The sequence below is a fragment of the uncultured Oscillibacter sp. genome, assembly GCF_947654275.1.
Taxonomy (GTDB): Bacteria; Bacillota; Clostridia; order Oscillospirales; family Oscillospiraceae; genus Oscillibacter.
Genome location: NZ_CANTJS010000021.1, coordinates 1 through 53,002 on the forward strand (window position 1 = coordinate 1; position 53,002 = coordinate 53,002).

At 60.6% G+C, this 53,002-nt stretch carries 55 protein-coding genes and 1 other annotated feature; of the genes, 15 read left to right on the top strand and 40 right to left on the bottom strand.

The features are described from left to right. Positions 1-403 precede the first annotated feature (403 nt). The 6 genes from Q0063_RS07340 to mnmA form a co-directional block, all read right to left on the bottom strand. Positions 404-829 carry a GyrI-like domain-containing protein gene (locus Q0063_RS07340; RefSeq protein ID WP_297871326.1) on the bottom strand — a complete coding sequence of 142 codons (426 nt, stop codon included), beginning with the start codon at positions 827-829 and terminating at the stop codon, positions 404-406. A gap of 521 nt (positions 830-1,350) precedes the next feature. Then, on the bottom strand, positions 1,351-1,719 hold the full coding sequence (gene rplL, locus Q0063_RS07345) for a 50S ribosomal protein L7/L12 (RefSeq protein WP_297871327.1): 369 nt from the start codon (positions 1,717-1,719) through the stop codon (positions 1,351-1,353). 54 nt (positions 1,720-1,773) lie between these two features. After that, positions 1,774-2,307 (bottom strand): 50S ribosomal protein L10, encoded by a 534-nt coding sequence (gene rplJ, locus Q0063_RS07350; protein WP_297871328.1) that lies wholly within the window; start codon positions 2,305-2,307, stop codon positions 1,774-1,776. 36 nt (positions 2,308-2,343) lie between these two features. Next, positions 2,344-2,482, bottom strand: a sequence feature (ribosomal protein L10 leader region). Between the two features lie 26 nt (positions 2,483-2,508). Then, positions 2,509-3,279 (bottom strand): tRNA threonylcarbamoyladenosine dehydratase, encoded by a 771-nt coding sequence (locus Q0063_RS07355; protein WP_297871379.1) that lies wholly within the window; start codon positions 3,277-3,279, stop codon positions 2,509-2,511. A gap of 2 nt (positions 3,280-3,281) precedes the next feature. Beyond that, on the bottom strand, positions 3,282-3,632 hold the full coding sequence (locus Q0063_RS07360; RefSeq protein WP_297871329.1) for a hypothetical protein: 351 nt from the start codon (positions 3,630-3,632) through the stop codon (positions 3,282-3,284). Continuing rightward, positions 3,629-4,726: a tRNA 2-thiouridine(34) synthase MnmA gene (mnmA, locus tag Q0063_RS07365; protein WP_297871330.1), complete on the bottom strand. Its 1,098-nt coding sequence runs from the start codon at positions 4,724-4,726 to the stop codon at positions 3,629-3,631. The genes Q0063_RS07360 and mnmA overlap by 4 nt, the downstream gene beginning before the upstream one ends. A 1,058-nt stretch (positions 4,727-5,784) precedes the next feature. On the opposite strand from mnmA, the gene Q0063_RS07370 reads away from it, so the two are divergent. From Q0063_RS07370 to gluQRS, 3 genes are read left to right on the top strand one after another with little or no spacing between them, the layout of a single operon-like run. Then, on the top strand, positions 5,785-6,135 hold the full coding sequence (locus Q0063_RS07370) for an Asp23/Gls24 family envelope stress response protein (RefSeq protein ID WP_297871331.1): 351 nt from the start codon (positions 5,785-5,787) through the stop codon (positions 6,133-6,135). 16 nt (positions 6,136-6,151) lie between these two features. Beyond that, positions 6,152-7,840 (top strand): DAK2 domain-containing protein, encoded by a 1,689-nt coding sequence (locus Q0063_RS07375; protein WP_297871332.1) that lies wholly within the window; start codon positions 6,152-6,154, stop codon positions 7,838-7,840. Between the two features lie 58 nt (positions 7,841-7,898). Beyond that, positions 7,899-8,840: a tRNA glutamyl-Q(34) synthetase GluQRS gene (gluQRS, locus tag Q0063_RS07380; RefSeq protein WP_297871333.1), complete on the top strand. Its 942-nt coding sequence runs from the start codon at positions 7,899-7,901 to the stop codon at positions 8,838-8,840. Between the two features lie 80 nt (positions 8,841-8,920). On the opposite strand, the gene Q0063_RS07385 is transcribed toward gluQRS, so the two are convergent. From Q0063_RS07385 to Q0063_RS07475, 19 genes are all read right to left on the bottom strand, one after another. Further along, positions 8,921-9,745: a 4Fe-4S binding protein gene (locus Q0063_RS07385; protein ID WP_297871334.1), complete on the bottom strand. Its 825-nt coding sequence runs from the start codon at positions 9,743-9,745 to the stop codon at positions 8,921-8,923. Positions 9,746-9,761: 16 nt separating this feature from the next. Beyond that, a complete protein-coding gene (locus Q0063_RS07390) occupies positions 9,762-9,971 on the bottom strand; it encodes a hypothetical protein (protein ID WP_297871335.1) in 210 nt (69 codons plus the stop codon). Between the two features lie 21 nt (positions 9,972-9,992). Beyond that, positions 9,993-12,299, bottom strand: coding sequence for an ATP-dependent Clp protease ATP-binding subunit (locus Q0063_RS07395; protein WP_297871336.1), 2,307 nt, complete (start codon positions 12,297-12,299; stop codon positions 9,993-9,995). Between the two features lie 184 nt (positions 12,300-12,483). Beyond that, positions 12,484-13,170, bottom strand: a complete 687-nt coding sequence (locus Q0063_RS07400) for a CvpA family protein (protein WP_297871337.1) — start codon at positions 13,168-13,170, stop codon at positions 12,484-12,486. Between the two features lie 58 nt (positions 13,171-13,228). Further along, on the bottom strand, positions 13,229-14,425 hold the full coding sequence (locus Q0063_RS07405) for a DUF5711 family protein (protein ID WP_297871338.1): 1,197 nt from the start codon (positions 14,423-14,425) through the stop codon (positions 13,229-13,231). Beyond that, positions 14,418-15,173 carry a tRNA pseudouridine(38-40) synthase TruA gene (gene truA / locus Q0063_RS07410; RefSeq protein WP_297871339.1) on the bottom strand — a complete coding sequence of 252 codons (756 nt, stop codon included), beginning with the start codon at positions 15,171-15,173 and terminating at the stop codon, positions 14,418-14,420. The genes Q0063_RS07405 and truA overlap by 8 nt, the downstream gene beginning before the upstream one ends. Positions 15,174-15,182: 9 nt before the next feature. After that, positions 15,183-16,070, bottom strand: a complete 888-nt coding sequence (locus Q0063_RS07415) for a hypothetical protein (RefSeq protein ID WP_297871340.1) — start codon at positions 16,068-16,070, stop codon at positions 15,183-15,185. A gap of 16 nt (positions 16,071-16,086) precedes the next feature. Then, positions 16,087-16,725, bottom strand: a complete 639-nt coding sequence (locus Q0063_RS07420; protein WP_297871341.1) for a sugar O-acetyltransferase — start codon at positions 16,723-16,725, stop codon at positions 16,087-16,089. A 42-nt stretch (positions 16,726-16,767) separates the two neighbouring features. Beyond that, positions 16,768-17,646, bottom strand: coding sequence for a hypothetical protein (locus Q0063_RS07425; RefSeq protein WP_297871342.1), 879 nt, complete (start codon positions 17,644-17,646; stop codon positions 16,768-16,770). Positions 17,647-17,673: 27 nt separating this feature from the next. Beyond that, positions 17,674-18,480 carry an energy-coupling factor transporter transmembrane protein EcfT gene (locus Q0063_RS07430; RefSeq protein WP_297871343.1) on the bottom strand — a complete coding sequence of 269 codons (807 nt, stop codon included), beginning with the start codon at positions 18,478-18,480 and terminating at the stop codon, positions 17,674-17,676. After that, on the bottom strand, positions 18,474-19,340 hold the full coding sequence (locus Q0063_RS07435; RefSeq protein ID WP_297871344.1) for an energy-coupling factor transporter ATPase: 867 nt from the start codon (positions 19,338-19,340) through the stop codon (positions 18,474-18,476). Before Q0063_RS07435 ends, Q0063_RS07430 begins: the two co-directional genes overlap by 7 nt. Positions 19,341-19,358: 18 nt before the next feature. Next, positions 19,359-20,210 carry an energy-coupling factor transporter ATPase gene (locus Q0063_RS07440; protein WP_297871345.1) on the bottom strand — a complete coding sequence of 284 codons (852 nt, stop codon included), beginning with the start codon at positions 20,208-20,210 and terminating at the stop codon, positions 19,359-19,361. 53 nt (positions 20,211-20,263) lie between these two features. Continuing rightward, complete coding sequence (locus Q0063_RS07445) at positions 20,264-21,127, bottom strand: class I SAM-dependent methyltransferase (protein ID WP_297871346.1); 864 nt, start codon at positions 21,125-21,127, stop codon at positions 20,264-20,266. 286 nt (positions 21,128-21,413) lie between these two features. After that, positions 21,414-23,114, bottom strand: coding sequence for an S-layer homology domain-containing protein (locus Q0063_RS07450; RefSeq protein WP_297871347.1), 1,701 nt, complete (start codon positions 23,112-23,114; stop codon positions 21,414-21,416). Between the two features lie 148 nt (positions 23,115-23,262). Further along, positions 23,263-24,663 (bottom strand): permease prefix domain 1-containing protein, encoded by a 1,401-nt coding sequence (locus Q0063_RS07455; protein ID WP_297871348.1) that lies wholly within the window; start codon positions 24,661-24,663, stop codon positions 23,263-23,265. Beyond that, positions 24,656-24,997, bottom strand: a complete 342-nt coding sequence (locus tag Q0063_RS07460; RefSeq protein ID WP_297871349.1) for a PadR family transcriptional regulator — start codon at positions 24,995-24,997, stop codon at positions 24,656-24,658. Before Q0063_RS07460 ends, Q0063_RS07455 begins: the two co-directional genes overlap by 8 nt. A 136-nt stretch (positions 24,998-25,133) precedes the next feature. Continuing rightward, positions 25,134-25,328: a 50S ribosomal protein L32 gene (rpmF, locus tag Q0063_RS07465; protein ID WP_297871350.1), complete on the bottom strand. Its 195-nt coding sequence runs from the start codon at positions 25,326-25,328 to the stop codon at positions 25,134-25,136. 46 nt (positions 25,329-25,374) lie between these two features. After that, the gene (locus tag Q0063_RS07470; protein WP_297871351.1) at positions 25,375-25,878 is read right to left on the bottom strand and encodes a DUF177 domain-containing protein; all 504 of its coding nucleotides are present in this window, start codon (positions 25,876-25,878) and stop codon (positions 25,375-25,377) included. Positions 25,879-25,962: 84 nt separating this feature from the next. Next, complete coding sequence (locus Q0063_RS07475) at positions 25,963-26,448, bottom strand: hypothetical protein (RefSeq protein WP_297871352.1); 486 nt, start codon at positions 26,446-26,448, stop codon at positions 25,963-25,965. Positions 26,449-26,626: 178 nt separating this feature from the next. On the opposite strand from Q0063_RS07475, the gene Q0063_RS07480 reads away from it, so the two are divergent. The 5 genes from Q0063_RS07480 (at position 26,627) to Q0063_RS07500 (ending at position 32,265) form a co-directional block, all read left to right on the top strand. After that, on the top strand, positions 26,627-27,589 hold the full coding sequence (locus tag Q0063_RS07480; protein ID WP_297871353.1) for an RluA family pseudouridine synthase: 963 nt from the start codon (positions 26,627-26,629) through the stop codon (positions 27,587-27,589). 239 nt (positions 27,590-27,828) lie between these two features. After that, a complete protein-coding gene (locus Q0063_RS07485) occupies positions 27,829-28,995 on the top strand; it encodes an ABC transporter ATP-binding protein (RefSeq protein WP_297871354.1) in 1,167 nt (388 codons plus the stop codon). Next, positions 28,985-29,839, top strand: coding sequence for an ABC transporter permease (locus Q0063_RS07490; RefSeq protein WP_297871355.1), 855 nt, complete (start codon positions 28,985-28,987; stop codon positions 29,837-29,839). Before Q0063_RS07485 ends, Q0063_RS07490 begins: the two co-directional genes overlap by 11 nt. Continuing rightward, positions 29,836-31,824, top strand: coding sequence for an extracellular solute-binding protein (locus Q0063_RS07495; RefSeq protein WP_297871356.1), 1,989 nt, complete (start codon positions 29,836-29,838; stop codon positions 31,822-31,824). The genes Q0063_RS07490 and Q0063_RS07495 overlap by 4 nt, the downstream gene beginning before the upstream one ends. A gap of 45 nt (positions 31,825-31,869) precedes the next feature. Further along, positions 31,870-32,265 carry a thioesterase family protein gene (locus tag Q0063_RS07500; RefSeq protein ID WP_297871357.1) on the top strand — a complete coding sequence of 132 codons (396 nt, stop codon included), beginning with the start codon at positions 31,870-31,872 and terminating at the stop codon, positions 32,263-32,265. A 426-nt stretch (positions 32,266-32,691) separates the two neighbouring features. Here the strand turns inward: Q0063_RS07500 and Q0063_RS07505 are convergent, their stop codons facing one another. The 12 genes from Q0063_RS07505 to pyrH all read right to left on the bottom strand — a co-directional run bounded on the left by Q0063_RS07505 (position 32,692) and on the right by pyrH (position 45,849). Beyond that, a complete protein-coding gene (locus Q0063_RS07505) occupies positions 32,692-33,204 on the bottom strand; it encodes a ferritin (protein WP_297871358.1) in 513 nt (170 codons plus the stop codon). Positions 33,205-33,300: 96 nt separating this feature from the next. After that, on the bottom strand, positions 33,301-33,789 hold the full coding sequence (locus tag Q0063_RS07510) for a hypothetical protein (protein WP_297871359.1): 489 nt from the start codon (positions 33,787-33,789) through the stop codon (positions 33,301-33,303). Between the two features lie 25 nt (positions 33,790-33,814). Continuing rightward, a complete protein-coding gene (locus Q0063_RS07515; RefSeq protein WP_297871360.1) occupies positions 33,815-37,900 on the bottom strand; it encodes a PolC-type DNA polymerase III in 4,086 nt (1,361 codons plus the stop codon). 37 nt (positions 37,901-37,937) lie between these two features. Then, the gene (gene ispG / locus Q0063_RS07520) at positions 37,938-38,975 is read right to left on the bottom strand and encodes a flavodoxin-dependent (E)-4-hydroxy-3-methylbut-2-enyl-diphosphate synthase (RefSeq protein ID WP_297871361.1); all 1,038 of its coding nucleotides are present in this window, start codon (positions 38,973-38,975) and stop codon (positions 37,938-37,940) included. Further along, positions 38,972-39,490, bottom strand: coding sequence for a GNAT family N-acetyltransferase (locus Q0063_RS07525; protein ID WP_297871362.1), 519 nt, complete (start codon positions 39,488-39,490; stop codon positions 38,972-38,974). Before Q0063_RS07525 ends, ispG begins: the two co-directional genes overlap by 4 nt. Before the next feature lie 43 nt (positions 39,491-39,533). Beyond that, positions 39,534-40,595: an RIP metalloprotease gene (locus Q0063_RS07530; RefSeq protein ID WP_297871363.1), complete on the bottom strand. Its 1,062-nt coding sequence runs from the start codon at positions 40,593-40,595 to the stop codon at positions 39,534-39,536. 21 nt (positions 40,596-40,616) lie between these two features. Continuing rightward, positions 40,617-41,777 (bottom strand): 1-deoxy-D-xylulose-5-phosphate reductoisomerase, encoded by a 1,161-nt coding sequence (dxr, locus tag Q0063_RS07535; RefSeq protein WP_297871364.1) that lies wholly within the window; start codon positions 41,775-41,777, stop codon positions 40,617-40,619. 14 nt (positions 41,778-41,791) lie between these two features. Continuing rightward, a complete protein-coding gene (locus tag Q0063_RS07540; RefSeq protein ID WP_297871365.1) occupies positions 41,792-42,592 on the bottom strand; it encodes a phosphatidate cytidylyltransferase in 801 nt (266 codons plus the stop codon). 33 nt (positions 42,593-42,625) lie between these two features. Further along, on the bottom strand, positions 42,626-43,462 hold the full coding sequence (locus Q0063_RS07545; RefSeq protein ID WP_297871366.1) for a TIGR02452 family protein: 837 nt from the start codon (positions 43,460-43,462) through the stop codon (positions 42,626-42,628). Positions 43,463-43,595: 133 nt separating this feature from the next. Continuing rightward, complete coding sequence (uppS, locus tag Q0063_RS07550) at positions 43,596-44,312, bottom strand: polyprenyl diphosphate synthase (RefSeq protein WP_297871367.1); 717 nt, start codon at positions 44,310-44,312, stop codon at positions 43,596-43,598. A 141-nt stretch (positions 44,313-44,453) separates the two neighbouring features. Beyond that, positions 44,454-45,011, bottom strand: coding sequence for a ribosome recycling factor (frr, locus tag Q0063_RS07555; protein WP_297871380.1), 558 nt, complete (start codon positions 45,009-45,011; stop codon positions 44,454-44,456). Positions 45,012-45,126: 115 nt separating this feature from the next. Next, a complete protein-coding gene (gene pyrH, locus Q0063_RS07560) occupies positions 45,127-45,849 on the bottom strand; it encodes a UMP kinase (RefSeq protein WP_297871368.1) in 723 nt (240 codons plus the stop codon). A 227-nt stretch (positions 45,850-46,076) separates the two neighbouring features. On the opposite strand from pyrH, the gene Q0063_RS07565 reads away from it, so the two are divergent. Continuing rightward, a complete protein-coding gene (locus tag Q0063_RS07565; RefSeq protein WP_297871369.1) occupies positions 46,077-46,490 on the top strand; it encodes a PaaI family thioesterase in 414 nt (137 codons plus the stop codon). 201 nt (positions 46,491-46,691) lie between these two features. Here the strand turns inward: Q0063_RS07565 and Q0063_RS07570 are convergent, their stop codons facing one another. After that, positions 46,692-46,883, bottom strand: coding sequence for a DUF951 domain-containing protein (locus Q0063_RS07570; protein WP_297871370.1), 192 nt, complete (start codon positions 46,881-46,883; stop codon positions 46,692-46,694). A gap of 96 nt (positions 46,884-46,979) precedes the next feature. On the opposite strand from Q0063_RS07570, the gene Q0063_RS07575 reads away from it, so the two are divergent. Then, positions 46,980-47,915 (top strand): S1 RNA-binding domain-containing protein, encoded by a 936-nt coding sequence (locus tag Q0063_RS07575; RefSeq protein ID WP_297871371.1) that lies wholly within the window; start codon positions 46,980-46,982, stop codon positions 47,913-47,915. A 6-nt stretch (positions 47,916-47,921) separates the two neighbouring features. Here the strand turns inward: Q0063_RS07575 and Q0063_RS07580 are convergent, their stop codons facing one another. Both Q0063_RS07580 and Q0063_RS07585 read right to left on the bottom strand, forming a co-directional pair. Further along, positions 47,922-48,482 carry a hypothetical protein gene (locus tag Q0063_RS07580; RefSeq protein ID WP_297871372.1) on the bottom strand — a complete coding sequence of 187 codons (561 nt, stop codon included), beginning with the start codon at positions 48,480-48,482 and terminating at the stop codon, positions 47,922-47,924. A gap of 12 nt (positions 48,483-48,494) precedes the next feature. Further along, positions 48,495-49,763 (bottom strand): replication-associated recombination protein A, encoded by a 1,269-nt coding sequence (locus Q0063_RS07585; RefSeq protein ID WP_297871373.1) that lies wholly within the window; start codon positions 49,761-49,763, stop codon positions 48,495-48,497. Between the two features lie 180 nt (positions 49,764-49,943). Between Q0063_RS07585 and nth the strand changes: the two genes are divergently transcribed. From nth to Q0063_RS07610, 5 genes are all read left to right on the top strand, one after another. Further along, complete coding sequence (nth, locus tag Q0063_RS07590) at positions 49,944-50,579, top strand: endonuclease III (RefSeq protein WP_297871374.1); 636 nt, start codon at positions 49,944-49,946, stop codon at positions 50,577-50,579. Positions 50,580-50,581: 2 nt separating this feature from the next. Then, the gene (locus tag Q0063_RS07595; protein ID WP_297871375.1) at positions 50,582-51,118 is read left to right on the top strand and encodes a hypothetical protein; all 537 of its coding nucleotides are present in this window, start codon (positions 50,582-50,584) and stop codon (positions 51,116-51,118) included. Between the two features lie 94 nt (positions 51,119-51,212). Then, positions 51,213-51,470, top strand: a complete 258-nt coding sequence (locus Q0063_RS07600) for a hypothetical protein (RefSeq protein ID WP_297871376.1) — start codon at positions 51,213-51,215, stop codon at positions 51,468-51,470. A gap of 247 nt (positions 51,471-51,717) precedes the next feature. Next, positions 51,718-52,116, top strand: coding sequence for a hypothetical protein (locus Q0063_RS07605; protein WP_297871377.1), 399 nt, complete (start codon positions 51,718-51,720; stop codon positions 52,114-52,116). 3 nt (positions 52,117-52,119) lie between these two features. After that, positions 52,120-52,530 carry a hypothetical protein gene (locus Q0063_RS07610; RefSeq protein ID WP_297871378.1) on the top strand — a complete coding sequence of 137 codons (411 nt, stop codon included), beginning with the start codon at positions 52,120-52,122 and terminating at the stop codon, positions 52,528-52,530. Positions 52,531-53,002 lie beyond the last annotated feature (472 nt).

Genomic DNA, 53,002 nt, shown 5'->3' on the forward strand with positions numbered 1-53,002 from the left:
TCTCTTGGCTTTCCCCAACCGAGTTCCTTGTCCAATTTGTTTGACAATCCTACATTCTTCCATCTTTTCCACAAACTGGTCCCCTCTGCCGGAGTCTCCGCCAAAAGCGTCCCGCAGTGACAAGTATCCTCCTCCCGTTTACCAGGAGCTCATTTGTCCGGGAGGATTTCGCCCAAAAGATGAAATCTCCCTGCAAATTGCCGATTTATATCTTTCTAATTGGAAAAAACATATAGCCTTCCCCTGTCTGCGGACAAGTAAAATCGTGGACTACCCCCACCAATGAAACAGAATGATCTTTCAGGTATTTTATCGTTTTTGAAAAGGTATCATCATCTTCCCATTTTACATAAGAACCTGTATTCATAGCCGGGGAATGCCGGATGGGCGAGGATTTTTCTCGTCAGACAAGGAGATTTTCCGTAGCCATACTGACGTATGGCAAGGGAAATCGACGCAGTATGGTGGGAAAAAGACCGGCCAGACGGCGTGCAGTGGTTGTGAATACAGGTTCGAAATATTCATAGCCAGGAATCACCCATTTGGTCCAACTGCTGGGAGCTTCCGCGTCATCCCGGCATTCTACTCCGGCAAGATAAAGACCTTTTTTGAAATCTTCCCACGGATAGAATGAACGCGAAAAATCAGGCATAGCTCCCCATATTCCGATGATATTTCCATTTTCATCTTTTTTAGCTAGATGCTGAACCTCTCCAAAATGAGAATTTGCATCCATCCATAATCTTTGAATAAAACCTTCTCCGTCTAAAGTTGAACCCTCTTTCCCTATCACAACAAAAGCTTCCTTTATGCACTTTTCAACTTTCATATTCCCCTCCATAAATCGGGATTTCTTGAAAAAGTATACCATCACCTCGATCCATGTTCAACTCCTTTTTATAGTCCCTGACAGCACAAACAATACGCCGGCATATCAAGGCGGAGCCGTCTTGGAGGACGCGCGATGTACACAGGCCATACCATCACCATCCGATGGCAGTGTAGAGTAAGTGCACACGCCACGGAATGCCGGCAAAGAGAATGGAGCGCCCGGGGCATCCCCGGACGCTCCCGCTTCGCTTCCTTCCTGCCGGTCGATCACCGCCTTTTCGGCCTGTGTCATTCAGCCACAAATGAACTGCCGGCCATGTAATGTATTCGGCGGCGAAGCTACCCTTTATACCTCCCAGGAAAGACAGCTCTGCCCGCCCCCGGAGCGGAAGCGTTAGACGAAACCGCCCTCCGCTGTGTGAAGCACCATTCAGCCGCAAACGAAAAAAGCCCGGGACAGCGAACCGCTGCCCCGGACTCTTTTGAATCTTTTCGAACCTTTGGAATACTTTACCGGTCTTATTTCAGCTCGACCTTGCCGCCGACTTCCTCAATCTGCTTCTTCAGAGCCTCGGCATCATCCTTGGAGATACCCTCCTTGATGGTGGCGGGAGCGCCCTCGACGGTAGCCTTGGCCTCGGCCAGGCCCTGGCCGGTGATCTCGCGGACAACCTTGATGACCTTGATCTTGGCGGCGGCGTCAAAGCCGGTCAGGACCACGTCAAACTCGGTCTTCTCCTCAGCAGGGGCGGCAGCGGTGGCGGTGGGAGCGGCCATGGCGGCGGCGGAAACGCCGAACTCTTCCTCCAGAGCATGTACCAGCTCGCTGAGCTCCAGAACGGTCAGGCCCTTGATCTCTTCGATCATGGCGGTCACTTTCTCAGACATTGTATGAAACCTCCTAAATTGTAAATAAAAACAGTCAATTGGAACGCGTGCCGCTTACTCGGCGGCGGGAGCCTCCTCGGCAGCCTCGGCAGGCGCGCCCTGCTTCTCGGCAATCTGCTTGAGGACCACGGCCAGCCCGGTGATGGGAGCCAGCATGGTGCCCAGGACCTGAGCCTGGAGCACAGGCAGAGCGGGGATGGACGCCAGGGACTTGATGGTATTCATGTCCACGGGCTTTCCGTCCATGAAGCCGCCCTTGATCTCGAACTTGTCTTTCAGCTTCTCGGCATAGTTGTTCATAACCCGGGCGGGAGCCACGGGATCGTCGCACAGGGCCAGAGAAGTGGTTCCGTTCAGGAGATCGTCCAGGTCGCCAAGGCCGGTATTGTTGAAAGCGAAGCGCAGAAGGGTGTTTTTCACAACGGAATAATCCACCGCGTTTTCACGGCACTCACGGCGCAGAGCGGTATCCTCTTCCACGGTGATGCCCTTGTAATCCACGATGACGCCGGCGGCGGCCTTCTGAATCTTCTCAGTCAGCTGGGCCACGATGGCCTGCTTCTCAGATAAGACTTTTGCGTTAGGCATGGTTGTTTTTCACCTCCACAGGAATGAGAATGCGCGTTCTAAAAAAAGGAACCGTCCCCGCGGCATAAAGACGCAAGGACGGATAGCAAATCATAACATTTGCCGCCCTCGGCAGGATTTACAGGTTTTTTTGAGAAAACCCACCTGCTGTCTTTGGAACGCAAATTGTATTATAACGGCAGAAAACCCAATTGTCAAGGGTTATCTTGCCAAAATTCTGTTTTTGTCTTCCAGCCGGTCTCCCCGGAGCGCCAGGTCCTTCACCACCTCGCCTGCCAGAATCAGGCCGGCGGCGGCGGGCACGAAGGCGCAGCTGCCGGGAAGCTGCCGCCGTCCGCTCTCCTCCAGTTCCCGACCCAGCGCCTCATAGACCTCCGGGTCCGGCTCACGGGGCGTCTCGGTGGAATAAACCACCTTCAAACGGTCCACGCCCCGCCGTTTCAGCTCCTTTCGCATAATCCGGGCCAGAGGGCAGACGCTTGTCTCATAGATATCCGCCACCCGAAACGCGGTGGGGTCCAGCTTGTTCCCCGCCCCCATGCAGCTGATGACCGGCGTTCCCGCCGCCTGGGCCTGCTGAATCAGCAGCAGCTTCCCGGTGACCGTGTCAATGGCGTCGATGATGTAGTCATACCGGGCAAACTCAAAATCCCCGGCGGTATCCGGCCCGAAAAAAACCGGGTATGTGCGGATATCCGCATCCGGAGCAATGTCCAGCAGACGTTCCCGGGCGGCGTCCACCTTTAACCGGCCCACGGTGCTCCGGGTGGCGAAGAGCTGGCGGTTCAGGTTGCTGGGGGACACCCGATCGCTGTCAATCAGATCCAGTGCACCCACGCCGCTGCGCGCCAGAACCTCCGCCGCGTGGCCTCCCACGCCTCCCAGACCAAACACCGCCACCCGCGCCCGGCTGAGCCGTTCCATGGCGGCCCGGCCCAGCAGGAGCGCCGTTCTGGAAAACCGCTCGTCCATGCTCATCCCTCAATTCCCTGAATTTCGATCTGCTCCACCACGTCCTGTCCCCTGGCGGTGAGGGCCATGCTTCCCCGAAGGGAACAGGCCTCATAGCCTTTATAGCCGCAGCCCTTCAACGGCAGGTCGTAGTCCAGGCGTATGAGCCCCTTCTGCTCCAGCGCCAGCAGCGCCGCTCCCCACTCCGCCGGGCTCCGGCCCGCCTCCTCCAGAAAGACCGGATACTCCCCTTTACCCACCGGGAGAAAGGGCGTCTGGGCCAGCCGCTCCAGCAGACTCAGTTCCGCTGGGGTCAGCAGCAGTTCCCCGCCTCCGCAGCTTCCGCATGCTCCGCAATTGTGCTGACAGCTCACTTTGCCGCCTCCTCTTCCCTGTTCCAGGCGGACACGATGGTGCCGCCGCCCACAACCAGATCTCCGTCATAGAACACCGCCGCCTGTCCCGGCGTCACCGCCCGCTGGGGTGTGTCAAACTCCAGCACCACGGTCCCGTCCTTGGCAGGCCGGATTACAGCCCACTGCTCCCGCTGCCGGTAGCGCAGCTTTGCCTGCACCCGCACACAGTCCTCCGGCTCCGGAATGGAAATCCAATTCAGACGCTCCACCCGGACAAAGCGGCTGTAAAGAGCCTCTTCCGGCCCCACGGTGACGGTATTGCGAGCCATGTCCTTCCCGCAGACATAGACCGGGGCCCCCATGGCAAGACCCAGTCCCTTCCGCTGGCCCAGCGTATAGCGCACCGCGCCCCGGTGCCGTCCCACGACCCGCCCCGTCCGGTCCAGAAAATCCCCGGCGGGATACGTTCTGCCGGAGGCACGCTCCATGAAGGCGGCATAATCTCCGTCGGGCACAAAGCAGATGTCCTGACTGTCGTGCCTCCCGGCGTTGGCAAGGCCCAGCGTCTCCGCCAGGGCCCGGACCTGCCGCTTCTCCATGCCGCCCAGAGGGAACTGGATATGGGCCAGTTGCTCCTGGGTCAGCATATAGAGCACATAGCTCTGGTCCTTTCCGGCGTCCAGGGCCTTTTTCAGCAGCCAGCGGCCCCGGTCCTCATCGTATTGGATGCGGGCATAGTGGCCGGTGACGACAAAGTCCAGCCCCCGGGCCTCCGCCTCCTGAAGCAGGCGGCCGAATTTCAGACAGCGGTTGCAGTCAACGCAGGGATTGGGGGTGCCTCCCTCCTCATAGACCCGGATAAACTTGTCAATCACCTGGCGCTGAAAGTCCTGCGTGCAGCTCAGAACCTCGCAGGGAATCCCCAGCTGAGCCGCCGCCCCGGACGCGTCCTCCGCGTCCCGGCGGGTACAGCCGTCCTCCTCCGGGCGCAGGCACATATTGACGCCCAGGCAGCGGTAATCCGCCTTCAGCATCAGATAGGCCGCCACAGTGCTGTCCACGCCGCCGCTCATGGCGATCAGGGCGCCCTTCTCCTTTACATCTATATCCATCTCGTACTCTCCCATCTCTATCTTCCCCGGCAGAAGCGCCGTCATTCACAGAACCGGCAGACCGCCGGTTTTCCGCCGTCATGCCGGAGCCCGTTCTTTTTAAGGCGGACGCCGCTCCGAAAAGGGTCGGCGGTTTCGCCGCCTTCTGTGCTGACTATAACATGAACGGGCCGGAAAAGCAATGTCTGCCCTGCGGAACGGAATCGGAGCGCCCGCACAGTGGTCACCGGGACTTGCACGGTTTTGCATAAACCGGCCCCGGTCTCCCGCATTTGCGGAAAAACCCCTCATTTTTTGCGCTCAAACGGAGTTAGTCCAGAAAAATCTTTAAAAGAAAACAGAGAATTTTCCGGAGCGTCCGATTTTATGTAAATCATTTTCCATTTTCACGCTGTGGAGAAAATCGGATTCCAGCGTCTTCAAAAAAACGGAAATTTCATCGGAATCCATTGGAATTACAGGAAAATTCCCATGTGGAAAACGGCGTGGAAAATGTGAATAACTCCTCGTAGACGCAAATTATCAAAAAACTTATGTTAAGGACAGCGCCACGGCGGCCACTGGAAAGAACGTTTGAGCGGTTTTGTCGAACCCTCCATGATTTTTCAGAAATCGTGGCGGAATAGACGAATATGCCTGCCGCCCTCTCAGCCGTCCGGCCCCGGGCGCGGCGGATGCGTGAGCAATTTGCCCAAGGGAATGCTGAAGGAAATCCTGCAATATTACTGCTTGTAATGAGGGCGGAGGAGACCGCCGGGAGCGTGTCCAGACAAAGGTTTTTTTGCAGGGGCCTCCTCCCCCGGCAGCCTGTCCCATCGGAACCGCCGGTGCTCCGGGAGGCCCGCCCCGAACCCGCCGGCCTCCCGGAAGGCAGGAAGGCCGGGGAACCGCCCCCCTCCTCCTGATAAAATACGCCGGAGGACCGCGCCGCCGCCGAAGTTTTACTTGTACTTTTGAAAAGAATCGTATATAATGAGTTTGATTATTGATTCAGCGGGAGGCAGACCGCCGCTTCCTGATCAATACTGGAAAAGAACCGGGAAAGAAAGGACGTTCTCATGATTCAATTCAAGTCTGAACAGGGTGAGATCTCCGTCAGCAGCGCCGTGTTTTCCAACATCACGGGCATGGCCGCCACCAACTGCTTCGGCGTCAAGGGCATGGCCTACCGCTCCATGACCGACGGACTCGTCCACCTGCTGCGCCGGGAGGCTATGAGCAAGGGCGTCAGCATCACCTATCACGAAGACGACTCGATCTCCATTGAGCTGCACATCATTGTGGAAAACGGCGTGAATCTCCCTGCGGTCTGCCGTTCCATCATGAACGAAGTGCAGTATGTGGTGACCAAAAATACCGGCGTAACCGTCAGAGCCGTGGACGTGTGCGTCGACTCCATGACCCTGTGAGGGAGGATCAAAAGCCATGACTGAACAAATTACCGGAGCCCTTTTCAAGGAAATGATCCTCCACGGGGCCGCCGCCATTACCGCCCAAAAGCAGCCCATCAACGACCTCAACGTCTTCCCCGTCCCCGACGGGGACACGGGCACCAATATGTCCATGACCATCGGAACCGCCGTGACGGAGCTGCGGAAAACCGAGCCCGCCACGGTGGACCAGGCGGCCAGCCTCACCGCCTCCGCCCTGCTGCGGGGAGCGCGGGGAAACTCCGGCGTAATTCTCTCCCTGCTCTTCCGGGGCCTCTCCAAGGGGCTGAAGGGCCGTGAGACCGCCGGCGCAGAGGTCTTCGCCGCCGCCATGCAGGAGGGCGTTTCCTCCGCCTACAAGGCGGTCATGAAGCCCGCCGAGGGCACCGTGCTGACGGTCTCCCGTCTCGCCGCCAAACGGGCGGTGGAGGCCGCCGCCTCCGGAAACGGCGTGGAAGCGGTGCTGGCTGCCGCCCTTGAGGAGGGGCAGGCCGCTCTGGCCCAGACCATTGAGATGAACCCGGTTCTGAAAAAGGCCGGCGTGGTGGACGCAGGCGGCAAGGGCTACCTTTTGATTCTGGAAGGGATGCTGGCCGCCGTCCGGGGCGAGCCCCTGCCGGAGACTCCCGACGAGGAAGCGCCTCAGAAGGCCAAAGCCGACTTCAACGTCTTCGCCTCAGAGGAAATTACCTTTGCCTTCGACACGGTGTTCATCGTGCGGAAAAAGCAGGCGGAGCTGGACCTGGAGCCCTTCCGGGCCTATCTGAACAGCATTGGAGACAGCCTGGTCATCGGTGAGGATGACGAGGCCTTCAAGGTCCACGTCCATACCAACATCCCCGGAAGCGCCCTGACGGAGGCCCAGAAATACGGCACCCTGGAGCTGGCGAAGATTGAGAACATGCGGACCCAGTACGAGGACGTGGCCGCCGGCAAAAAGGCCCAGAGCGTTGACGATTTGGACATGGAGGAATCCGCCTCCGAGGCGAATCATGACGAACCCCGCACCCCTGCCCCGCCCGAGAAAAAATACGGCTTCCTCTCCGTCTGCGCCGGCGACGGTCTGGCCACGGTGTTCCAGGACCTGGGCGTTGACGGCGTGGTGTCCGGCGGGCAGACCATGAACCCCTCCACGGAGAGCATTCTGGCAGGCGTGGAGCAGATTCCCGCCGAAACCGTGTTCATCCTTCCCAACAACAGCAACATCATCATGGCCGCCCAGCAGTGCGGGGCGCTGACGGAGAAAAACGTGGTGGTCATTCCCACCAAAACCGTTCCCCAGGGCATCACCGCCATGATGAATGTGGATTTTGAGGCCTCCGATGCCCAGTCCATCACCGACGCCATGATGGACTGCCTCTCCGGCGTCACCACGGCCCAGATCACCTATGCCGCCCGGGACTCGGACTTTGACGGCTTCGCCATCAAGGAAGGGGACTATCTCGCCCTGGAAGAAGGCAAGCTCTTCGGCACAGACAACTCCCTGGACGCGCTGCTGGAACAGCTGGCCGCGGACGCCGCGGAACGGGACGCCTCCTTTATCTCCCTGTACTTCGGCCAGGACGTCCGCGAGGAAGACGCCCAGCTGGCCGGGCAGTTTTTCCAGAAGGCCTGTCCCAACGCGGAGGTTATGGTCCTCTCCGGAGGTCAGCCCGTATACTATTATATTATCTCCATGGAATAAGCAGACGGGCCCGGACCTGTGTCCGGGTCCCTCTTTTGCGGTGAAAGGAGGTCCTGTTATGACCGTGGGCCGGTTCGCCCCCTCCCCCAGCGGGCGCATCCATCTGGGGAACATCCTGTGCTGTCTGCTGGCGTGGCTCAGCGCCCGGCAAAAGGGCGGCAGAGTGATTCTGCGCATCGAGGACCTGGACGCCGCCCGCTGCCCCCGCCGGTACGCGGAGCAGATGATTGAGGACCTCCGGTGGCTGGGCCTGCTTTGGGATGAGGGACCGGAGGCGGACGGCTGTGGCGGCACCTTCTTCCAAAGCCAGCGGACCGCCCTCTATCAGGCGGCGCTGGAACGGCTGGAGGCCATGGGACTGGTCTATCCCTGCTTCTGCACACGGGCGGAGCTTCACGCCGCCAGCGCCCCTCACCGGGAGGACGGCCAGGTGATCTATGCCGGGACCTGCCGGAGCCTCTCCCCCGCTCAGGCGGCGGAAAGGGCCAGACTCCGGCCCCCGGCCCTCCGGCTCCGCGTCCCTGACAAGGAGTATCGTTTCATAGACGCTCACATGGGCCTCTACGGGGAACGGCTGGACAGGGACTGCGGGGACTTTCTGCTGCGCCGCTCCGACGGCATGTTTGCCTATCAGCTGGCGGTGGTGGTGGACGACGCCGCCATGGGCGTCACAGAGGTTGTCCGGGGAGCGGATCTGCTGTCCTCCACGCCCCGGCAGCTGTATCTGTATGAGCTGCTGGGCCTGACGCCGCCCCGGTTCCTCCACTTCCCTCTCCTGCTGGCCCCCGACGGACGGCGGCTGTCCAAGCGAGACGCGGACGCGGGTCTGGATACCCTGCAAGGCCGGGTTTCCGCGGAGGAACTCCTGGGAAAGCTGGCCTGGCTGGCGGGCTTCAATCCCTCCGGCGGGCCCAGAAGCGCCCAATCTCTGCTTCAGGACTTTTCCTGGGAAAAGGTGCCCCGGGCAGACATTCGCCTGCCTGAAAACCTGTTCGGGTGAATCCATTAACAGCCTTTGGGGCGCAATCAATTGAAGAGACGGGAACGAGGACCGGGGACATAAGTCCCCGGTCCTCGTTTTCACAGAAACACCGCGTTTTCCCTGGGCTCCTGAAAATTCTTTTCCAGCATGGCCACATGAGACAGGAATGCGGGATCGTCAAAATACTTGGCATGGTGGGTACATTTCCGGACACAGCACTGACACTTGATGCAGGTTCCCGGCACTGCGGCCACATTGGCCGGGTCAATGGCGCCCATGGGGCACAGCCGGGCGCAGACGCCGCAGTTGCAGCATTTGGACAGGTCCGTCTGGGGCTTTGCCTTCAAAAACTGCGTGGGCTGACCGTCCAGCCCCCTGGGCACATAGTAGGGCGCTTCCGGGTCTCCCGGAACCTCCACCGGCGGAGGCGGAGCCTCCAGGCCCCGAAGCTTTTCGGCAATCCGCTTTCCAAATTCCCGCAGCTCCCGCTGGTCGTCCCAGTCCGGGCGGCCTTCTCCCAGAACGTCTGTAAAGGCATGACGCCCCACAAAGGCCCCGGCCGCCGCGGTCCGGAAGCCGTTTGTCTCCAGCAGAGCGCAGAGCTCCGCCAGCGCGTTGTCAAAGGCACGGTTGCCAAAGGTCACCACCGGCACGGCAAGGGCTCCGTTGCCCCGGAGCCGGGCCCGAAAATCCGGCGCGATTTTGTTGGGCACCCGGCCTGCGTATGTGGGTGTTCCCACCACCACCAAATCCCCGGGGCCAAAGCTGTAATCCGCCGCCCGCTCCTCGGGTTTTCTGAACCCGTGGAAAACCGCCTGCGGCAGTCCCAGTTCTTTTTCCAGGGCCTCCGCCAAAAGACGGACCATCTTTTCCGTCACGCCGGCGCCGCTGTAGCAAAGCGCATGAATCTGTTTGATTTCCATACTGTCCCCTTCCATATCACAGGGAAAAATCCTGCTCGCTGAGTCTCTTCGTGTCCAGCGCCGCCGGACGGGGCGGAACCCGCTTCAGCGGGTCATAGCGAAAGGACCGGCAGGAGTGCTCCACCGGCACCACGCCCCGCTTGACGCAGGCCACCTCACGCTCATTGAGCTGCTGTCCCCGCTGGCAGTAGGCGCAGCGGGGGTCGATATTCTTCCGAAACAGCATGGGCCCTCCTTTTCTCTCCGCTTACCTTGCCGTCAGGCACACGGAATCCTGGTCCACCCCCGCGCTGATCCCGGCGATGGGCGCTTCGTAGCTGTCGATGATTTTGGTGGCCATGGGGTCCTCCAGCTCCTTCTGAATGGTCCGCCGGAGGTTTCGCGCGCCATAGGTGCGGGAATAGGATTTTTTCGTCAGCAGCTCCAGCAGGGCGCTGTCATAGGTAAAGGTGATGCCCTTCTCCCGCAGGGAGTCCCGCAGCTCGTCCAGCATAATCCGGGCAATGGCCTGGAAATTCTCCTCGGAGAGCCGGTTGAAGGTAATCACGGCGTCCACCCGGTTGATGAACTCCGGCCGCAGGAACTGCTGGAGCGCCTTCATGGCCTTCTCACTGTCCTGCTGGCTGAAGCTCCGGTCAAAGCCCACGGAGCCGCTTTCCCTGTTTCCGCTGCCGGCGTTGGAGGTCATCACGATGATGGTATTTTCAAAGTTTACCTTCCGCCCGTGGGCGTCGGTGATTTCCCCGTCGTCCAGAATTTGCAGCAGCACATTCAGAACATCGGGGTGGGCCTTCTCAATCTCGTCGAAGAGGATGACGGCATAGGGCTTCCGGCGGATTTTCTCCGTCAGCTGACCCGCCTCGTCATAGCCCACGTAACCCGGCGGAGAGCCTACGATTCGGGAAACGGAGTGCTTCTCCATGAATTCCGACATGTCCAGCCGGATCAGGGCGTCGGGGGTATTGAACAGGTCGCTGGCCAGCTGCTTCACCAGCTCCGTCTTGCCCACGCCGGTGGAGCCGACGAAAATGAAGCTCACAGGCTTGTGCTTGGGAGAGATGCCCACCCGGTTCCGGCGGACCGCGGCGGACACGGCGGCAATGGCCTCGTCCTGACCGATGATGTGCTCCTTCAGCCGGGCTTCCAGCTGGCTGAGGCGCTGGAATTCCTGTTCCCGGATGCGGGAGGCGGGAATCTTGGTCCACAGCTCAATCACATGGGCCAGATTTTCCATGGACAGCTGGGGATCGCCCTTCTCGTTCAGGCTCTCCTGCTCCGTGCTGAGCTGGAGATCCCGGCTTTTCAGCTCCGCCATGCGGGCGTAATCCTCTTCGGTCTTCTCCTCCTTCTCCTCCAGCATGGCGCGCTCCTTGGCGTAGTCGTCCAGCTCCCGCTGAATCTCCATCCGCCGGGAGATATCCGGGTCCTTCAGATTCAAATCAGAGCAGGCCTCGTCAATCAGGTCAATGGCCTTATCCGGCAGGAACCGGTCGGTAATGTAACGCTCGCTGAGCAGCACCGCCTGACGGAGGATGCCGTCGGACATTTTCACGCCGTGGAATTTCTCATAGTTGGGGGCCAGGCCCTTCAGGATGGCCACGGAGTCCTCAATGGAGGGCTCATTGACCGTGACGGGCTGGAACCGGCGCTCCAGAGCGCTGTCCTTCTCAATGGATTTACGGTATTCGTTGAAGGTCGTGGCGCCAATCACCTGAATCTCTCCCCGGGAAAGGGCGGGCTTGAGAATGTTGGCGGCGTTCATGCTCCCCTCGGCGTCTCCGGCCCCCACCAGGGTATGGACCTCGTCAATCATCAGAATGATGTTCCCCAGCCGCTTCACCTCGTCAATCAGGCCCTTCATGCGGCTCTCAAACTGGCCCCGGAACTGGGTGCCGGCCACCAGCGCCGTCAGGTCCAGGATGTGGACCTCCTTCTCCCGGAGCTTAAAGGGCACGTCGCCCTTGGCGATGCGCTGGGCCAGCCCCTCGGCAATGGCGGTTTTTCCGACGCCGGGCTCACCAATCAGGCAGGGATTGTTTTTCTGGCGGCGGTTGAGAATCTGGACCACCCGCTCAATCTCCTGGGTCCGGCCAATCACCGGGTCCAGCTTGTTATCCTTGGCCTTCTGGGTCAGGGAAATGCAGTAATTTTCCAGATATTTCCGCTTTCCGTTCTTGGGCTCCTTGCGTTCCTTCCGCTCCTTTTCCCGGCCCTCGTCGGGAGCGTCCTCTTTCTTGGCCTCGCCGCCGGAGAACAGCCGGTTCAGGAAGGGGAAGGTGGCGGTCTTGCCCTCTTCCTCCTCTTCCTCCCCTTCGCTGGGAATCTCGTCAATATTTTCCACGCCGTTCATCGCCTGCATCATTTCGCTGTTGAGGGTTTCCAAATCCTCGTCGGAGATACCCATGCGTTTCATCATGTCGTCCACCTGGGGAAGCCCCAGGTCCTTGGCGCATTTCAGGCACAGGCCCTCATTGATGGTCTTGTCACCGTCCAGCTTGGAAATGAACACCACGGCCACATTTTTTTTACATCTTGAACAAAGTGTCGGCTGCATTTTCTTAAACCTCCACGCGCCCACCGGCGCTCTTAATAGACATTGTAGATGCCCGCGTCAGGCGGGCGACGGGTCCGTTTTCCGGTTTTCCCGGAAGCCCCGGAAGCCCCGGAAAAAACGCCTCAATCCGGAAGAAGCGCAGGAAAAAAGCCTTGGTGCAAAAAAAGCTCTGGCACAGAAAAATTCAGCGCTGAAAAAGCTTCAAGGCGTCCAGAGGGCTATGTACGGCGAAGAACCGGAACAGACGGCTCTCCTCCTCCCCCACGGAAACCCCCAGCGTCCGCAGCGCCCACGCCGCCAGAAACAGCAGCAGAGCCGCCTCCAGCAGTCCCAGGGCTCCGCCGCCCAGGGCGTTGAGCCCATGGAGTCCCGGCAGGCGCAGCACCAGGTCCAGGGCCCGGACCAGCAGATGAAGCAGCACGGTCAGCACCGTGAAAGAGACCGTAAACAGCAGACCGTGTAAAAACGAACGGGCCAGACTCTCCACCACCGCCGTGGCGGCGGAGACGCCGGTCTCCCGAATGGTCTCCCCGGCCTCCGAGGCCAGAGCCTCCCGCCGTTCCGCATCCAGACCCAGCAGGTCCAGCAGGTCTTCCAGCCCCTCCGGCATGGCGCCGGGCATATGGCCCTGGGGCAGATTCTTCTGAATCTCCGCCTCCACCCGGGCCTCTATGTGCCGCTCGACAGCGGGGGCCAGCAGCTTCGCCGCGGGACCAGAGAGCGCCGAGGCAATCACGCTGGCGCCAATCAGGGCCGCCAGCACCACCGCCAGGCCCGCGAGACTCCTCAGCAGACCCTTTTTGGCCCCCCATACGGTAAATCCCAGCAGCACCGCCGCGGCAGCCGCATCTATTATAACAGGTGATGACAAACTTTCCTACCTCTTTTCCTGTAAACGTTTTGTGAATTTGCCCATCAATTTTTCACATTCATGGCAGGAACAGACTGGCGGAGCTGCCCGACAGCATCAGCACCGACCCGTCGGGCCGCATCAGCACCTCCCGGACGTCCTCCACCCCCCGCAGGGAGGCGTAGGTCTGCAGGTCCTGATTATAGACCTCCAGACGGCCGCTGTAAAGTACCGCCAGATACCGCCCGGCGGCGGAGAGGCTCAATATCTCCTCCCGCACCTCCAGAGTCCCCAGCTCCGCGCCGTCGCTGTCCACCGTCACCAGACGGCCCACGCTGCCGGAGCGGTAACGGTTCAGCAGCAGCGCCGTAAAGCCGTCGCCCCCCAGGTCAAAATCCCGCAGGTAGTCCCCGCCATAGGAATAGGACGCCTCGATTTCCCCGTCGGGTTTGGCATAGCTCAGGACGGTATCGGAAACGGCGGCAATCTTCCCGTTCTGCTGGCCGATGGCGGCCACCAGCCCGCCGGAGACATCATAATCCGCCGCGGGCTCCTCCTTTGTCAGCTCATAGAGCACAATATTGCTGACAAAGACGCCGTTTTCCTGTCCCAGGGTCACCGCCGCCAGGCGCTTTCCCACCACGCAGCCGTCCAGCACAAAACGCCGCCGGGAGTCAAAGGCAAAGGCCAGCTTCATTTCCGGGTCATAGACGCTGACACAGCCCTTGCAGCCCTTTTTCTCCGCCGTCACCGCCAGCCAGCCGTCTTCGTTCAGCGAGGCGGCAAGGAAGGGCTCCCCCTCGGCGGCGGTCAGCTCCAGCATCATGCCGCCCGCGTTTGCCACATACAGAGAGGTTCCGCCCACGTCGTAGGCCGCCAGCCGGCCGCCTCCGGCGGTGAGGGCAGGCGCTCCCATGTTTACATCGACGGACCAGAGCTCCTGACCGCCTTTATCGAACAGCCGCAGGGACGTCTCCGACAGCACCGCCAAATTCTCCTCAACGGCGGCAAAACGGTTCTTCGGTGAGGCGTCATATGCGTAGAGGGCCGTCCCCCCTGTCTGCTCCGGCCGGCCATAGTTCAGATAGCGGCGGAGAATGTCAAAGCCGGTACCGTCCCGGTAGGCCGCCAGCACCACCACCGCCAGCACCAGAGCCAGGGCCAGGAAAAAAGTGAGAAAGCTTTTCAGCTTCCCGTTTTTCTCAGCCCGCCGGGCCCTTCGGGCCTCCTGTTCCCCGTCGTCATCATTCCAGATATCCTTCCGCCCGTCACTCATTCAGCCGTTCATCCTCATACCACAGTCTTGTCAGGTACAGTCCGCCGGGGGGCGCGGTGGGTCCCGCCAGGCTCCGGTCCCCCCGTTCCAGAATCTCCGGAATATCCTCCGGGGCAAATTTTCCCTCGGCGGCATAGAGCACCGTGCCGGTGATGGCCCGGACCATGTTGTACAAAAATCCGTCGGCGCAGACCCGCAGCTCCAGCAGGTCGCCGTTCCGGGTCACGTCGCACCAGTAGACAGTCCGGACGGTGGTCCGGGTCTCCGTGCCCACGGAGCGGACCGCCCGGAAATCATGGGTCCCCACAAACATATGGGCCGCCCGGTTCAAAAAGTCCTCATCCAGCCGCTTCGGGTAAAAATAAGCCCGGTTGACATAGAAGGGATTTTTAAAGCGGGAGTTATAGATACGGTAGGTATATTCCTTTTTGATACAGGATCCGATGGCGTTGAACGCCTCCGGAACCTCCACCGCCTCCCGGATGGCGATATCCTCCGGGGTGTGGGTGTTGATGGCGTAGGGCATCCGGTCAATGGGAATGCGGCTGTCCGTGCGGAAATTTGCCACATACCGCTCCGCGTGTACTCCGGCGTCGGTCCGTCCGCAGCCGGTGAGATGGACCGGCCCGCCGCATACCCTTCCAATGGCCTTTTCCAGCGTTTCGCAGACGCTGGCGGCGTTTTTCTGCACCTGCCAGCCGTGGTAGGCAGTGCCGTTATAGGCGAGTTTCAAGGCAATATTGCGCATCGTTTCTCCTCACTCCGGCCACGCGATCAGGGGCAGTCCAGAAAGCGGACAGCGCCGCATGTCGTCCCATGACAAAGCCTCCAGCTCCTCCAACGGAAACGTCCAGACCAGTCCTGTCTCGTCCTGAAACGTGTAGTCCATACGAATGTGATCTCCCGGCCGGCAGGGAATGGAAACGCCGTCGTACAGCTCCCCATTGGATTCCAAGCAGGCAATCTCCTTCTTCTCCCGGCCATAAAAGACCTGTTCGCCGTTCCGGCAGACGCGAAACGCGCCGTTCTCAACCTGAACATCATTCCCCTCCAGGTCCGTCAGGCCGGCATATGGATCACAAAAGAAAAAGGTCTCCAGTTGGGCGTCATAGTGCCAGGAACAGCAGCCATATCCGTTGGAGCTTCGCTGAATGGGCAGAAGACTCCGCACGGGACCGCTGAACAGGACCGTGTCATCCTCCAGCCGGATGTCCAGGTTCCTGTCCGGCTCCAGAGGAAGCGTCAGTGTTCCCTCATAGCTTCCGTCGCCTGTTTTGCTGAGCAAGACAATATTCCAAGCCAGAGCATAGGGTTCTCCCTCCATGCAAAGGCCTGCTTCGTAAAGGCCCGTCTCATAGAACGAAAGCGATTCTTCCGGAAGCTCCACCGCCAAATCCACTGACAGCCGCCGGGCTTCCGGCTGAATCTGTGCGTTTTGGAAGCGGACAGTCAGCGGCGCGTTTTCTAGTACGATCCGTTCCTCCTCTGAGGGGGCAGGCGTCTGTTCATTCAGACGGTCAAGTTCTGCCAGGCATTCCTGCATCTCCTGGCGCAGAGACACGATTTCCCGGTTCTGCAAAAACGCCGTACACAGCAAGACAGCACACATTCCAATGGCAATAAAGTTGTATGTCGGTAACTTCATCGGTCCCTCTTTCCGTCTACTTCCCGTCCAGCTCCGCCATGGCCTCCCAGTCGATTTCCATGTCCCGGTGATAATACTTCCGGTCCCGCTCGTCCAGCTCCCGGAGGACCCGGCAGGGATTCCCCGCCGCCAGCACACCTGCCGGAATGTCCCGGGTGACCACGCTGCCCGCTCCGATTACGCTCCAGTCTCCAATGGTCACGCCGGGGGCTACCACAACCCCGGCCCCCAGCCAGCAGCCCGTTCCAATACGAATGGGCAGATTGTACTGATAGCCCCTGGCCCGCAGCTCCGGCAGGAAGGGGTGATTGGGCGTGGCCAGCACCACATTGGGCCCGAAGAGGGCATAGTCCCCCACATAGATATGGGTGTCGTCCACACAGGTAAAGCCGAAATTGGCATAGACCTGTTTTCCCAGATGTACATGACGCCCGCCCCAATTGGCGTGGAAGGGCGGCTCAATGTAGCAGCCCTCTCCCGCCTCGGCCAGCATTCTCTTCAAAAGGGCGGCCCGCTTCTCCCCTTCACTGGGGCGGGTCTGGTTGTACTCATAGAGCAGTTCCAGACATTGAACCTGAATATCAAAAATCTCGCTGTCCATGGGGTCGTAGATTTCCCCGCTGTGGAGCTTCGCAAACTTGTCGGACGCATTCATTGACAAAGCCTCTCCTTCAAAAGATGGAGTCCCGTTCTCCGGTTATTCCCATGTAAGCCGGGGCCAGTCCACCCAGGCGGTACTGTTGTCCCAAAGGTCCCGCTCCGCCACGGCGGTCCAGCTCCGAAGCAGGAATTCATAGCCCAGGCCGTTTTTGTCCCGGCAGAAGAAGGTCAGGGCTATTTCATCCCCAGGCCGGACCTCCGCGGACAGCTTGCCGCAGAAATAGCTGTCCGAACGGTCTCCCGGCTCCGCCGCCTGTTCCGCCGCAATCTCTCCGCCGCGCCGGAGGCGGAACATGTGGCCCTCTGTTTCCGAGGAACCCGTGTACAGCTCCGCGCCGCACTCGTATACGGTAAAGAGGTCCTTCATGTACTCCGCCTGGGTCCGCCCCGCCTGAGACGTGCATTGGACCGGCAGAAGCTCCCCCGCGCTGCCCAGAAGGCCCAGGGATTGCCGATGCCGGGTCTCGCCGTTCCGGATGACTGTGTACAGGCCGTAGTCCGTCCAAAGCTCGTCCAGGGGCAGCTCCAGCGTGCCGGCAAAGGTCCCTGTCCCGTCGCCGGACAGGGGCACGGACCCGCCGCCCTCTCCGCCGTTCTCTCTGATCCACAACAGCTCTGCGGCGGTATCCTCTCCCCACTCCTTCAGCATGGCGGAAACCTCCACGTCCAGACAGCGCTTTTCCGGATTCACAGAAGGGCTGTAGTCCCAGCTCCGGACCAGCTCCTCCGCGCTTTTCATGTCCCGCCGCACGGCCTGGACCTGCTCGTCCAGCCGGCGGGACTCCATTTGCAGATTGGTCTCGACGCTTCCAAGCTGGTTCCGCAGGTCCGAAAGCTGGCGGAGCTGCCAGAGGTCCAGCCCCAGCAAAGCTGCGCAGAGAACCAGCGTCAGCATCTGCACCCTGTTTTTTTCCATCGCAGCCTCCTTAAAAACCTGATTCCCTCAAAGCCCAAAGGCCCGCAGGGCGATCACCAATGCCAGAATCACGGCGCCGAAGGTCAGCGCCAGATAATCCCGCCGCTCGTACTTTAAAACATGGAGCTTCGTCCGGCCCTCGCCGCCGTGGTAGCAGCGGCACTCCATGGCCGTGGCCAGCTCGTCGGCCCGGCGGAAGGCGCTGATGAACAGCGGCACCAGAATGGGAATCATGGCTCTGGCCTTCTGGAGGAGGTTCCCGCTCTCAAAATCCGCCCCCCGGGCCTTCTGGGCGGACATAATCTTGTCCGTCTCCTCAATCAGGGTGGGAATGAACCGCAGGGCAATGGACATCATCATAGCCAGCTCGTGGACCGGCACGTGAAAGCGCTTCAAGCCGTTCAGCAGCCGTTCCAGCCCGTCGGTGAGGGCGATGGGGCTGGTGGTGTAGGTCATGAGGAAGGTGCCCATAATCAGCAGCATAATCCGCAGCACCATGAACGCGGCATTCCGCAGACCCGTATCCGTAACGTGAAAGGGTCCCCAGGCCCAGAGGTCCCGGGCTCCCGGGGTGAAAAACAGGTTCAGCACGCCGGTGAAAATGATGATGAACAGCACCGGCTTCAATCCTCGCACCAGGGCCCTCAGCCCCACCTTGGAAATGCGGACGCAGACCACCAGGGTCAGGGCCATGAGTCCGTAGGCCACAAAGCTCCCGGCACAGAACAGCGCGATGATATACAGCATCACCAGCAGGATTTTCGTCCGGGGGTCCAGCTTATGGGCCGGGGTATTTCCAGGAAAATACTGACCCAGGGTGATGTCCTTCAGCATGGCGCGCCCCCTCTCTTCAAGGCCAGCAGTTCCCGTTCCAGGGCCTCCGCCGTGTAAACGGCGGAATCGACGTTCACGCCCCGGGCCCGAAGGGCCATGGCCACCCGTGTCACCTGGGGCACATCCAGCCCGGCGGAAAGCAGCTCTTCCGACCGGGCGAAAACCTCCGCCGGCGGACCGCTCATCAGAACATGTGCGGACTTCAGCACCAGAATGCGGTCCGCGTTCCGGGCAATCTCGTCCATGCTGTGGCTCACCAGAATCACCGTGGCCCCCTTGTTCCGGTGGTAGTCCCGGATGTTGGCCATCAGATTTTCCCGGCCCGCCGGGTCCAGACCCGCCGTGGGCTCGTCCAGCACCAGCACCTTGGGCTCCATGGCCAGCACCCCCGCCAGGGCCACCCGGCGCTTCTGGCCGCCGGAGAGCTCAAAGGGGGATTTTTCCAGGTGCTCGTCCCGGACGCCTGCCAGTCGGGCGGCCTCCCGGATGGCATGGTCCAATTCGTCGCCGGTCCTTCCCTGGTTCATGGGGCCGAAGGCGATGTCCTTGTAGACCGTTTCCTCAAAGAGCTGATATTCCGGATACTGGAACACCAGGCCCACCTGAAACCGGATATCCCGGATTTTTTTGGGCGCTTCCCAAATGTCCCTGCCATCCAGCAGCACCTGTCCGCTGGTAGGGCGCAGGAGACCGTTCAAATGCTGAATCAGGGTGGATTTTCCCGAGCCGGTATGTCCGATGATGCCCAGGAATTCCCCCGGCTGCACGTCGAAGCTGACATCCTCCACCGCGCTGCGCTGGAAGGGAGTGCCAATCCCATAGGTATGAGTCAGGTTTTTTACTTGCAGTATGCTCTCCAAACCGGAACTTCCTCCCTGTTACGATTTTCCCAGCGCCCGGGCGATGGCGTCCGCGCAGTCCTCCACGCCGAGGGCGTCCAGCGGAACATCCCAGCCGTTCCGGCGGAGCCGGTCCAGCAGGTCCACGGTGTCCGGCACCGTCAGTCCCAAATGACGGAGCCGCGCCACCTGGCTGAATATTTCCCCGGGCGTGCCGTCCATAGCAACACGTCCGTCATCCATCACAATGACACGGTCCGCGTCCTCCGCCTCGTTCATATGGTGGGTAATCAGCACCACGGTGATGCCCTTTTCCCGGTTCAGCCTGTGGACGGCGGAGAGCACCTCCCGCCGGCCCGTGGGGTCCAGCATGGCGGTGGCCTCGTCCAGCACCACACAGGCCGGCTCCATGGCGATGACGCCGGCAATGGCGATGCGCTGCTTCTGTCCGCCGGAGAGCAGATGGGGGGCGTGGGTCACAAATTCCTCCATGCCCACCGCCTCCAGGGCGGCGTCCACCCTTCTGCGGATTTCCTCCGTGGGAACCCCCAGATTCTCCGGGGCAAAGGCCACGTCCTCCTCCACCACATTGGCGACAATCTGGTTGTCCGGATTCTGGAACACCATGCCCACCCTCTGGCGGATGTCCAGCAGCAGGCTTTCGTCCAGGGTGTCCATCCCCTCCACGTAGACCTTTCCCCCGGCGGGCAGCAGCACGGCGTTAAAGGTCTTCGCCAGGGTGGACTTGCCAGACCCATTGTGCCCCAGCACCACCACGAAGCTGCCCTTCTCAATGGCAACGTCCACGCCCCGGAGCGCATAGACCGGCTTCTCCCCCTCGTTTACCGGATAGGCGAAGCGGAGGCTTTCCGTTTGAATCATTTCACTCATGTCAAAGTCCCTCATTCTCACGCACAGGGCGCGTATCCGCGGACCGGAGGCCGTTACTCGCTGAACCACCTTCCCGTGGCCCCGCAGGGCAGGGCCAGGCCGGTGGCCCGCACGGGCAGGCCCAGCTCGTCCCAGGTACACTTTCCGCCGTATTTTTCCGCCGCCAGCAGATTCAGCAGGTAGCCCAGCACCGAAGGGGCCAGGCCCGTGGTATAGGAGTTAATCAGCATAAACAGGGGCTTGTCCGACAGCACGCCGGCGCAGAGCTTCACAAAGGAATAGAGATTTTCCTCCAGCTTCCACACCTCGCCGCCGGGCCCCCGCCCATAGCTGGGAGGGTCCATGATAATCGCGTCATAGGTCTTCCCCCGCCGGATCTCCCGCTCCACGAACTTGGCGCAGTCGTCCACAATCCAGCGGATGGGGGCCTCCTCCAGGCCGGACAGCCGGGCGTTTTCCCGCGCCCAGGCCACCATGCCCTTCGCCGCGTCCACATGGCAGACGCTGGCCCCGGCCCTGGCGCAGGCCACCGTGGCCCCGCCGGTATAGGCGAAGAGGTTCAGCACCCGGATGGGACGGCCCGCGTTCTGTATCTTCCCGGCGCAGAAATCCCAGTTCACCGCCTGCTCGGGAAAGAGGCCCGTATGCTTGAAGTTCATGGGCTTCACCTGAAACGTCAGGTCCCGGTACCGGATTTTCCAGCTCTCCGGCAGAACCTTTTTCTCCCAGTGTCCGCCGCCGCTGCGGGACCGGTGATACCGGGCGTCCGCCCGGCCCCAGGCCGGGTCGGTTCTGGGCGTTTCCCAGATTGCCTGAGGGTCCGGACGCACCAGAAGCTGACGGTCCCAGCGCTCCAGACGCTCACCGCCGCCGCAGTCCAAAAGCTCGTAATCCCGCCACTGATCCGCGATCCACATATCTGTTCCTCCATGCCAGCGATAAAATCAACCGGGATATTGCTTCCGCACCCAACGCCGGGAAGCAATATGCGCCTTCGTTGTCCGGCGGCCGCCGCCTGCGGCGGCAGAGAAGCCGGCTCAAATCAAGTGTATGGTCTCCGAATGTACAATATGGAAATCATATTATACCGCCTTCCGGGCCATTCCGTCAACCGTGGTTTCCGCCAAATTCCACGGAACTGGGATATATTTCCACGTCCGATGCAAAAAAGAGCGCCTGGACAGGCGCTCTTTTCCTGCGGTGTCAGCGCAGAAACTGAAGATTGACGTCCACATTGCCGCCGATGCCGGCGACACTGCACTTGCTGGAATACTGCCAGTAGTCCATTTGATAGTACAGCGTGGGATACAGCTTTTCGGAGGACTCACTTTTATACTCCGGATACCAGCTCAGGTAAGGCGCCAGGGCGCCCTGGTCGTATTTGATGTAGCTGACATAGGTTCCGGCGTAGACCATCGGCGTGTATCCCGCCTCGGCAATCCGCTGGCAGAAGGCCACGGCGCAGGCGGTGGCCATTTCCGGCGGCGTGCCGTAGACCCGATAGCTGGAATTGCTCATCTCCCAGTCATAGGCCACCGGGCCGTTGATATTCAGATCCCGGAGACGCTCGATGACGAAATCCGCCTCCTCAATGGCCTCCTCCACCGTAATGGCCTGGGCGAAGAAGTACACGCCTGTCTCAATGCCGGCGTCCATGGCTCCCTGAATGTTCTGGCGGTAGAAGGCGTCCTCGCTGATCGCCCCGGTGGAGTAGCCCCGGAGACCCACCCGCACCATGGCAAATTCCACGCCGTCGCCGGCCACGGCATCCCAGTCAATGGTCTGGTTCTCGCTGGCCCGGTTCTGGTAGGCGGAGACGTCGATGCCGAAGCGGGTGCGGAACTCGCTGCCCTGATAGACCAGACGGTCCCCCTCCCAGTAAAAGTCTCCCTCGCCCAAGCGGCTTGCCTCCCGGCCCTCATAAATGGGAATCTGTTTGCCGTCATAGGCAATGGTCCCGCCGGTGGTAAGGCCGGGGGTATACACCTCGCTGGGCTGGATACCGGGTCCGGCGGGCTGTTCCGTGCCCTCCGCAGGCGTGATGGGCACCACCACAATGCCCCAGTCAAAGGGCTCGTTGGGGTCGGCGGGTTCCTCCGGCAGGGATTCGGTAACCACGGTGGGAGTGATGGAGCTGAAATTCCGGATGGTTCCCTGGACAATGACGTTTTTCAGGGTCACCTCCCCCGTCACGCCGGGGGCAATGATCAGGTCCCCGGCGATGGTCATGTTCTCCAGGGCCGCGCCGCCGGGGGCGCTGATCAGCAGGCTCCCCGCCGTGTCGCCGCTGTGGGAGCCGCTTTCCTGGACCAGCACGTCAATCATGTGGTTCAGCAGGCTCACCAGCTCCGCCCGGGTCAGGGGGTCCGTGGGACGGAAATTCCCGTCCTGAATCTCGCTGAACCAGCCCCGGGCGCTCATCTCCGCAATGTAGGGCCTGGCATACCCGGCAATCTGCTCCGCATCGCTGTAGGGAATGGTGGTGGTCTCCGCGTCGATGTGGAAGGCCCGGGCCACCATGGCAACGCCCTGCTGGCGGGTGATGGTGTTCCCCGGCAGGGCCTTCCCCTCGCTGCCCAGGTAGACCCCGGCAGCGTTGAGCTTCAGAATGGAGCTCTCCCAATAGGTCCCCGCCGTGTCGGAAAAGGTCTCCGGGGCCGAGATGGACTGGAATTGCAGGAAGCGGTCCAGAATCCCGGCAAAGGCGCCCCGGGTGATGGACTGGTCCGGGCGGAATGTTCCGTCCTCATAGCCCTGGAGGACGCCGTAATTCTGGCTCCACTTGTCGATGGAGGCGGCGGCCCAGTGTCCCTCGGTATCTGTAAAAGCCATGGCGGGCGTCAGGGCCAGAGCCGCGGCCAGAGCGCCGGTCATGAACCTCTTGGGCAGTCGAATTTTTCGCATGGCAGTCTCCTTTTGTCCGAATCTGTCGAATCCATATCAAAAAAATGCCCCAGCCCTCCGGTTTGGAGGGCCGGGTTCCACGATTGATTCATTATAAAGGAAAACTGCCGGCTGGTCAATACGCAGGGCGGTTTTTTCTGGTATCCAATTACTGGTATTCCACCCGAATCCGCAGGCGCTTCCGCTGCCGCAGGGGCTTCTCCGGCTCCTCCCGGGCGATGGACGCCCCCCGGAACACCGACAGGGCCAGACCAATCAGGGCCAGGTCAACCACTGTTTGCAGATTCCCCACCACCAGAGGCAGACCGGCGGAGAAGAGGACGAAGCCGAAATTCAGCGCCGCCGCCAGCAGCGTCTGAACCGCCAGAGTCACCACCACCGCCAGCACCACCAGACGGCCCGGCAGACAGCTCTGCCGCAGGCCTTTTACCAGCAGCCAGACCAGCAGGACCGCCAGCGCCGCCAGCATGAGCAGAAGGGGCAGCCAGCCCCACAGGACGGCCATGGAAGCGGGGAGAAAATCGCTGCTGTAATAATGGGGCATGGTGTTCCCCGGCATACCGGCGCTATCTGTATAAATCCGCACCCGTGCCCCGGCATGGACGGCGGCCCCGACGCTTCCATACTGCCGCAGGGGCGGCACATCCTGCCAGAAGCTTTGGAGCATCCCGCCCAGATAGCCCTTGTTCAAAGGGTCCATCTCCGGATGGAGGGCAATCGCCAGCCGCTGCCGGAAAGAGTTGAGATACCCCCTGGAAATCAGCCCGGTCAACAGAACCGCCGGGACCGCCAGCGCCGCACAGGCGCCCTTCCACCGGCCCACGCCGAACCAGTCCCCTCCGGCGGCGCAGAGCGTCAGCGCCAGACCGGAGAACAGCAGAATCAGCAGCCCTGTCATGCTGGGGGCGAGGCAGCAGACCGCCGCCAGAGGAACGCCGCTCAGCACAGCAAGCAGAAATCCTTTCCAGCCCTTCCCCCGGAATCGGTAGAGCGCCAGCGCATAGGCGACGGGATAGAATAAAACCACATATCGGGTGTAGTAGGCGCAGTTGCCCACATGGGGAAAGTGGAACAGTGTCAGCAGACCTGCCGCCAGGGCTCCGATGTACACGGCCCGGGCATGACGGACCAGCCGGGAGACATCCAGGAAGTACATCCCCAGCAGCGCCGCCGTCCCCAGACCCAGGGAGGCCAGCGCCCTTGCCGGCACGGCAATGTGACCGGCATTGACGCCGCCGCTGATTTCACAGAAGACCGCCCGCAGCACCGCCCCCGCCAGCGCCAGAACAAGCGTCAGCCCCAGCAGCCCCCACTGGGGCCGGGGCCGGTGGATAGCGTCCAGAGCTGCGCCCACCTCCACCGGGTCCCCCATGTCCTCTACGGCCAGACGCTCCGCCTCGTCCCGCGGCTTCCCCTCCCTGACAAAGGCGTCCCGCTGGTCCGTCAGGTGCTGTTCCAGCTCCCGGGCCACCACGGGCCGGGCCCGCTTCCAGCGAATTTGTTCCATGACCGTCTCCAGATAGCCCTGAATCGTTCCATAGTCACGCAAGGGAAACGCCCCCTTTCAAAACCCGGCCCACGGCCCGGGCGTAGGTATTCCAGGCGTCCTCCTTCTCCCGGAGGGCGTCCCGGCCCCGGTCCGTCAGGTGGTAGTACCGGCGGGTCTTGCCGTTCTCCGCCCGGCGTTCCTGGGCGGTGACCAGACCCTTTTCCTCCAGACCGTGAAGCAGGGGGTACAGCGTCCCTGCCTTCAGGCGGAAGGCGTCTTCGCTCCGCTTCCGCAGTTCCTCAATCATCTGATAGCCGTAGAGGTCCCCGCCCTCCAGCAGCTTCAGCACCAGCAGGGGCATACTGCCGCTGACCAGGCTCTTGTCCAGTTCCATAGGCGACTCCTTTCATGGATAGATTACCGATATACTATGCCGTTCATTATATATCGGTAATCTATCTATGTCAAGGCGCATTAAGGAAAAAAAGAAAAGAGGGAAGAAACATCTTCCCTCTTCCAAAGCACGCGCCTTATTTCGCCACAACGGACTTCACGGTCTTGATTTCCCGGCCGTTGTAAGTACCGCACTCCTGGCACATTCTGTGAGGCAGGTGCAGCGCACCGCATTTCGGGCACACGACGAGGTTGGGAGCCGCCAGCTTCCAGGTGGAGCTGCGCCGCTTATCCCGTCTTGCTTTGGATACTTTCCCCTTGGGTACTGCCATGATGACACCTCCTTAACCATACAAAAGGCAGGAAAACCGGCCCTCTTTATTCTTGATTGTTCTCCAAAAGCTTGGCTAGGGCCGCCAGCCGGGGGTCCGTCTCCTTTTTGCAGGAGCAGGGGCCGAGGTTCAGGTCGGCGCCGCACCGGGGACACAGTCCTTTGCAATCTTCTGAACACAATGTTTTCGTATCCATTCCGAGGATCAGCGCCGTCCGGGCCAAATCCTCCCCGTCCACCTTCCCATCCTCCAGCAGAACGATCTCGTCGTTCTCCTCATTCTGGAGCTCCTCCGCCAGAAGACAGCTGTAAGCAATCTCACGGTCCTGGAGGAATTCCTTCCCGCAGCGGTCGCAGACCGCATCCAGCGTGGTCCGGACCGTCATGGAAAGCTCCAGCAGGCCGGCGGTGTTCCGGACCCGGCTCTCCACCGCCACAGGGCGGCTGATGGGACGCCGGCCGTCAAAATCCACGCCTGAAAGATCCATGTCAAACTGGAACTCCAGCTGTTTGCCGGGGGTATGCAGAATTGGTCTTACATCAAAAAGCATAGGCTACCTCGTAACGATACAAATGGTATTATAAGGGATGATTCCGCCGTTGTCAAATGATTTTTTTCGTTTTTTCGGGGATTTTCACATTTCATCTCTGTTTCCCCCGCCGCCGAAGCCCTCCGGCACCGGGAAACCCAAAATCGTCCTGCGGAATCCCCCCTGAAGGGCTTTCCAGGTGGCCATCTGATAGGTCTCCTTCGGCCACCGGGCGGCCCATCCGTCCCGCAGGCTCTCCGCCAGGGCCCGGCAGCCCGGCGTCTGCTCCTCCAGACTCAGCAGCAGCGGCGAGAGGTACTGAACCAGCATCTGTCGGGTATTCAGCCGGGCCAGGGAGCGGTTCCAGGGCCTCTGCCGGCCCCAGTCCGCCTCCATGCCGTTCAGCAGCGCCGCCGTCAGGGACCCAAGTCCCTCCGCCCCGGCGCTTTGAACCGCCTCCCGGTAAGCAGGCCCGAACCGGGCCTCGTACTCCTGAAAGGCGGCCTTGTAGCCCGTTTGGGTAAAGCGCCCAATCCAGAGCTTCTCGTCCCGGACAGCGGCCAGCAGGGCTTCCGCCTTTATGTCGCTCATGGTGATTCCCCCTTCTCCGGCGGGGCGTCTCCCCCGCCGTCTTAACCGTCTTGTATACAAAGTCCCGCCGCCGGCTGAAAAAAACCGGCCGAAAATCCCCGCGGACATCTCCGCTTTCCTCCTTTACATTTTCCCCCAAAACAGGTATGATGGACAAAATATCCTCAGGAGGTCCGTCATGCGGGAGTTTACCATTGGAAAAAATGACGCCGGGCAGCGTCTGGACCGCTTTGTGGCCAAGAACCTGCCTCTTCTCCCCCCTGCCCTGTTGCAAAAATACATCCGCCTCAAGCGGGTGAAGGTCAATGGCAGGGGCTCCAAACGGGACGTCCGGCTCCAGGCCGGGGATGTGCTTCAATTATATATCAACGACGAGTTCTTTGACAAGCCCCGAGAGGAAAATCTCTTTCTCTCCATTTTTCAGCCCCGTCTGACCATCGTCTATGAGGACGAAAATCTGCTTTTGGCGGACAAGCGGCCCGGCCTGGTGGTCCATGCCGACGAAACCGAAAAGGTCAACACCCTCATCAACCATATCCAGGCCTATCTCTACCAGAAACGGGAGTGGAACCCCCGGCAGGAAAACGCCTTTGCCCCCGCCCTGTGCAACCGCATCGACCGGAACACAGGCGGCATTGTCATCGCGGCCAAAAACGCCGGAACCCTGCGGATTCTCAACGAAAAAATCCGGGACCACGAGCTGGAAAAGTCCTATCTCTGCGTCACGGTGGGCCGTCCTCAGCCCGCCGCCGGAAAAATCGAGGGCTTCCTCACCAAGGACGAGGCGCAAAAGCTGGTCACCTTCCACCGCCGTCCCGTCCCCGGCGGCAAAACCGCCGTCACCCTCTATGAGACTCTGGAGACCCGGGGGGAGCTGTCCCTGGTGCGCTGCCGGCTGCTGACGGGCCGGACCCACCAGATTCGCGTCTCCATGGCCGCCCTGGGCTGTCCCCTGCTGGGAGACGGAAAGTATGGAAGGGGCGATGTGAACCGCCGCTATCAGGAGACCCGTCAGGCCCTGTACGCCTATCAGCTGGCCTTCTCCCTGCCCACGGACGCCGGAATGCTGAACTACCTGCGGGGCAGGACCTTCACGGTGGAGGACGTGCCCTTCCGGACAAAGTATTTCCCGTCTCGTTAAAAATTGTTCATAAAAAACGGATATTCTCTTGACATTTCCCGGCACTTTCGTTATCATGCAGTCATTGCTGAATTTCGACGAGAAAGTTTCCCAAAACTCAACAGAGGAAAGAGGCTGAAAATCAATGTCCCATCCCGGTCCTGTGTTCCCGGCAGGGCCCGTGTTTTTGAATTTTATCAAGAGCAGCCGGAACCGCGTTCGGTTTGGGGCGAAACAAACAATGAAACGGGGGAGGATACATGTCCAAAGAGTTGATTCGCCTGCGGGATCTCTGCATGGCGTACGACGACGAGCTGGTTCTCGATCACTTAAATCTCTACATCAATGACAAAGAATTCCTCACACTGCTTGGACCCAGCGGGTGCGGCAAAACCACCACGCTGCGGATTATCGGCGGCTTCACGACCCCTGCGTCGGGAGACGTTCTGTTCGGCGGTGTGAGGATCAATGATGTCCCGCCTCACAAGCGGCAGATCAACACGGTGTTCCAAAAATACGCTCTGTTTCCCCATCTGAACGTATTTGAGAACATCGCTTTTGGTCTTCGGATGCAGCGTCTGCCGGACGCCTCCGGAAAACGGAGGAACCGGCTTCCGGAGGAGGAAATCCGCTCCAGAGTCATGGAGATGCTGGAAGCCGTCAGCCTCAAGGGCTTTGAAAACCGGCGCATTGACGCCCTCTCCGGCGGCCAGCAGCAGCGGGTGGCCATTGCCAGGGCTCTGGTAAACCGGCCCAAGGTGCTGCTGCTGGACGAGCCCCTGGGCGCCCTCGACCTCAAGCTCCGGAAGGACATGCAGATTGAACTGAAGCGCATTCAGCAGCAGGTGGGCATCACATTTATATATGTCACCCATGACCAGGAGGAAGCCCTCACCATGTCCGACACTATCGTTGTCATGGACAAGGGCTCCATCCAGCAGATCGGCACCCCCGAGGATATCTACAACGAGCCGAAAAACGCCTTTGTGGCGGACTTTATCGGGGAGTCCAACATCATCGACGGGCTGATGGTTCAGGACCACCTGGTTCAGATGTATGGCCGTCAGTTCCCCTGTCTGGACGGGGGCTTTGCCGAAAACGAGCCGGTGGATGTGGTCATCCGCCCGGAGGACATCGACATTGTTCCTGTGGAGCAGGGCCAGCTGACCGGCACCGTCACCAACGTCACCTTCAAGGGGATGCAGTACGACATCATTGTGGATTTCCGGGGCTTCAAGTGGCTGATTCAGACCACGGACCACTCTCCCGTGGGCGCCCGCATCGGCATCAAGATTGACCCCGACGGCATCCATGTCATGAAAAAGAGCCCGTATTCCGGCATGTTTGGCGATTATTCCTCCTTCTCGGACGAATACGACGAGCTGGATGTGGTGGAGCCGGAGGAGGGCAGCGGGGATGAATCATAAGCTCTCCCGGTTTGCCGTCCCCTATGTGGTCTGGATGGCCCTGTTCGTGGTGGCCCCCATTGTCCTGGTGGTGATTTATGCCTTTTCCAGCGACGCCGGCGGCTTCACTCTGGACAATTTCGCCCGGATGGGCACCTATGCCGTGGTATTCGGCCGCTCCTTCAAGCTGGCCCTGATTGCCACGCTGATCTGCCTGCTGATCGGCTACCCTGTGTCCTATGTCATGAGCAAGGAGGGGCCCCGCTTCCAGCGGGCCGCCATGGTGCTCATCATGCTGCCCATGTGGATCAACTTTCTGCTGCGGACCTATTCCTGGATGTCCATTCTGGAAAACAACGGACTTCTGAACCGGCTGTTTCAGAAAATCGGCCTGATTCACCTGTACAACAGCCTCTTTGGAACCGAGCTGAGCTATTTCCCCATGATGAACACCCAGGGGGCTGTGATTCTGGGTATGGTGTACAACTACCTGCCCTTCATGATTCTGCCCATCTACTCCGTCATTGTCAAGCTGGACGGGTCCCTCATCGAGGCGGCCCGGGACCTGGGGGCCGACGCCCTCAGTGTCTTCCGCAAGGTCATTCTGCCCCTGAGCCTGCCGGGGGTCCTCTCCGGCATCACTATGGTCTTCGTCCCCTCGGTCTCCACCTTTGCCATCAGCAAAATGCTGGGCGGCGGCACGGAGATGATTCTGGGGGACCTGATTGAACAGCAGTTCCTGGGCGGAGCCTACAACCCCCAGCTGGGCGCCGCCATCTCCCTGGTAATGATGCTGATTGTCGTGGTCTGCATGGTGGTGATGAATCGCTTCGGTGAGGGCGAGGAACAGGCGGTGATGCTGTGAAACGCCGGAATTCGATTGTGAGCCGGGTCTTTACCGCCCTGGTGTTCCTCTTCCTCTACGCCCCTATTTTCCTTCTGATTGTCTTCTCCTTCAACAGAGGCAACAGCAATGTCGTCTGGAGCGGCTTTTCCCTGGACTGGTACCGGGAGCTGTTCCGCAACCGGCTGATCATGCGCAGCGTCTACACGACGCTGCTGGTCTCCCTGCTGGCCACCGCCATCGCCACCGTGGCCGGCACCTTCGCCGCCATCGGCTTCTACAGCCTCCGGCGGCGGTCCCGGAACCTGCTGAACACGGTGAACAACATCCCCATGATGAACGCCGACATTGTGACGGGCGTAGCCATGTGCCTGTTTTTCGTGGCTTTCTTCACCTTCTGGAGTGATTTTGCCATCTGGTTCAACGGCGTTCAGGGCCTGATCGTCCTGCCGGAGCGGCTGACTCTGGGCTTCGGCACGCTTCTGATTGCCCACGTCACCTTCAACATCCCCTACGTGATTCTCTCCGTGGGACCCAAGCTGCGGCAGATGGATAAAAACCTGGTGGACGCCGCCATGGACCTGGGCTGCACCTGGATGCAGGCCTTCTGGAAGGTCATCCTGCCGGAAATCAAGCCCGGCATCACCTCCGGCGCTTTGACGGCCTTCACCATGAGCGTGGACGACTTCATCATCAGCTATTTCACCGCCGGTTCCTCCTCCTCCACCCTGGCCATGACCATCTACGGCATGACGAAAAAGCGGGTGACGCCGGAGATCAACGCCATATCCACTCTGCTCTTTATCACGGTGCTGGCTCTGCTGGTGGTGGTCAACCTTCGGGAGGCCCGGGCGGAGCGGAGAGGAGAGGAGCACAGGCCCGTCTCCAGCCGTTTCAGCCAGTTCTTTGACACGCCCCGCGGCAGGAGGCTCCGCCGGGGCGCGGCGGGGGCCCTGGCGGCCTGCTTCCTGGCGGCGGTGGTGCTCCTTACCGGGGCCACCAACGCACAGCCGGTGGTCAATGTATGCAGCTGGGGCGAGTATATCGACGAGGATCTGATTACCCAATTTGAAGAGGAAACCGGCATCATCGTCAACTACCAGACCGCCGAGAGCAATGAAACCCTCTACTCCCTGCTGAAAAGCGGCGCGGGAGATTATGATGTCATCGTTCCCTCCGATTACATGATTTCCCAGCTGATTGAGGAAGACATGCTGTCGGAGCTGGATTTCAGCCAGATTCCCAATTACGCTCTCATCTCGGACCGCTTTAAGGGCCTGACCTACGACCCTGAGGAACGCTATTCCGTTCCCTATGCCTGGGGCACCGTGGGCATCATCTATAATGAAACCATGGTGAACGAGCCCGTTACCAGCTGGTCCGTCCTCTTCGACGACCAGTATGCCGGAAACGTGCTGATGTTCCGCAACTCCCGGGACGCCATGGCCACGGCCCTGGGCTATCTGGGCTATTCCCTGAACACCACCGACGAAGCGGAGCTGCGGGAAGCCTTCCAGCTTCTCAAGGACGCGAAAAACCGGGGCGTCTATCAGTCCTTTGTCATGGACGAGATTTTCCAGAAGCTGGAGGGCGGCAACGCCGCCATCGGCGTATACTACGCCGGGGACTACCTCACCATGCGGGAAAATAACGAGGACCTCTGCTTTGCAGTGCCGGAGGAGGGCTCCAACTGGTTCATGGACGCCATGTGCGTGCTGAAGGACGCCCCCCACTATGACGAGGCCATGGCCTGGATCAACTTCATCGCCTCCACAGAGGCAAACCTTGCCAACATGGACTACCTCTGGTACGGCTCCCCCAATCAGGAGGCCCTGGAGCAGTATCCCGCCTACTATCAGGAGCTGTACGAAGAGGAGCTGGATCAGGCGGACTATGACATCATCGCCGCCCCTCCGGAGGTGCTGGATCGCTGCGAGGCCTATCTGGTTCTGCCCTTCGAGACGCGGCAGCTGTACAACGAGCTCTGGACAGAGCTGGGTATCTGACAAAACAAATGCCGCCCTTTCCTGCGGCACGGAAGGAGATTCACCATGATTATGATTGGAACAAAATGCCAGCTGGAACAGACAGTCACCCAGCAGCTCACCGCAGCCGCCGCAGGCTCCGGGACCCTGCCGGTGTTTGGTACGCCCTTTATGGCGGCCATGATGGAAAACGCCGCCCTGACGGCCCTCCAGACCTTTCTGACTGAGGAGCAGGGCAGCGTGGGCACCCGTCTGGACATCAGCCACGACGCCCCCACCCCTGTGGGCATGAAGGTCTGGGCCGAGGCGGAAATCATCAGCGTCTCGGAGAATGGCAAAATGGTGGACTTCAAGGTCAGCGCCTGGGACGAAAAGGGCCCCATCGGCAAGGGGACCCACACCAGGGCCATTATCAACAACGACAGATTTCTGGCCAGGTGCAACGGGAAGCTGGATGGCTGATGGCGTCCTATCAGGAGATTGCGGCTGAGCTGCACACGAGCCCTCGAGATATTCCCACCGCTCCCGTCCGCCCTGGGTACAGGCCCCGCTGGTTTTATGCCTATGAAAAAGGCGGAACCATCTATGTGGAGTCAGGCAGGAGCCATGACCCCAAAAGCAGCATCAGCGGTCGGCGGCGGCTCTCGGAAAATGACTTTTCTCCCATGCTGGACCTGTATAAGAGGCGCAAAAACGGAGAGAGGATATCAAGCGAAGCCTTGGCGCGTACCCGCTGTCAGGTCTACTGGTACGGTATTTTTCAGGATTTCGGACTTTGAACGCCCGCCGCATAACACAGGAGGCCGCCCGAAGGGGCGGCCTCAGCCTGTCAAAGGACCCGAGACGTATCTCTCGGGCCCTTCGCTTTCACTGTGTTTTCTCTCTGCCTTACAGCACCAGAGACGGCGCGCTGTACACCCGGCCGGCCAGCTCGCTGTTGAGCATGTACAGGCTCCTGGGATCGGAACCGAAAAGCTCCATCTTGGAAATCAGGTCGTTGGCGTTGTCCTCTTCCTCGCCCTGTTCCTTCACAAACCAGTCCAGGAACTGCATGGTCCGGAAGTCCTTCACCTCATGGGCGGCGGCATAGATCTCGTTAATCAGGCCGGTCACATACAGCTCATGTTCCAGACCGGCCTGGAGCACCGCCATATCGCTGCTCAGCTCCTTGTCCGGCTGCGCAATGGCTCCCAGGGTCACCTTGGCGTTGTTGTTGTGCAGGTACTGATAGAAGAGCATGGCATGATCCCGCTCCTCCTGGGCCTGGATCTTATACCAGTTGGCAAAACCGTCCAGACCCCGGGCCTCAAAATAGTTGGAAAAATCCAAATAGAGATAGGCGGAGTAAAACTCCTTGTTGATCTGCTCATTCAGCAGGGCGGCAACTTTTTCGCTCAGCATTACGGTACGCTCCTTTCGTTTTTTCGACATCCAAGTATACACCCTTTTCCTCCGGAAGTCCATAACGAAAATACACAAAGCTGTTCTCCCGCGTCCTCATTTGAGGAAAATTTCCTTTTTCCTGTCGGAGAGCCTGATTCTGCGGACGAGGAGGCGAAGCCCGTCATCCCCCGCCTCCAGCGTTCCTGTCAGCTGAACCCCTGTCAGGCTGTTCAAGTAACAGTAGGCCTCCGCCGTCCTTCCCTGAATTCCCTGAAAAGCCGCCGCGTTTTCAGCAAGACTCCGGGGCTCGATTTCAGAAAACAGGAGCGCCGTCAGCCTGCTGTCCTGCCGGGGCGTCCCATCGAACACCAGATAAAAACCGGGCTCCTCCCCCGCTTCCGGGTCCCCGAAGCCGGCCACCCGGACCTTTTTGCCGGAGCGGAGGAACCGCCTCAGCCGGTATGCCGCCGTCAGACGGGGCGCAAGGTAAAGCGGCAGGCGCAGGATGCCTGCCCCGAACAGCGTCCAGAAGCCAAGCAGCAGGCAGGCAAAAAGAACTGCCAGAACGCATGACAGAAGCAGCGCCGAAACCGGCATCCACACACCCGCGGCCTCCTTTTTGGTCCATTTAGAAAAGCGTCATCTGACTCGTCTCCGGCATCCCCGCGAAGGCCCCCAGGGCCTTCAGCTGCTCAATGTGGGTCTTGGAGAGCTTATTGCAGCAGGTGGAAAACTCGTCGATGGAGATAAACTCCCTGCCCTTCCGCTTCTCCACCGTGTCCAGCGCCGCCGCCTCGCCCAGGCCGTGAACCGTGGTAAAAGGCGGCAGAAGGCCGTTGTCCGTAATGACAAACCTGGTCGCATCGGAACGGTAGATGTCGATGGTGTCGAAGTGGAAGCCCCGAAGGTAGAACTCATAGCAGACCTCCAGGGTGGTCATCAGGTTCTGTTCCACGGCGGTGGCGCTTTTATTGTTCTCAATCTCCCGGATTTTCCGCTTCACCGCGTCCTTTCCGGCGCAGCAGAACTCGGCGTCAAAGGCCTTGGCCCGGACGGAGAAGAAGGTGGCGTAAAAGGCCAGGGGCTTGTGCACCTTGTACCAGGCAATCCGAAACGCCATCATGACATAGGCCACGGCGTGGGCCTTGGGGAACAGATAACCGATTTTTGCCAGGGAATCGATATACCAGTCCGGTACATCGTGTTCTTTCATAGCCTCCACCCATCCGTCCTCGAAGCCGCCCTTCTTGACCTTTCCCTTTCGGACGGACTCCATGATTTTGAAGCTCATCTTCGGGTCCAGGCCCCTGGAAATCAGATAGAGCATGATGTCGTCCCGGCAGCCTACCGTCTCCAGAACGCTGGCCGTTCCGCTGAGGATCAATTCCCGGGCGTTGCCCGCCCATACGTCGGTACCGTGGGAGAAGCCGGACAGCCGCACCAGGGTATTGAAATCCTTGGGCTTCGTGTCCACCAGCATCTGCCGGGTGAACTTGGTGTTGAACTCCGGAATGGCCACCGCCCCGGTGGGACCCAGGACCTCGTCGTTCTCATAGCCCAGAATTTTGCTGGAGGTGAAAATGGACATGGTATCCGGGTCGTCCAGGGGAATCTTCTGGGGATCCACGCCGGTGATGTCCTGCATCATCCGCACCATGGTGGGGTCATCGTGTCCCAGCATATCCAGCTTCAGCAGGTTGGCCTCCATGGAGTGATATTCAAAATGGGTCGTGATGGTGTCGGACTCCCCTGCGTCCGCCGGGTGCTGGACGGGACAGAAGTCCTCCATGTCCATGTCGTCCGGCACCACCACCAGTCCCCCGGGGTGCTGGCCGGTGGTCCGGCGGGCTCCCACGCAGCCCTGGGTCAGCCGGTTTTCCTCCGCCCGGCAGGCGGTGAGGCCGTTTTCCTCCAGATACTTCTTAACAAAGCCATAGGCGGTCTTATCCGCCAGGGTGCCGATGGTGCCCGCACGGAAAACCTGGGTCTCGCCGAACATCTCAATGGCGTGGCGATGGGCCCGGGCCTGGTATTCGCCGGAGAAATTCAGGTCGATATCCGGTACCTTGCCGCCGCCGAAGCCCAGAAAGGTCTCAAAGGGTATGTCGAAGCCGTCTTTTTCATACAGCGTCCCGCAGACAGGGCAGGTTTTATCCGGCATGTCCGCCCCGCAGCCATAGGAGCCGTCCTGAATGAACTCGCTGTTCCTGCATTGGGGGCATCGGTAGTGGGGCGGCAGGGAGTTCACCTCCGTGATGCCGGACATATAGGCCGCCAGGGACGAGCCCACGGAGCCCCGGGAGCCCACCAGATATCCGTTTTCCAGGGACCGCTGCACCAGCTTCTGAGCGGACATATACACCACGTCGTATTTTCCCAGAATGCCCCCCAGCTCCACATTCAGCCGGTCCACAATCAGCTGGGGCGGCTCATCGCCGTAGAGCCGGTGCACCTTCTCCCAGACCAGACGGTTCAGGTCCTCTCTGGAGTTCTCCAGCCGGGGGGGAAACAGGTCCCCCGGCAGCAGCTCAAAGGTCTCAATCTGGTCCGCCACCAGCCGGGTATTGGCCACCACCACCTCATAGGCCTTTTCCTCCCCCAGGTAGCTGAATTCCTCCAGCATCTCCTGCGTGGTCTTGAAGTAGATGGGCAGGGACTCGTTGGCGTCCGGATACTTTTTCGAGGCCAGAATGATGTGGCGGTATACCTCGTCCTCCGGCTCCAGAAAGTGAACGTCTCCGGTGGCGCAGACGGGCTTTTGAAGCTCCTCCCCCAGGCGGACAATGGTGCGGTTGAAATTCCGCAGGTCCTCCTCCGTCTGGACCTCGCCCTTCCGGAGCATGAACATGTTGTTGCAAATGGGCTGAATCTCCAGGTAATCGTAATAGGAGGCGATGCGCTTCAGCTCGTCCCAGTCCTTGAAATCCTTCACCGCCTGGAACAGCTCTCCCGCCTCGCAGGCGGAGCCGACGATGATCCCCTCCCGGTGTTGGTTCAGAAAGCTCTTGGGTATCAGGGGCTTCTGGCGGAAAAATTTGAGGTTGGAGGCGGAAATCATCTGGTAGAGGTTTTTCAGACCCGTCTTGTTCCGGGCCAGAAGAATGATATGCTTGGGTCTCCGCTTGACCCGATTCCCCTGGGGCCGCAGCTTTTCCATCTCGGCGTTGATGGCCTGAATGGTATGGACCCCGGACTCATGGAGCCGCTTCCAGAAATGGGGCAGCATATAGGCCACCGCCCCGGCGTCCGCCAAAGCCCGGTGGTGGTTGAAGGCGGGCAGCTGGAGATGCTCCGCCACAATATCCAGCTTGTGTTTTTTCAGCTCCGGCAGCAGATTCTGGGCCAGAATCAGAGAGTCCACATATGTGGGACGGAAGGCCAGCCCCACCCGTGCGCAGCCCTCCCGGATGAAGCTGATGTCGAACTCCACGTTGTGCCCCGCCAGAGGCCGTCCGTCCACGAACTTCAAAAACGCCTCCAGCGCCTCCCTGAGAGAGGGAGCGCCCTTCAGCATTTCTTCAGTGATGCCTGTGAGGCCGATGGTATCCGGCATCAGGCGGCGCTCCGGGTCCACAAAGGTCTGGAATTCCTCCGCCAGCTCCCCGTTCCGCAGCACCACCGCGCCGATCTCGATGATAGCGTCCCGGTTTGCCTTCAAGCCGGTGGTCTCAATGTCAAAGCAGACAATCTCCGATTCCAGGGAGCCGTCTCCCTGGCCGTGGACCGCCAGCCGGTCGTCCAGATCGTTGATGAAATAGCCCTCTACGCCGTAGAGAATTTTAATCTTATCTCCCGCCGCCTTCCAGGCCGCGGGGAAGGACTGGGCGCAGCCGTGGTCCGTAATGGCAATGGCGGGATGGCCCCAGCGGATAGCCGTTTTTACAGCCTCCTTGGTATCGGTGAGGGCATCCATATTGCTCATTTGGGTGTGCAGATGAAGCTCCACCCGCTTCTCCGGGGCAGTGTCCTGCCGGGCGTCGTGCTCGGCCTCGTTGATATGCAGCGGGTTCAGCTGGATATCCTTTCCATCCCAAGTGGGCTCCATTTTTCCCTGAACCCGCAGCCACATGCCGGTGTGGATGGAGCGCTCCAGCCTCTGGGCCTCCTTGGCGGTGAGATTCTTCTGGACGGTGACGGAATTGGTGTAGTCCGTCATGTCAAAGCTCAGCCGCCACATTCCGGGCCGCCGGGTCTCCCGGCACTCAAAGGCAAACACCTTCCCCTCCACCACAGCGGCCCCCATTTTCAGGTTAAGCTCCTTCATGGGAATGGGGCGGCCCTTAATGGGGTTCCCCAGCAGCGCCGTGAGATTCTTCCGGGACCCTTTTTTCGCTTTTCCGTCGGAGGGCCGCTGCCCGGCGGCGGGTCCGCCGCCCGGTTTTTTCGGTTTCTCCGGCTTCTCCGGTTTCTCCGATTTCTCAAGCCTGCCGGCCTGTTCCGCCTGACCGCCGCCGGGCCAGACGTCATGCTCCGGCTCCGCGACAGTCTCCGCGATCTCCACATGGCTGAAGCCGTAAACCGCTCCAATCATGGATTTCAGGGACTGGAGCTCCTCCGGGGTCAATGCGTCCCGGACGGTCAGGCGCAGCTCTATGGAAAGGTCCTTCTGGCTGATCTGGGCATAGGTCAGCAGCGCCCCCGCCAGCCTGAGCCGTAGCTCCGGGGACGCCTGGAGCTCTGCGAACATTTCAAAAAACGGGATGTTTCTCGACATATCCTCAATTCCTAACTTATCATTTCCGCAGGGGGGGTCACAGCTGTTCAATCTCCTTCATCAGCGCGTCTACAAGCTGCTCCTGGGGGACCTTGTAAAGGATTTCACCTTTTCGGAACAGCAGCCCTTCTCCCCTGCCGCCGGCAATGCCGATATCGGCCGCGGCGGCCTCTCCGGGGCCGTTGACGGCGCAGCCCATCACCGCCACCGTGATGTTCTTTTTGCAGCCCGCCAGACGCCGTTCCACCTCCTCCGCCATGGGAATCAGGTCGATGCGGGTCCGGCCGCAGGTGGGGCAGGCGATGAGGTTGACCCCCTCTTTCCGAAGGCCCGCCGCCCGCAGAATCTTCTGGGCGGCATATATTTCCTCTATGGGGTCGGCGGTGAGGGTGACCCGGATGGTGTCGCCTATCCCCAGGCAGAGCAGGCCCCCGATGCCCATGGCGGATTTCACCATGCCCATGGAGGGGGTGCCCGCCTCGGTGACGCCCAGATGCAAGGGGTAATCCGTCCGCTCGCTCAGCATGCGGTAGGCCGCCATGGTCAGGGGCACATCGGAGCACTTGACGGAGATGCAGATGTCGTCAAAGTCGAACTTGTTCAGCAGCCGCACGTGACCCATGGCGCTCTCCGCCAGCGCCTCGGCAGTAACGCCGCCGTATTTCGCCCGCAGCTCCTTTTCCAGGGACCCGCCGTTAACCCCCACACGAATGGGAATTTTCCTCCCGCGGCATGTATCGGCCACCGCCTTTACATGGTCCTCCCCGCCGATGTTTCCGGGGTTGATGCGGATGGCGTCAATGCCCCGCTCCGCGCACATGAGGGCGTATTTGTAATTAAAATGTATATCCGCCACCAGCGGAATGGAAATCTGCTCCTTGATGCGGTCCACCGCCTCCGCTGCCGCCTGGTCCGGAATAGCCACCCGGATGATCTCGCACCCGGCGTCCTCCAGAGCCCTGATCTGGGCCACCGTGGCGGCCACGTCGTCGGTTTTTGTGTTGCACATGGACTGGATGCTCACCGGAGCGCCTCCGCCCACCGGCACCCTGCCCACCATCAGGCGTTTTGTCATGCCTTCGCTTCCTCTCTCAGCAATCCGTAAATACAGGAATCCATCAGCCTTCCGTTCTTAAAAACGCTGCTGCGCAGGGTTCCCTCCAGGGTGAAGCCCGCCTTCTCCAGCACCCGCCGGGAGCCGGTATTGACGGCATAGGGCTCGGCGTAAATCCGGGCAATGTCCCAGGTCCGAAAGCCCTCGGCGCAGATCAGCCCCGCCGCCCGGGTCATGACGCCCCTTCCCCAGAAGGCGCGGCCCAGCCAGTAGCCCAGCTCGGCGCTCTTCCGGTACACGTCTTTTCCCAGGAACAGGCTGACGCTGCCTGCCGCCTGGCCGTCAATGACGATGGTCCGGCACAGTCTCCCCTCGCCCTCATGCTCCACACAGTCGCCAACAAACCACTCCGCGTCCGCCGGCGTATAGGGATGAGGAAACACGTCCCGCAGATTCTCCGCCACCGCCAGGTCGTTGGCATGAGGCACAATGGCGGCGGCGTCCTCCGGACGCCAGGGTCTCAGTGTAAAGTCCATACCCTTTTCTCCTTCTATGCCGCAATCTGTTGCAGCGCCCCCCTCATTGGAACAGCTTAAACACATCGTGAACCGTCACCAAAAGCATGAACCCCAGCAGCATCACCAGTCCCGCCGCGTTCACCGCCGCCTGATACTTCTCCGGCACCTTCCGTTTAAAAAGGGCCATCGTCACCGCATCCACGGCCAGGAAGAAAATCCGGCCCCCGTCCAGGGCGGGAATGGGTAGCAGGTTCATCACCGCCAGGTTCACCGCAATGAGGGCGGCAAAATAGGCAATGTTCTGTACCGCAATCAGGGCCGTTTTGGAGGCCGCCCCCACCTCGGTGATGGTAGTGACGATGCCCACCGGGCCGCTGAGATCGTTCATGCCCGCGTTGCCTGTCACCAGCTGCACGAGGCTGAACCACACCAGCTGCACAAAGTCCAGGGCCTGATACCAGCCGAACTGGAGCTTGGTCCAGGCCGTGGCGGGAATCTCCAGACCGCCGATGGACAGGCCGAACCTGCCTTCCTGGCCGTCGTAGGTGCTCCGGTACATGGGAAAATCCTTCAGGGTCACCTTCTCCCCGTCCCGCAGCACCACCAGATCTACGCCCTGACCGTCATTATACCGAAGGAAGAGCTCCGAATCCCGGCGCATGTAGGTGCGGTAGCCGTCAATCTTGTAGATGACATCCCCCACCATCAGGCCGTCCTCCCCCTCCAGGGGGAAGCCGTCGGCAAAGCCCGCAATCTGGTCCACATAAAAGGCGGACTCTCCGGCGTAGAGCACCAGGAGAATCAGCACCCCCGTCAGGAAATTCATGAAGGCTCCGGCAGTCAGGATGACCAGCTTTTTCCAAAAGCCCTGGCGGGCAAAGGCGCGTTCATCACCCGTATCCTCGTCCTCTCCCTCCATAGCACAGAAGCCGCCTACAGGCAGAAGCCGCAAAGAATATTGGGTCTCTTCCGTTTCCCTGTGCCACAGCAGGGGCCCCATGCCGATGGAGAACTCGTTCACCCTTACGCCGCAGAGCTTTGCCGCCGTGAAGTGCCCCAGCTCATGGAGGGCAATCAGCAGGCCGAAAATCAAAATGGCCGCCAGAACATAGATGAAAGTCATGCCGCAAAAACGCTCCTACTATCAAGATTTCCAATGGCTCAGAACCCAGTCCCGAGCCGCCCCGTCCGCCGCCAGGATATCCTCCAGGGAGGGATTCAGCACCACCGGGATGTCCGTCATGGCCCCAGTGGTCAGCCGAAAGATGCCGTCAAACCCGATGCGGTCCGCCAGAAACAGCCGGACTACCTCTTCATTGGCGGCATTCAGTATGGTACATGCCGTCCCGCCCTTGACCGCCGCAACCTCCGCCAGACGAAGGCAGGGGAACGTCTCCCGGTCCGGCTGGGCAAAAGTCAGCGGCGGACAGCGCAGAAGGTCCAGCGGCTCCGCCGGATTCTCGCCCCGGGCCGGGTAGGTCAGGGCGTAGCGGATGGGCAGGCGCATATCCGGCGTCCCCAGCTGGGCCAGCACCGCCCCGTCCCGGAATTCCACCAGGGAGTGAACGATGCTCTGCCGGTGAATCACCACGTCCACCTGTTCCAGCGGCAGACGGTAAAGCCGCATGGCCTCAATGACCTCCAGACCCTTGTTCATCAGGGTCGCGCAGTCCACCGTAATCTTGGGGCCCATGGACCAATTGGGATGACGCAGGGCGTCCTCTCTTGTCATTCTGCCCGCCTCTTCCCGGCTCATGCCGTAAAAGGGCCCGCCGGAGCAGGTCAAAATCAGCCGGCGTATCTCCCGCCGGTCCCCGCAGCCCTGGAGACACTGGAAAATGGCGGAATGCTCGGAGTCCACCGGGACGATCTCCGCGCCGCTCTTCTCCGCCGCATCCATCACCAGTTCCCCGGCGCAGACCAGAGTCTCCTTGTTGGCCAGGGCAATGCGTTTTTTTGCCGCAATGGCGGCGAGAGTGGGCCGCAGGCCCACCATGCCCACCACGGCGGTGACCACCGTGTCCGCCTCCGGCGCCGCGGCGGCCTCCTCCAGAGCGGCGGGGCCCGCCAGCACCCTGGTCTCCGTGTCCGCAAGGCGGATTTTCAGGTCCCGGGCCGCTTCCGGGGCGGTCATGACAACCAGCCCGGGGCGGAACTTCCGGGCCTGGGCCTCCATCCGGTCCACGCTTTTATCGGCGGTGAGGGCCGACACCCGCAGCCCCAGCTGTTCCGCCACGTCCAGAGTCTGCCGGCCAATGGAGCCGGTGGATCCCAGGACCACAATGTTCCTGCTTGCCTCTTTCATATCCATACCCTATTCTATTTCAGAAAGCTGAAAAGTATCTCAACCACCGGGGCCACGAAGAGCACGCTGTCAAACCGGTCCAGCACGCCGCCGTGGGCCAGGAAGAGGCGGCCGTAATCCTTGATGCCGAATTCCCGCTTGATGAGGGAAAAGCTCAGGTCGCCAATCTGGGCCACCACGCCGCAGGCCAGGGCCAGCAGGGCCATGGGGCCGTAGCCGATGGCGCTGCCGCCGAAAAAGCGGTCCATCACCCAGACGAACAGCAGGCCGCAGGCCACATTCCCCAGCAGTCCGCCGATGGAGCCCTCGATGGTCTTCTTCGGGCTGACCTTGGGGGCCAGCTTGTGCTTCCCCAGGGTGAGACCGGAGAAAAAGGCGAAGGTGTCGCAGGCGAAGCTGAGGATGAAGGGCAGCAGCAGCCAGGCCCGATGGACGCCGGAGGCCTCCAGCCGGAGGAAGGCGGAAAAGGAATAGCCGATGGCGATGCTCCCGAAGAGGCCCGCCATAATCTGGCTGAATTTCACCTCGCCGCCCTTGAAAATGGCATAGCCAAAAAACGCCAGGGCCGCCAGCAGAAAAAAGCCCTCCACAAACTCCGGCGAATTGTAATACCAGAACACCGTCAGGCCGGCGCAGAGTCCGCTCAGCGGCAGCGGGGTCCTCTGATCCTTTCCACTGACGCATTTTTGCAGCTCATCGCCGCCAATGCCCGCTAAAATGAACAAAGCCAGCTCCATCACCACAGGGGGCGCGGCCAGCACCACGTACAGCAGAACCGGCACGCCCACCACGGCCACCAGAATTCTCGATTTCAAAAAATCAACCCCCTTCGCAGTCAGGCCGGACGCTTATTCCTGAAATTCCTGAAATTCATGAAAAGCTCGGATGCAGCGCTGGTCCCGGGAACGGTCATAGACGGCGTGAAACACCGAGTCGAAGGACTTTCCCATGTCCCCCTCCAGCAGCTCCCTCCACCAGGCCGCAATATCCCGGGGGTCATTCCGGAACACGCCGCAGCCAAAGGCCCCCAGAATCAAATGGCGCGCCCCCTGCCGGGCGAAGATGGCCAGGGCCAGCCCCATTCTCCGCCGCATGACCCGCCTGGCCTCCTCCGGGTCCTCCCCCTTCAAAAGCACCTGCCCCATGTTGACGGCGGGCAGGGTCAGCACGTCCGCCCTGACCGGCGCGGGGGTCAGCCGGAATCCGCCGTCCCGGAAGAAGACCACATCCGGGGAGTAGATGGCGTAATCCAGGTACATCATGGAGCGGTGGGCGCGGTTTTCCCTGTAATATTCCTCATGGGCGGTGAGGGTGGGATAGAGGGTGCTGGAGACGGCCAGGCTCTCCTCCTGGGCATTGGCCCCGTTGAGGAAGCCGCCGCCGGGGTTCTTGGCGCTGGCGAAGTTCAGCACACCGACGCCGGTTTTTCCCTCCGCTGCCAGAGCCCGCAGGGCCTCCACCGTGGAGAGGTTTTCCACCCGGGTCTCCGGGTTCGGACGCCCGGCGGGACCGCGGTAGGCCTCCAGTATGGTTTCGCCCTCTTCGGGGGTAATCAGGATGCTGCTCCGGACGGACTGCTTCAGGTCCTCTCCAATGAAAATCCGTTCCTGTCCGCCGCCCTCCGGCGTATAGAAGCCCCGGTCCATAATCTCCAGGGTTTCCCGGGCCATCGCTTTTCGATCCATTTTTTCCTCCCTCCCGCGCCGTGCTTCCTTTTCGCGCCATGCTTCCTTTTCGCGCCACGCTTCCTTTTCGCGCCACGCTTCCTTTCGCGCTTACGCGCTCCCTTCGATATCAGCCCGCCGGAATCAGGGCTGTTCAGGTAAGAGAAACGCCGCCGAAGCGCCGGTCCCGGCTCCGAAAGACCTCAATGGCCTGGTCCAGTTCCGCCTCGTCGAAATCCGGCCACAGTGTGTCCGTCGCATAAAATTCCGAATAGGCGCACTGCCACAGCAAAAAGTTGCTCAGCCGCTGTTCCCCGCTGGGCCGGATAATCAGCTCCGGGTCCGGGATGCCGGCGGAATCCAGATAGGCGGAAAACAGCCCTTCGTCCAGGTCCTCCGGCCTTCGCGTCCCGGCGGCGCAGTCCGCGGCAAAACGCCGGGCCGCCCGGAGAATCTCGTCCCGGCCCCCGTAGTTCAGGCAGACGTTGGCCTGGAAATCATCGCTGGAAAGATGCTCCGTAATCTCGTCGGTCTCCCGGGCCAGGGCGCGGAGCTCCGGGGAAATGGGGGTCATGTCCCCGAAGAAGTGGAGGCGGATGTGGTCCCGCTCCATGGTGTCCACCGCCTCCAGCAGATACTTTTTCAGCAGAGCCATAATGGCGGACACCTCGGTCTCCGAGCGCTTCCAGTTCTCCGTGGAAAAGGCGTAGACCGTCAGGTATTTCACGCCGATGTTCTTGCAGTGGGTGGCAATGCGGCGGAACGTCTCCGCCCCGGCCTTGTGGCCGGCGGTGCGGGGCAGACCCCGGCGGGTGGCCCAGCGGCCATTGCCGTCCATGATGATTGCGATATGCACCGGCATTTTTTTCATTCCGCCGCCTGTTCCCGATTCAGATTTAACACGCACGACCTCAGGGTCTCCTTTCCGCGCCGCCCTGTCATCAGGCGGCTGTCACCGCTTCATAGCTGCGGGGCGGCGTAAGCCGCCCCGTTTCGTTCTTCGTCCCGGCCATCAGACCGCCATCAATTCCTTTTCCTTTTTCTCCAGGAGCTCATCCAGCTTTTTGCAGCTGTCGTCCGTCAGCTTCTGGAGGTCCTTTTCCACCATTTTCATCTCGTCCTCGGTGATTTCGGACTTCTTTTCCTGCTTCTTGAAATTTTCCATGGCGTCCCGGCGGATGTTCCGCACCGCCACCTTGCCGCCCTCGGCATACTTGCGAATCTGCTTCACCAGATCCTTGCGGCGCTCCTCCGTCAGCTGGGGGAAGGACAGGCGGATGCACTTGCCGTCATTCTGGGGATTGATGCCCAGGTCGGAATTCTGAATGGCCTTCTCAATCGCCTTGAGAATGGAACCATCCCAGGGAGAAATCACCAGAGAACGGGGGTCCGGGGAGGAAATCGCGGCAATCTGCTGGATGGGGGTGGGGCTGCCGTAGTAGTCCACCATGATGCGGTCCAGCACGGCGGCGTTGGCCCGGCCCGCCCGGACAGAGGCGAAGTCGGCGGCCACAGAGTCGATACTCTTCTTCATCTTTTCCTCGTAAACCTTGTATTCATCCTTTAACATCATGAAAAGCTCCTTTCAGAATTTTAAAATCATATCCGTGAGGCGGACCCGTTTTCATCTGTGAACCGGAGACAGCCCCCTCGGCTGTCCCCTCCGTCTCACAGAAAACAGTGGGTTACTCCCTGACGATGGTGCCCACATTTTCGCCGCAGAGGGCCCGGAGGATGTTCCGGGGGTCCTTGAGGGCGAAGAGCAGAACCGGAATATGGTTATCCATGGACAGAGAGGTGGCGGTGGAATCCATCACCATCAGGTGACGGGAGAGGACCTCGTCATACGTGATGGAATCATATTTAACGGCAGAGGGGTCCTTGACCGGGTCGGCGGAATAGACGCCGTCCACATTCTTGGCCAGCAGGATGACGTCCGCGCTGATTTCGGCGGCCCGGAGCACGGCGGCGGTATCGGTGGAAAAATAGGGATTGCCGGTGCCGCAGCCGAAAATGACCACTCTTCCCTTCTCCAGATGCCGGATTGCCCGGGAACGGATATAGGGCTCCGCGATGGAACGCATCTCAATGGCGGTCTGGACCCGGACGGGGATGCCCTTCTGCTCGCAGACGTCGGCCACCGCCAGACAGTTCATCACCGTGGCCAGCATTCCCATATGGTCGGCTCTGGTCCGCTCCATGCGGCCCCCGCCGTCCTTGACGCCCCGCCAGAAGTTGCCGCCGCCAACCACCAGTCCCACCTGGACACCCAACTCCAGACATTCCTTCACCACGTCGCAGACCCGCCCGATCATCTCAAAGTCCAGGCCGCTGTGCTGATCTCCCGCAAGGGCCTCGCCGCTGATTTTCAGCAGAACCCGGCGGTATACAGGCTTTTCGTTCGCCATAGCTTGACCTCCTATCTCAAAATTGTCAGGGTTTTCAGCTTTTCTATTTTAACGTATTTTTCCGCTTTTGCATAGGGGGTTCTCAAAGATTTTCTATTTTGTCTCCAAAACCTCCTGTTTGCTCTTTTTTCCACTCATGTCCCGTCCCGGTCTGCGGACGGCGAACCATTTGACACCGGCGCTGCTCTGGTATACAATGGGCCCATGAAAAAGGAGGGTCTGCCCCTATGGATTATGAAAAGATCAGAGCGTTTCGCAATGCCAACAACCCTTATGCTCAGCGCCAGGGCGTCCTGGTGGAGGAAATCGGCCCCGGCTATGCCCGGGTGGTCAAAACGGTGGAGGCCGAAGATGTGAATCCTCTGGGCGTTCCCCACGGAGGCGTCTATTTTACCCTGGCGGACACCGCCTGCGGCTCCGCCGCCGCCAGCTACGGGACGATGGCCGTGACCGTAGACGTCTCCTATCACTATCTCCGCAGCGCCAAGGTGGGCGACACGCTGACAGCGGAGGCCCGTACGGTGAAGGCCGGCAAATCACTCTGTGTGCTGGACGTTCAAATTACCGGGACGGAGGGCGTCCTGCTGGGAACCGGGACCTTCACCTTCTACCGCCTGGACCAGAAGCTGCCGGACCTCTGAAAAACAGGCGCTTCCCCGGGGAAACGCCCCAGACGGCCAAAAAACGGAAAGACAGATTCGCAAGCTGAGGCGCTTCCATATGGAAGCGCCTGTTTTCGTCTCTCCTGTCTCAGCCAATATAGGGCAGGATCATGGAAGCCAGCAGCGCCAGCACCAGAACCACCACCAGCGCCAGGGCAATCCCCCGCTTCAGTTTGCCGTTCATGTAGGTTCCTCCTTTGTCAAAATCTTACGGATGCTTTTTTCCGCCTTGCTCCGGGGCAGCATCAGTTCGTGGCCGCAGCCCTGACAGCGGAGCTTGATATCCATACCCACCCGGAGAATCTCCCATTGGGTGCTTCCGCAGGGATGGGGCTTTTTCAGCTCCACAAGATCATGCAGACGCAGATCCATCTCAGTTCCTCCTGTCAATCCCATTCGGTTTTCTGCATATAGTAGGCGTATCAAAAGTCAATGCCGCCGTTCGCGGCAGATAGGATGCGATCAAATATGCCGGAAAACAAGCTCTTCCTTCCCGAAGGCCTCCGTCCCCCTCTGCTCCGCTCCCTCTCCGATCTGCGGGAGGCCATGGAACAGGGCGAAATCCTGGAGGCGCCCGTCCAGCGCTGCACCCCTGACCACACCCTCCTGCTCTCCCTGGGGGGCGTCCGGGGGCGCATCCCCCGTCAGGAGGCGGTGGCCCCCTGGATCAGCGGCGCGGACCGGGACATCTCCGTGCTCTCCCGGGTGGGAAAGCCCACCTGCTTTGTCATCACCGCCCTGGACGCCGACGAAAAAGGCGCTCCGGTGGCCTGTCTCTCCCGCCGGGCGGCCCAGAAGCAGGCCATGAGCTTCTTCCTGGAGCATCTGACGCCGGGGGCGGTGCTCACAGGCCGGGTTACCCGTCTGGAGCCCTTCGGGGCCTTTGTGGATATCGGCTGCGGCATCGTGGCCATGCTGCCCATTGAGCACATCTCCGTCTCCCGCATCTCCCACCCCAGGGACCGCTTTCAGCCGGGTCAGAAAATTCTGACGGCGGTCTGGGCCATAGACCGGGAAAACCGGCGGATCACCCTGACCCACCGGGAGCTGCTGGGCACCTGGATGGAGAATGCCAGCCGCTTCCGCCCCGGCGAGACGGTCCGGGGTGTCGTCCGCACGGTGAAGGACTACGGCAGCTTCATCGAGCTGGCCCCCAACCTCTCCGGTCTGGCGGACGTCCATGAGGACCTGGCCCCCGGCAGCACCGTTTCCGTGTACATCAAAAGCATCCGGCCCGAGCGCATGAAAATCAAGCTCCAGGTTATTGAGAAGCTGCCGCCCCAGCCGCCGGAGCCCCTGCCCCTGCGGTATCAGGTCACAGACGGCGTGCTGGAGCGCTGGGTCTACTCCCCGCCCAATTATGAAAAGGAGCCGGTGGAAACGGTGTTTGCCCCGGAATCCTGAACAGACTCAGCAAAAGATTCTGCCGGTTTCCTCCTCCGGGCCATAGGCATAGAGGGGCTCCATGGGAACGCCCGCGCTGTCCAGCAGGCCCTGAAAAAACGCCTCCCGCTTTTCCCGGTCCTCCTCGCTGTCCGCATAAACGGTCTGGCCGTCCCGGAGGTAGTACCAGCGGTGCTTCAGCAGCGTCGCAAGATAGGCGATGTCCCTCCGGTCTGAAAAGCGCCAGGCCTCTGCCGCTTCCCCGTTGTTATTCACGTGGAACTGCCGGTTGGGAACCAGCTCGAAGTGCCAGACAAAGCCCTGCTCCATGGACAGCGGGACCTTGGAGGCCCCGGCGTCCATCATCCACTCCGTCCAGCAGCGGACCACGGCCCCCGGGCTTCCGATGCCATAGCCCACGCCGAAGCGCCTGCACAGGCCCGCGCCCCGGACTTTGGTCTTTTTCAGATACCTGTCCAGACCCTTCACCACGGCCTCCAGGTCCTGCCGTTTGCAGAGGAGGCCGTAATCAGCGGCGTCGGTGTAGACCTTTTCCCGTACGCCCGACCAATCTCCAATCCAGTACATGGGCCGTCCTCCTCACAGGGGCTTTCCCTTGATTTTCTCCCAATAGGCCTTCGCCGCCTGCTCCGTCTTGTTCTCCCCCCACTGGTAATACTTCACGCCCTTCAGCGCGTCGGGCAGATACTGCTGGTCCACCCAGTGGCCGGGGAAATTATGGGGATACAGATAGTGCTGCTGATGGTCGAAGCCGGTGGTGTCGGCGTGGACGTTCTGGAGCTGCCGGGGCACGTCCCCGGTGCGGCCCGCCCGGACGTCCGCCCGGGCCTGTCCGATGCCCTCCACCACGCTGTTGGACTTGGGCGCGGTGGCCAGCAGGATGGCCGCCTGGGCCAGAGGCAGCTGGGCTTCGGGCAGACCCAGCTGCATGGCGGCGTCCACGCAGGCCTTTACAATGGCGACGGCCTGGGGATACGCCATGCCCACGTCCTCGCTGGCGGAGCACAGCAGGCGGCGGCAGGGGGTCACCAGGTCCCCCGCCTCCAGGAGGCGGGCCAGATAGTGGAGGGCGGCGTCGGGGTCGCTGCCCCGGAGGGATTTCATCAGGGCGGAGGCGATGTCATACATGGCGTCGCCTCCCTTGTCATAGCGCATGGCGCTGCGCTGAGCCAGCTGGGAAGCGTCTTCCCTTGTCAGGTACAGTGTCCCGTCCCGGGGCTGGGCCGCGCCGCAGAGAAGCTCCACGGCGTTGACCGCCTTCCGCACGTCGCCGCCGCAGGCGGTGGCAATCTGCAGCGGCAGGCCCTCCTCCCAGTCCAGGGGCAGCGGCGCGCGCTCCCGCTGAATTTCCAGGGCCCGAAGGACGGCGGGCTCCGCCTCCGCCGGGGGCACGGCCTTGAACTCGAAGACCGTGCTGCGGGAGAGCAGGGCGCTGTAGACGTAAAAATAGGGGTTTTCCGTGGTGGAGGCAATCAGGGTCAGCTTGCCGTTCTCCATGAATTCCAGCAGGCTCTGCTGCTGCTTCTTATTGAAGTACTGAATTTCATCCAGATACAGCAGCACCCCTCCGGGAGCCATCAGCGTCCCCACGTCGGCAATGATATCCTTGATATCCTGAAGGGACGCCGTGGTGGCGTTGAGCCGGTAGAGGGTTTTGTGGGTTTTCCGGGCAATGATGTTGGCGATGGTGGTTTTGCCTGTACCGGAGGGGCCATAAAAGACCATGTTGGCCTCGGCCTCCTTCTCAATCAGGCGCCGGAGCACCGCGCCGGGAGCCAGCAGATGCCGCTGGCCCACCACTTCCTCCAGAGTTTCGGGGCGGATTTCGTCCGCCAGAGGGCGCTGCATGGCGGTCCCTCCTTTCATATGCTTCAAATGACGTACGAGAGGAATTATACCATAGTTTTCTGAGACTTGCCAGCATTTTTCTAAAACAGGCTGCCCGCCTGCGTCTTTTCCGATTTTCCTCTCGCCAAAGGTCAAATTTTGTGGTATGCTGTTGCCAAGATCGACAAGAGGTGAGGCACTATGAAATCGAAAGCCGCCGTAAAGCGCATCATTGAAACCCTGAAGGGCATCTACCCCGACGCCCTCTGCTCCCTGCAATATGAAAAGGACTACGAGCTGCTGTTCGCCGTGCGTCTCTCCGCCCAGTGCACCGACGCCCGGGTGAACATGGTCACCCCCGCCCTCTTTGCCCGCTTCCCCACGCTGGAGAGCTTCGCGGAGGCAGACCCGAAAGAGGTAGGCGAGTACATCCATTCCTGCGGCTTTTACAACGGCAAGGCCAGGGACCTGGTAGCCTGTGCCCGGCGGCTTTTGTCGGACTTCGGCGGCAAGGTTCCCGGCACCATGGAGGAGCTGACCAGTCTCCCCGGCGTGGGCCGGAAGACCGCCAATTTGATTCTGGGCGACGTGTACAAGCAGCCCGCCTATGTCTGTGACACCCACTGCATCCGCATCACCGGGCGTCTGGGCCTCACCGACGGGTCCAAGGACCCCATCCAGGTGGAACGGCAGCTGCGCCAGGTCCTGCCCCCCAGGGAGTCCTCGGATTTCTGCCACCGGATGGTCCTCTTTGGCCGGGACACCTGTACCGCCCGCTCCCCCAAATGTGAGGACTGTCCCCTGAGGAAGGACTGCTCCAAAGCCGGAACGGTGTGAGCATGGATCTGGCAAACGCGCTGAAACAAGCGGCGGTGAGCTACGAAGCCTTTTCAACCATCGCCGAAGTCCTTCCGTGGCCGGAAATCGAGGAACGGCATGAATCCCATTTCGGGCCCAATGCTTTAGGGCTCATTCTGGACCTGTACCGCTTTCCTCCGGATTATCTCCAGCGGGACACCGCTGAGGCCTATGTCCGGGCCATTCTTTCCGCCATGGCCTTTTCAGAGGAATGGGACCCGGACTTTTGGCAGATTTCCCTGGAGGAGCGCACACGGCGCCTGACCTTGGGCCGGAGCATATATGAGGGATACGCTATCGTCCGGAACCCTCGGATGCAAACGAGAGACTGGGAGTATCTCACCGGAGAAGCCACCTTTTTCGGCGGCGGAAGCCCGCCGGATATCTGGGAAGCCTGTTCCAGCCATTTAGAGCGTGCGGATGTTCTGGAAATCGGCGGCTCCTATGGCGCGGATTATATATATCTGGCGGTTAAGGACAATTGGTTGCTGCTGGTCTCCTGCGGCGTCTGGGACTAAAACAGAAAATCCTTCGGTTCCTGCGTGGATACGCAGGAACTTTTTTGTCCCCTCCCTCATATACTGCCATGAAGAGCTTAAAGGAGGCAATTTTATGGATGATAAGACGGCCCGGATGGCCGAACAGCTCAGGAAAAACCCGGCCATGCTGAAATCCCTGATGCAGTCCCGGGACGGGCAGGCCCTCATGCAGATGCTCACTCAGGGGGACCGGGGCGCAGGTTTACAACGGGCGGTACAGTCCGCCGCCAAGGGCGACACCAGCGCCATCATGCAGATGATGAACCAGGTTATGCAGAGCCCCGGCGGCGCGGAACTGGTGGAACGCATCAACAAGGCAGTCCAGAAATAAAAAGCGCAAACCGGCTGAAGCATCAGAACCTGTATTCATAGCCGGGGGTACCGGATAGACGGGGATGTTTCCTGCCAGACAAGGAGATTTTCCGCACAAGGAGATTTTCCGCGGCAATCCTGACGGATTACAGGGGAAATCGGCACGGTATGGCGCATAAACAGCAAAAAACCGCTCAGACAGCGTTCAAGCGTTCAGCGGTTGTGAATACAGGTTCTAAGAACAGGCGGCAAGGAGGGCGGGCCCCATGGCGGAATTTGACGAAAAACTGAACAGCATCCTGTCCAATCCGGACGCCATGTCACAGATCATGCAGCTGGCTCAGTCTCTGGGCGGCGGACCGGGACCCGCGGAGGGACCCGCTCCCCAGGCGGCCCCGCCGCCCCCCTCTCCGGCGCCTCCGCCCTTTGGGGGCGCCGACCTGCTTTCCTCCCTGACCGGCGGCGGAATGGACCCCAAACTCCTCTCCAGGCTCCTCCCGCTGATTCAGGAGCTGGGCGGCCAGCGGGACTCCAATGCCCGCAATCTGCTTTACGCCCTGCGGCCCTATCTGAAAAGCGACCGGCAGGAGAAAATCGAGCGGGCACTTCAATTGGCGCGGCTGTTCCACCTGGGCAAGAAATTTCTGTCTGGATGGGAGGGCTGAGGGATGTATAACCGTTATATCCGAAACGACAACGGCAGCTACACCCGCCTTCCGGAGGAAGAGCCCCGGTCCGCGCCCCCTCCGGGTCCCGGCGGGCCTCCGCCTCCGGACCCGTCTCCCGGTCCGTCTCCCGGCGGCTCCGCCTCCGGAGAAAACGGCGGCCCCTCTCCGCATCATGACTCCGCCTCGTCAGGGGGCCCCGGCGGTGGGCCGTCCTTCGGCGGGCCGGGCAAAAAAACAAACGGCCGGACCCCCGACGGCCTGACCGGCTTTCTCCAGCATATCCTGAACCAGCTCCATCTGGACCATGTGGACACCGGGGACCTGCTTCTTCTGGTGCTGCTGTTCTTCCTGTTCCGTGAGGACGCGGACGAGGAGCTTCTGGTGGCCCTGGGGCTGCTGCTGATTTTATAGTCGCCGCAGTTGAAAAGAAGCATCTGCTTCTTTTCAACTGCGCGGCGATGATTCACACACAGGCCGAAAAACAGCCTTGCGGTGAACTTCATAGCCAGCACAGGGGTTTTACCCGCAGCGGCTTTGCCGCTGCAGATAAATCGGTATGTACCGATTTTCAACTGTGCTGACTATATAGTATGCTCGACAAAAAGAAACCGCTGGGCCCTTAGAGTCTGTTTTAAAACCGGCGGAATGCCGGATTGGGGCAGATTGTTTACCCAATGGGCATGTGATATCCGTAAGGTGGCAGAGCCGCCAACGGCTATCCAATCGTCAGGCAAGGCGATTTGACGCAGAAATCCTGACGGATTTCAAGTCAAATCAACGCAGTCCTGGCGGAAAAGGATGCCCTGAGACGGCGTTTTGATGGTTTTCAAACAGACTCTAGAGGGTGTCTTCAAACTCAAGCAATCCAAACGAGAATGGCAGC

Coding starts and splice junctions, on each gene's coding strand:
- Q0063_RS07340 (WP_297871326.1), bottom strand. CDS start 829: ATGAAAGTTGAAAAGTGCATAAAGGAAGCTTTTGTTGTGATAGGGAAA.
- rplL (WP_297871327.1), bottom strand. CDS start 1,719: ATGTCTGAGAAAGTGACCGCCATGATCGAAGAGATCAAGGGCCTGACC.
- rplJ (WP_297871328.1), bottom strand. CDS start 2,307: ATGCCTAACGCAAAAGTCTTATCTGAGAAGCAGGCCATCGTGGCCCAG.
- Q0063_RS07355 (WP_297871379.1), bottom strand. CDS start 3,279: ATGGACGAGCGGTTTTCCAGAACGGCGCTCCTGCTGGGCCGGGCCGCC.
- mnmA (WP_297871330.1), bottom strand. CDS start 4,726: ATGGATATAGATGTAAAGGAGAAGGGCGCCCTGATCGCCATGAGCGGC.
- Q0063_RS07370 (WP_297871331.1), top strand. CDS start 5,785: ATGATTCAATTCAAGTCTGAACAGGGTGAGATCTCCGTCAGCAGCGCC.
- Q0063_RS07375 (WP_297871332.1), top strand. CDS start 6,152: ATGACTGAACAAATTACCGGAGCCCTTTTCAAGGAAATGATCCTCCAC.
- gluQRS (WP_297871333.1), top strand. CDS start 7,899: ATGACCGTGGGCCGGTTCGCCCCCTCCCCCAGCGGGCGCATCCATCTG.
- Q0063_RS07385 (WP_297871334.1), bottom strand. CDS start 9,745: ATGGAAATCAAACAGATTCATGCGCTTTGCTACAGCGGCGCCGGCGTG.
- Q0063_RS07390 (WP_297871335.1), bottom strand. CDS start 9,971: ATGCTGTTTCGGAAGAATATCGACCCCCGCTGCGCCTACTGCCAGCGG.
- Q0063_RS07395 (WP_297871336.1), bottom strand. CDS start 12,299: ATGCAGCCGACACTTTGTTCAAGATGTAAAAAAAATGTGGCCGTGGTG.
- Q0063_RS07405 (WP_297871338.1), bottom strand. CDS start 14,425: ATGAGTGACGGGCGGAAGGATATCTGGAATGATGACGACGGGGAACAG.
- truA (WP_297871339.1), bottom strand. CDS start 15,173: ATGCGCAATATTGCCTTGAAACTCGCCTATAACGGCACTGCCTACCAC.
- Q0063_RS07415 (WP_297871340.1), bottom strand. CDS start 16,070: ATGAAGTTACCGACATACAACTTTATTGCCATTGGAATGTGTGCTGTC.
- Q0063_RS07420 (WP_297871341.1), bottom strand. CDS start 16,725: ATGAATGCGTCCGACAAGTTTGCGAAGCTCCACAGCGGGGAAATCTAC.
- Q0063_RS07425 (WP_297871342.1), bottom strand. CDS start 17,646: ATGGAAAAAAACAGGGTGCAGATGCTGACGCTGGTTCTCTGCGCAGCT.
- Q0063_RS07430 (WP_297871343.1), bottom strand. CDS start 18,480: ATGCTGAAGGACATCACCCTGGGTCAGTATTTTCCTGGAAATACCCCG.
- Q0063_RS07440 (WP_297871345.1), bottom strand. CDS start 20,210: ATGAGTGAAATGATTCAAACGGAAAGCCTCCGCTTCGCCTATCCGGTA.
- Q0063_RS07445 (WP_297871346.1), bottom strand. CDS start 21,127: ATGTGGATCGCGGATCAGTGGCGGGATTACGAGCTTTTGGACTGCGGC.
- Q0063_RS07450 (WP_297871347.1), bottom strand. CDS start 23,114: ATGCGAAAAATTCGACTGCCCAAGAGGTTCATGACCGGCGCTCTGGCC.
- Q0063_RS07460 (WP_297871349.1), bottom strand. CDS start 24,997: ATGGAACTGGACAAGAGCCTGGTCAGCGGCAGTATGCCCCTGCTGGTG.
- rpmF (WP_297871350.1), bottom strand. CDS start 25,328: ATGGCAGTACCCAAGGGGAAAGTATCCAAAGCAAGACGGGATAAGCGG.
- Q0063_RS07470 (WP_297871351.1), bottom strand. CDS start 25,878: ATGCTTTTTGATGTAAGACCAATTCTGCATACCCCCGGCAAACAGCTG.
- Q0063_RS07475 (WP_297871352.1), bottom strand. CDS start 26,448: ATGAGCGACATAAAGGCGGAAGCCCTGCTGGCCGCTGTCCGGGACGAG.
- Q0063_RS07480 (WP_297871353.1), top strand. CDS start 26,627: ATGCGGGAGTTTACCATTGGAAAAAATGACGCCGGGCAGCGTCTGGAC.
- Q0063_RS07485 (WP_297871354.1), top strand. CDS start 27,829: ATGTCCAAAGAGTTGATTCGCCTGCGGGATCTCTGCATGGCGTACGAC.
- Q0063_RS07490 (WP_297871355.1), top strand. CDS start 28,985: ATGAATCATAAGCTCTCCCGGTTTGCCGTCCCCTATGTGGTCTGGATG.
- Q0063_RS07500 (WP_297871357.1), top strand. CDS start 31,870: ATGATTATGATTGGAACAAAATGCCAGCTGGAACAGACAGTCACCCAG.
- Q0063_RS07505 (WP_297871358.1), bottom strand. CDS start 33,204: ATGCTGAGCGAAAAAGTTGCCGCCCTGCTGAATGAGCAGATCAACAAG.
- Q0063_RS07515 (WP_297871360.1), bottom strand. CDS start 37,900: ATGTCGAGAAACATCCCGTTTTTTGAAATGTTCGCAGAGCTCCAGGCG.
- ispG (WP_297871361.1), bottom strand. CDS start 38,975: ATGACAAAACGCCTGATGGTGGGCAGGGTGCCGGTGGGCGGAGGCGCT.
- Q0063_RS07525 (WP_297871362.1), bottom strand. CDS start 39,490: ATGGACTTTACACTGAGACCCTGGCGTCCGGAGGACGCCGCCGCCATT.
- Q0063_RS07530 (WP_297871363.1), bottom strand. CDS start 40,595: ATGACTTTCATCTATGTTCTGGCGGCCATTTTGATTTTCGGCCTGCTG.
- dxr (WP_297871364.1), bottom strand. CDS start 41,777: ATGAAAGAGGCAAGCAGGAACATTGTGGTCCTGGGATCCACCGGCTCC.
- Q0063_RS07545 (WP_297871366.1), bottom strand. CDS start 43,462: ATGGATCGAAAAGCGATGGCCCGGGAAACCCTGGAGATTATGGACCGG.
- uppS (WP_297871367.1), bottom strand. CDS start 44,312: ATGAAAAAAATGCCGGTGCATATCGCAATCATCATGGACGGCAATGGC.
- frr (WP_297871380.1), bottom strand. CDS start 45,011: ATGTTAAAGGATGAATACAAGGTTTACGAGGAAAAGATGAAGAAGAGT.
- pyrH (WP_297871368.1), bottom strand. CDS start 45,849: ATGGCGAACGAAAAGCCTGTATACCGCCGGGTTCTGCTGAAAATCAGC.
- Q0063_RS07565 (WP_297871369.1), top strand. CDS start 46,077: ATGGATTATGAAAAGATCAGAGCGTTTCGCAATGCCAACAACCCTTAT.
- Q0063_RS07570 (WP_297871370.1), bottom strand. CDS start 46,883: ATGGATCTGCGTCTGCATGATCTTGTGGAGCTGAAAAAGCCCCATCCC.
- Q0063_RS07575 (WP_297871371.1), top strand. CDS start 46,980: ATGCCGGAAAACAAGCTCTTCCTTCCCGAAGGCCTCCGTCCCCCTCTG.
- Q0063_RS07580 (WP_297871372.1), bottom strand. CDS start 48,482: ATGTACTGGATTGGAGATTGGTCGGGCGTACGGGAAAAGGTCTACACC.
- Q0063_RS07585 (WP_297871373.1), bottom strand. CDS start 49,763: ATGCAGCGCCCTCTGGCGGACGAAATCCGCCCCGAAACTCTGGAGGAA.
- nth (WP_297871374.1), top strand. CDS start 49,944: ATGAAATCGAAAGCCGCCGTAAAGCGCATCATTGAAACCCTGAAGGGC.
- Q0063_RS07595 (WP_297871375.1), top strand. CDS start 50,582: ATGGATCTGGCAAACGCGCTGAAACAAGCGGCGGTGAGCTACGAAGCC.
- Q0063_RS07600 (WP_297871376.1), top strand. CDS start 51,213: ATGGATGATAAGACGGCCCGGATGGCCGAACAGCTCAGGAAAAACCCG.
- Q0063_RS07605 (WP_297871377.1), top strand. CDS start 51,718: ATGGCGGAATTTGACGAAAAACTGAACAGCATCCTGTCCAATCCGGAC.
- Q0063_RS07610 (WP_297871378.1), top strand. CDS start 52,120: ATGTATAACCGTTATATCCGAAACGACAACGGCAGCTACACCCGCCTT.